Origin of the sequence: Agromyces sp. NPDC057865 (assembly GCF_042796995.1) — a bacterium.
Taxonomy (GTDB): domain Bacteria; phylum Actinomycetota; class Actinomycetes; order Actinomycetales; family Microbacteriaceae; genus Agromyces.
This window is the reverse complement of sequence record NZ_JBHVMJ010000002.1, coordinates 618402-674382: the sequence shown is the minus strand read 5'-3', so window position 1 is coordinate 674382 and position 55981 is coordinate 618402. Positions and strand designations below refer to the sequence as shown.

Sequence of the window (55981 nt, the reverse complement as noted above, 5' to 3'; positions counted from 1 at the left end):
CGCGCGTCGGGTCGGCGTCGTCGAGGGCGACGAGGTTCGCGAGCTTCATCCGCATACCGAGGCGGTGGCCCCGGTGCGGGGCGAGCACGATCGTGTCCCACTGCTCGACCGCCGCGGAGTCGGGCAGGAGCGACAGCTCGGTGAAGCCGGCGACCTCGCCGTCGGGGGCGACCGCGACGACGTTGAGGTGCGTTCGTCCCACGTCGCGCGCACGGCGCTCGCCGTCGCGGATGCGCGCGGCGTCCCACTGCTCGAGCCCCCATTCGATGGCGCCCGCCGGCGGGTCGGTCGACATGCGCTCGTGAGCGGCCGCGAGCGAGTCGAGGAGCTCCTCCGGGGCCTCGTCCTGCCAGGCCACGAGGCGGTAGCCGTCGGCTGCCTGCTCGAGCGATGCGCCGAGCAGCCGTCGGAACTCGTCGCCCCGCCCTGCGACGTCCATGGCGCTCACCCGGTACAGCTGGCCGAGCGCATAGCCGCGTGCGAGCGCGAATCGGACCGCCGGCGCATCGGCCGCGATGTCGGCGTCGCCCTGCGGCGCGTGGAGGCGGGAGCCGGCCGCGTCGGCCGCGTCGATCAGGTGGTCGGCCGAGAGCACGGTGGTGGGGCGCCCCGCCGTGCGCGACGCCTCCTCGGCGGCGGCGAGCAACGCCGAGCCGATGCCCGCGCGTCGCCGGTCGGGCTCGACGCCCAGGACCTCGATGTACGCCGTCGCGGCGTCGTCATCGAGTTCCCACTGCACCTCGACGAGGCCGACCAGCCGATCGGCGTCGAACGCGCCGATCGCGGTGTAGCGCGTGAAGTCGGCCCGGCGCAGGTCCTGCAGCACCTCCCTGGGCCGGCGGGACAGGTCGGAGGTGCCCAGTGCCTCGATGTCGAGGCGCCGCAGAAGCGCGGCGTAGGCGCCCAGCTCGGCGTCATCGGCCGCGCCGGCGTGGTGGGGGAGTCGGATCGGACGGATCTCGACGCTCATGATCGCTCCTCACCTGGGCGCAGGCAGCCGCCCAGACTAGCGCGGGCGCAGCGTCGGCGGCAAGGGTCGATCGGGCGGTGACGGCGCGCGCGGCGGGGCGTGGGGGCCCGTCTCGGGTACGCTGCTGCGAGGCATCCGCACCATCGAGCCGAACCCGGGGGAGCATGTACCTCAAGAGCCTGACGCTGAAGGGCTTCAAGTCCTTCGCTCAGCCGACGACGTTCGCGTTCGAACCGGGCGTCACCTGCATCGTCGGCCCCAACGGCTCGGGCAAGTCCAACGTCGTCGACGCGCTCGCGTGGGTGATGGGCGAGCAGGGCGCGAAGACCCTCCGCGGCGGCAAGATGGAGGACGTCATCTTCGCCGGCACCGCGACGCGCGGGCCGCTCGGACGCGCCGAGGTCAGCCTCACGATCGACAACGCCGACGGCGCGCTGCCCATCGAGTACACCGAGGTCACGATCTCGCGCACGCTGTTCCGCAACGGCCAGAGCGAGTACGCGATCAACGGCGAGACGTGCCGCCTCCTCGACGTGCAGGAGCTGCTCAGCGACTCCGGCCTCGGCCGCGAGATGCACGTCATCGTCGGGCAGGGACAGCTCGACGCGGTGCTGCACGCGAGCGCCGAGGACCGGCGCGGCTTCATCGAGGAGGCCGCCGGCATCCTGAAGCACCGGCGGCGCAAGGAGAAGACCCTCCGCAAGCTCGACGCGATGCAGGCGAACCTCACGCGCCTGAGCGACCTCGCCGGCGAGATCCGCCGCCAGCTGAAGCCGCTCGGACGGCAGGCCGAGGTCGCCCGCGAGGCGGCCACCATCGCCGCCGTCGTGCGGGACGCGCGCGCCCGCCTGCTCGCCGACGAGGTGGTCGGCCTCCGCCGCGCGCTCGAGGAGCACGGCCGGAGCGAGCACGAGCGCCACAGCGAGCGACTCGTGCTGCAGGAGGAGCTCGAGCAGCACCAGGCGAAGGTCGAGCGGCTCGAGGCGACCTACCTCGGCGACGACGTCGACGCGGCCCGCTCGACCACGCACGCGCTGGAGTCGGCGCAGGAGCGCCTGCGTGCGCTCGACGCGCTCGCCAGGCAGCGCATCGCCCTGCTCGGCGCGCAGGTCGAGCCGGCGGATGCCGCGCCGAGCGTCACCCGCGCCATGATCGACGAGGCGTCCGACGGCCTCGACGGCTTCACCGCCGCCGTGGGCGACGCGGCCTCCGCTCTCGAGTCCGCGGTGGTCGCGACCCGGACCGCGCGCAACGAGCTCGACGTCGTCGACCAGGGCATCGCCCGCCAGAGCGCGCAGGTGACGGCCTACGACCTCGAGCTCTCGGGCCTCGCCGGGCAGGCCGACACGGCCGCATCCAAGCTCGCCGCGGTGCGCGGCGAGGTGCTCCGGCACGCCAACGCACTCGAGGCGGCCGCCGCGCGCCGGGAGACCGCGGGCGTCGCGCTCGCGCGCGTCGAGGCGGAGGCCGCGGCGGGCGGCGACGCCGAGACCGACCTCGACGAGGCCTACGAGCTCGCGCAGGCCGGCGTGTTCGAGGCCGAGGCCGAGATCGAGCGCATCCGCGAGGAGCTGCACGCCCGCGAACGGGAGCAGGGAGCGCTCGCCGCACGCACGGCCGCGCTCTCGCTCGCGCTCGACCAGAAGGACGGCTCGGCGGCGCTCGTCGCCGCGAACGTGGACGGCGTCCGTGGGCTCCTCGCGGAATCGCTGCACGTCGAGCCCGGGTTCGAGGCCGCGATCGCCGCCGCGCTCGGCTCGCTCACCGACGCCGTGCTCGTCGACGACCGCGACGCCGCCTGGCGCGCGCTCGAGCACGCCGAGCGCGGCGAGCTCGGCCGTGTCGCGCTCGCACTCGCCCACCCGGGCATCGAGCCACGCACGGCCACCGCGGTCGACGGGCTCACCGCGGCATCCGACGTCGTCACCGCCCCCTCGGGCGTGACGGCGCTGCTCGCCGAGGTGCTCATCGCCGACGACCTCGCCGCCGCCCGCGCCGCGGAGCCCGCGCTCGCGCGACTCGAGGGGCCGGCCACCGTCATCACCAGGGACGGCACCGTCGTCGGCCGCTACGTCGTGCGCGGCGGCACCGGCCGTGAGCAGAGCCGCATCGAGCTCATCGCCGAACGCGATCGCGCGGGCGCCCGCCTCGAGGAGGTGCGCTCGGAGCTCGAGCGCAGCCGGTTCGAGCTCGCCGAGCAGCGCGAGCTCGTCGAGCGCTCGAAGGAGCAGGCGAAGGCCGCGCTCGCCGCGCTGCGCGAGTACGACGCGCAGCTCGCCCAGCGCACCGAGCTGCTGAACCGCGCTCGCGTGCAGGTCGAGGCCGCCGACGCCGAGGCCGCGCGCCTCGAGCAGGCGGCCGCGAACGCGCAGGAGCGCGTCGCCGAGGCCGAGCGCGCCGCGGAGGCTGCGAAGGCGGCGCTCGAGGCGGCCCGCGCGGTGCCGCGTCCGGTGCTCGACGCGACCGCCCGCGACGGCGCAGTGTCGGCGCTCGACCGTGCGCGCGAGCTCGAGGTCGAGGCGCGTCTCCGGGTCGAGACCGCCAAGGAGCGCGTGCGCGCCGAGGAGGCCCGGGTGCGGGCCATGGAGCGCCAGTTCGAGTCCGAGCAGCAGGCCGCAGCGGATGCCGCGCGGCGGGCGGTGCTCCGCCGTGCGCAGCTCGCGGCGGCGTCGCGGGTCGCCGAGTCCCTTCCCGCGGTGCTCGCGTCGGTCGACGCCTCGGTCGCCGAGGCGCGCGTGGCGCTCGGACGGGCGGAAGCGCAGCGCTCGAGCCGCAACGAGGAGCTGCAGCGCGTGCGACGGCAGGAGGCCGCCGTGCGCGCGCGGCTGCACGCCGTGACCGAGGACGTCCACGGCCTGGAGCTGCGCATCTACGAGAAGAAGCTGCACGCCGCCGGGCTCGTCGAACGCGCCGAGTCGGAGCTCGGGCTGACCGAGGACGTGCTCGTGGCCGAGTACGGCCCCGATGCCGAGGTGCCGGCCGAGTCCGAGGACGCCGAGCCTCGCCCGTTCGTGCGCGAGGAGCAGCAGCGCCGCCTCGCCGCCGCCGAGCGCAAGCTCGCGCAGCTCGGGCGCGTGAACCCGCTCGCGCTCGAGGAGTTCGCGGCGCTCGAGCAGCGGCACCAGTTCCTCACCGAGCAGCTCACCGACCTCGCGAACACCCGCAAGGACCTCCTCACGATCATCGAGGAGATCGACGGCAAGATGGAGTCGATCTTCCGGGGAGCGTTCGAGGACACGCGCGCGGCGTTCGCGGAGGTGTTCCCGGTGCTGTTCCCCGGCGGCGAGGGCCGGATCGCGCTGACCGACCCCGACGACATGCTGACGACCGGCATCGAGGTGTCGGTGAAGCCCGCCGGCAAGAAGATCGAGCGCCTCTCCCTGCTCTCGGGCGGCGAGCGCTCGCTCGCCGCGGTCGCGCTGCTCATCGCGATCTTCAAGGCCCGCCCGAGCCCGTTCTACATCATGGACGAGGTCGAGGCCGCGCTCGACGACGCGAACCTCGGGCGCCTGCTCACGACCCTGGAAGACCTGCGCGAGTCGAGCCAGCTCATCGTGATCACGCACCAGAAGCGCACGATGGAGATCGCCGACGCCCTCTACGGGGTCTCGATGCGCCAGGACGGCGTCTCGGCCGTCGTGGGCCAGCGCGTGCGCGAGGAGCGCGAGGCGAAGGCGAGCTGACGCCGTCGCGCGGCATCCGCTCGCCGCGGCTCAGGTGAGCCGTCGGTCGCGCGAGTCGACCGTGCGGAACCACCGGTACCCGTAGGCGCCCACCTCCACCTCGGCCCGCCCGCGATCGTCGATCGGCACGACCGTGTCGGACAGCAGGTCGGAGAGCCGCGCCTCCTCCGGCACCTCCCCGAGCGGGAGGCGCACGGTCACCGGCGTCGACGCGAAGTTGTGCACCGCGATGAAGCTGCCGACGTCGGCCGAGAGGCGGTGCGCGAGCACGGCGGGCTCGCCGGCGTCGAGCAGCTCGAGCCGTCCCCACCCGATTTCGGGCGAGCTGCGGAACCGGTGCGCGAAGTGGCGGATCTTCGCGAGCAGCGACTCGGAGTCGTGCATCTGCGACTCCACGTTCACGTGCTCGGGCGCGTAGCCGTCGGTCGGGGGCTTCGCCACGAGCTTGCGCGCCGGCGCGCGCGAGAACCCGCCGTTCGCCTCGGTCGACCACTGCATGGGCGACCGCACGGTCAGGCGCCCGCCGAGGTCGGGGTTCTCGCCCATGCCGATCTCCTCGCCGTAGAAGAGCACCGGGGTGCCCGGCAGCGAGAAGAGGAGGCTGTAGGCCAGTTCGATCCGCCGCGGATCACCGCCGACCATCGGGGGGAGCCGTCGGGTGATGCCGCGCCCGTAGATGCGCTGGGACTCCTCGGGCGCGAAGGCGTCGAAGACCTCCTCGCGCTCCTCGTCGCTCAGCTTGTCGAGCGTCAGCTCGTCGTGGTTCCGCACGAAGTTCGCCCACTGGGCCTCGATGCGCAGCTCGGGACGCTCGGCGAGCATCTCCGCGAGCGGCGTCGCGTCCTCGCGGACGAACGACAGGTACATGCGCTGCATGACGGGGAAGTCGAACTGCATCGTGAGCTCGGCCGGTGCGTCGACGTGGCCGAAGAAGTCGAGCTGCCCCGCGTAATCGAGGTTCACCTCGCCGAGCAGGATCGCGTCGCTCGAGCGGCGCTGCAGGAACCGGCGGATGTCGCGGAGGAAGTCGTGCGGATCGCCGACGTCGACGCCGGCCGGCGGCTCGATGAGGAACGGCACGGCGTCGACGCGGAACCCCGAGACGCCGAGCTCGAGCCAGAAGCCCATGGTCTTCGCGATCTCGTCGCGCACGGCTGGGTTCGCGATGTTCAGGTCGGGCTGGTGCCGGTAGAAGCTGTGCAGGTAGTACTGGTCGGTGCGCTCGTCGTACTCCCAGACGCTCGACTCCTCGCCCGGGAACACGACCTGCGGTTGCTGCTTCGGCGGCTCGTCGCGCCAGACGTAGAAGTCGCGGAACCGCGAGTCGCGACTGCGCCGCGCGTCCTGGAACCACGGATGTCGGTCGGACGTGTGGTTCATCACGAAGTCGATGATGACCCGCATGCCCCGGTCCTTCGCGGTGCGCATGAACTCGACGAAGTCGCCCAGGGAGCCGTAGCGCGGGTCGATGGCCTGGAAGTCGGTGATGTCGTAGCCGTCGTCGCGGCGCGGCGACGGCTGGAACGGCATGAGCCAGAGGCAGCTGACGCCGAGCTCCGCGAGGTGGTCGAGCCGGTGCGAGAGGCCCTCGAAGTCGCCGATGCCGTCGTCGTTCCAGTCCAGGTACTTCTCGACGTCGAGGCAGTACACCACGGCCGTCTTCCACCACAGGTCGCTGCGGTCGGTGATCTTCATCGTCCCGTCACCTTCAGTTCGGGCACGACGTGTTCGCCGAAGACGTCGATGAACTCGTCCTGCTCGGTGCCGACGTGGTGCAGGAACACGCGGTCGGCGCCGGCGTCGACGAGCTCGGCGAGCTTCGCCAGGTGGCGGGCGGGGTCGCTCGAGACCTGCACCGTGCGGGCGACGTCGTCGGGCGTGGCATCCGCCGTGGCCGCATCGAACGCCTCGGGGCGGTCGATCTCCCAGATCGTCGGGCCCGGGAGGACGCCCGTGCGCCACTGGTCGTGCGCGATCGCGAGCGCCTCCTCGTCGGTGCGCGCCCAGCTCAGGTGCACCTGCACGGCGACGGGGCCGTGCCCGCCGGCGTCGCGGTAGGCGCCGATGACCTCGCGGAGCGCGTCGCGGGGCTGGTCGACCGTGATGAGGCCGTCGGCCCACGCGGCCCCCGAACGCGCCGTCTCGGAGCTCACGGCCGCGACGTGCAGCGGCGGCGGCACCGGCGGCAGGCTCCAGACGCGGGCGCGGTCGAGGCGCACGTGGCCGTCGGCCGTCACCTCCTCGCCGCGGAGCAGCCGTCGGATCGCGTCGACCGACTCGCGGAGGCGCTCGTCGCGCTCGGCCTTCCGCGGGAACGGGTCGCCCGTGACGTGCTCGTTGAGCGCCTCGCCGCTGCCGAGCGCCGTCCAGAAACGGCCCGGGTACATCGACTCGAGCGTCGCGATCGCCTGCGCGGTGATCGCCGGGTGGTAGCGCTGGCCGGGAGCCGTGACGACGCCGAGGGGGATGAGCGTCGCCTGCAGTACCGAGCCGAGCCAGCTCCAGGCGTAGCCGGACTCGCCCTGCCGCACGCTCCATGGCTCGAGGTGGTCCGAGCACATCGCGGCGTCGAAGCCCGCCTCCTCGGCGCGCTGCACGGCGTGCAGGAGGCGCGCCGGGGCGATCTGCTCGTGCGAGGCGTGGAATCCCACGATCGTCATCCGGTCTCCTTCCGTCGCCCTCGACGCTTCCGTGCGCGTGCCGGGGCGGCAAGGCCTTGCAAATAGACTCGATCGCATGGCAGAACGCGCATCGTGGTCGCTCGGGGCGGCTCTCCGGGGGGTCTTCGGGGCGAAGACCATCGACGAGGACACATGGGACGACCTCGAGTCGGCGCTGATCCGCGCGGACTTCGGGCCGGCCGTGACCGAGGAGATCGTCGACGCGATCAAGGCGCAGGTCGAGCGGTACCGCACGACCGATCCGCGCGACGTGCAGCGGATGCTGCGGGAGCTCATCGAGGAGCGGCTCTCGAAGTACGACCCCACGCTGAAGCTCACCGAGCGCCCGGCCGTGGTGCTCGTCGTCGGCGTGAACGGCGTCGGCAAGACCACCACGATCGGCAAATTCGCCCGGTTCCTGCGCAGCTACGACCGCAGCGTCGTCGTCGGCGCGGCGGACACGTTCCGTGCGGCCGCGGTGGACCAGCTCGCGACGTGGGCGTCCCGCGCCGGGGTCGACGTCGTGCGTCCAGAGCGCGAGGGCCAGGACCCGGCATCCGTCGCCTTCCAGACCGTCGAGAAGGCGAAGCAGGAGGGCATCGAGATCGTCATCATCGACACGGCCGGCCGTCTGCACACCAAGGGCGGGCTCATGGACGAACTGTCGAAGATCCGGCGCGTCGTCGAGAAGCAGGCGCCGATCAGCGAGGTGCTGCTCGTGCTCGACGCGACGACCGGACAGAACGGCCTCGCGCAGGCCGAGGCGTTCATCGAGCACGGCGGCGTGACGGGCCTCGTGCTCACGAAGCTCGACGGCAGCGCGAAGGGCGGATTCGTGCTGGCCGTGCAGGAGAAGACGGGCCTGCCGATCAAGCTCATCGGCCAGGGCGAGGGCATCGGCGACCTGACGGGCTTCACGCCGCACGTGTTCGCCCAGAAGCTCGTCGGCTAGGGCAGCGGAGGACATCATGGCGACCGAGCACGACTACTTCGGGATCGTCGGCGACTACTGGTCGGAGATGATCGAGTACGCCGACCAGCGGGTCGAGGTGGTGCTCGAGGCCGAGGACGAGATGGTGGCGAGCGCAGCGCTGGATGCCGCGGCGGTGCTCGTCGGCGAGCTGGAGCTCGTCGACGATGAGCTGCGGTCGGCGTTCGTCAGCCAGCTCGACTCCGGGAGCACGCCCGTGATGCGGTTCCTCGACGTGCTGCTGGACCCCGAGCTCGAGCAGGCCGAGGAGATCGATGCGGCGATCGGCCGCGATTCGGGCGACCGGCAGGTGGATGCGCTGCGATCGCTGTCCCTGCTGCGCGTCGACCTGCGGCCCGAGGCCGACGGCCCGGGTGAGCCGTTCGCCGAGTTCGAGTACGCGCTCGCCCCCGACGACAGCGACGAGCGGCTCATCGCCGCGATCGACATCGGTCGCGAGGTCGTCGACGTGCGCTTCGAGGGCTGATCGCCGGCCCGTGCAGCTGAGAGGCATCCGCTCTCGCCTACAATCGAAGGCACCATGGCTACCTTCGGAAACCTGTCTGACCGCCTCGCCGAGACCTTCAAGAACCTCCGCACCAAGGGCAAGCTGTCGGCGGCGGACGTCGACGGCACCGTGCGCGAGATCCGTCGCGCCCTGCTCGACGCCGACGTCTCGCTCGACGTGGTCAAGCAGTTCACCGCGCACGTGCGCGAGCGCGCGCTCGGCGACGAGGTCAACAAGGCGCTGAACCCCGCGCAGCAGGTCGTGCAGATCGTCAACGACGAGCTCATCGCGATCCTCGGCGGCCAGCAGCGCCGGCTGCAGTTCGCGAAGAACCCGCCGACGGTCATCATGCTCGCGGGCCTCCAGGGCGCCGGCAAGACCACGCTCGCGGGCAAGCTCGCGAAGTGGCTCGTGAAGGACGGCCACACCCCGTTGCTCGTCGCGGCCGACCTCCAGCGTCCGAACGCCGTGAATCAGCTCCAGGTCGTGGGCGGGCAGGCCGGCGTGCCGGTCTTCGCGCCCGAGCCCGGCAACGGCGTCGGCGACCCGGTCAAGGTCGCGAAGGACGCTGTGGCGCAGGCCGTGCGCTCGCAGCACGACGTGGTCGTCATCGACACCGCCGGCCGCCTCGGCGTCGACGCCGAGATGATGAAGCAGGCCGCGAACATCCGCAAGGCGACGAACCCCGACGAGGTGCTGTTCGTCATCGACGCGATGATCGGCCAGGACGCCGTCACGACGGCGAAGGCCTTCCAGGAGGGCGTGGACTTCACGGGCGTCGTGCTCTCGAAGCTCGACGGCGATGCGCGCGGCGGCGCCGCGCTCAGCGTGGCGTCCGTCACCGGTCGCCCGATCATCTTCGCGTCCACCGGTGAGGGCCTCGACGACTTCGAGCCGTTCCACCCCGACCGCATGGCGAGCCGCATCCTCGACCTCGGCGACATCCTCACGCTCATCGAGCAGGCCCAGCAGGCCTTCGACGAGGAGGAGGCCATCAAGGTCGCCGAGAAGCTCGCGACCGAGCAGTTCACGCTCGAGGACTTCCTCAAGCAGATGCAGCAGCTCCGCGGCGCCGGCTCGATCAAGAAGATGCTCGGCATGCTGCCGGGCGCGGGCGGCATGAAGCAGCAGCTCGAGAACTTCGACGAGCGCGAGATCGTGCGCACCGAGGCGATCATCCAGTCGATGACCGTCGCCGAGCGACGCAACCCCAAGCTCCTCAACGGCTCCCGTCGCCTGCGCATCGCGAGGGGCTCGGGCATGACCGTCACCGACGTGAACCAGCTCGTGCAGCGCTTCGAGCAGGCCGCGAAGATGATGAAGACCGTCGCGCGCGGCGGCGTGCCGCAGGTCCCCGGCATGGGCCCGATCCCGGGCGTCGGCACCTACGGCGGCGGCAAGCGGCAGGCCGCCAAGGGCAAGAAGAAGTCGTCGGGCTCGCGGTCGGGCAACCCCGCGAAGCGCGCCGCCGAGAACGCCGCGATCGCGTCGGGCGTCGCGCCGGCCGGCCCGCCGTCGGCTCCCACGGGGTCGGGCTTCGGACTGGGCACGGGCGGTGCAGCGCCGAAGGGTGCTCCGAGCGAGGACGAGCTCGCCGCCCTGCAGAAGTTCCTCGGCCGCTGACGGCCCACGGCCGGTCGCGGCTCGGCTGACCGTCGCCGGTCGGCCGAGCGGATGCCGCGCGGCCGACGTCAGCCGGCCGGGAGCCGTGCCTCGATCTCGAGGAGCCGGTCGACCTCGAGCGCCTGCGCGGTCGCGATCGCGCGCGCCCACCGGGTGACGGACGAGTCGCCGCGCTCGGCGAGCCGCGCCTCCGCCATCTCGACCGCGCCGCGGTGGTGCGGCACCATCGCCTCGATGAACAGTCGGTCGAAGGCCGTGCCGCGCAGCTCAGCGGCCCGGTCGAGGGTCGAGCGGCTGATCGCACCCGCCATGTCGTCCGCGTGATCGTGCTCCTCGGCCGCGACGTCGCGCGTGCTGCGACGTTCGAGCCAGGTGCGCATCTGCTCGGCCTCGTCGGCCTGCACGAGGGCGATCCGCTCGGCCAGGTCGGCGAGCTCCGCGTCGGCCACCCGTCCGGGCGCGAGCTCGGCGAGCTCGACGGCCTGCTCGTGGTGCACGATCATCGCGGCGACGAAGGCGACGTCCGCCGCTGTCGCGTCCTGGTCGACGGTCGCACCCGTGGCCGCGCCGTCCGACTCGGCGCCCGCCGGTGGCGCCGGCGTGACGAAGCCCGGCGTCGTCGAGGCGGTCCCCGGGTCGGCCGTGCACCCGGCGACGCACCCGACGCCCCCGACGAGGACGACGGCCGCCAGGGCGACGGCGGGGGCCGCGAGCGAGCGGGTGCCTCGTGCGGTCATCGGAGCGTCCGACGGCGACGCCGCACGGCGAGCGCCGCGTGGTACGCCAGCGCGATGGCGAACGGGATGAGCACGAGCAGCCACCAGGCCCCGCCGTCGGGCGTCTCCGGCGCGGCATCCGCCGCCGGTGCGGCCGTGTGCTCGGCCACGACGACGCTCGCGAGGGCGAGCTTCGGCGCCGAGGCGTCGCCCCGCACCACGAGGTCGTACGAGCCGGGGACGAGGGGGCCGGGGAGGTTCACCTCGGTCGGTGCGAGCGCGCCGTCGGCGGAGGCGGTGACCGTCGCGAGCACGGCCTGCGTCGGCATCCACCACACGTCGGCCGTCTCGCCGGCGGTGAGCGATGCCGCCGGCAGCGACACCGTGACGGTCGCCGTCTCCGCGGGCTCGAGCTCGGCCGGCTCCACCGCGAGCGTCTCGAGGGGCGCCCGCTCCTCGGCGGCGGTCGGCACCACGGGCGCCTCGCGCCAGACCCACGAGAACGCGGGCTGCGTCTGCGGGTTCAGGCTCGTGTCGTCGTAGCGCGCGGCGTCGGCGAAGAGCGGATCCGTGAGGCGCAGCACGTCGAGGCCCTCGTACATGTCGCTCGCGTAGAGGTAGCCCCGATAGGGGTAGACCGCCCAGATCCCGGCCGTGTAGTCCATCGAGTACCCGTAGGAGGGCCGGTCGAACCAGGCGAGCTCGACGGGCGCCGCGGGGTCGGTGAGGTCGACGACCGAGACGCCGCCCTCGAGCCACGCCTGCGCGACGATGAACCGCCCGGGCACCGGCACCAGGCCCCCCGAGTGGGCGACGCACTTCTCGAGGTCGGACTGCTCGCGCGGCAGCTTGTACGTGCCCGCCTTGACGAGACCCTCGGGCTGGATGGCCCACACCGCGTCGGCGCCGCGGTCCGTGCCGTAGGCCGGGGAGCACGTGTTGATGAAGCCGTCGCCGAGCTCGTCCTGGAACACGATGCGCGTCGCGTCGTTGTCGAAGATGCCCGAGTGCCAGAACGTGACCGCCGGATCGCGGACGCGCTGGAGGACCACCGGGTTCAGCGGGTCCGCGATCGAGAGGAGCAGCCCGTCGCCGCGGCACGCCGCCACCGCGAGCGCCTTCGCCGGGTACGCCGTGATGTCGTGGCATCCGGTGGTCGACCGGGTCTCGGCGCCGCCCGCCACCCGGTCCTCGGGGCCGAACGCCGTCTCGTCGTCGAAGAGGTCGAGCTCGCTCACGATCGCGGCGTTCTCGGGAGCCGCGAGCGGCACCTCGATGATCTGCAGGGGGTTGCGTCCGGTGCAGTGCAGCGAGGCGCCCCGGCTGTAGGCGTTCATGTAGACGAACACGCGGTCGGTGCTCGCCGGATCGGGCACGACCGTGTGCGTGTGGCCGCCGCAGCGGGTGCGCACGGCGGCGGCGTACCGGGGCGCCGCGGGGTCGCTGATGTCGAAGACGCGCAGCCCCTCCCAGTTCTCCTCGGTCTCGGGCACCCGGCCGGCCGCGCAGGAGTCGTCGGACATGGTCTCGTCGATCGCGATGAGGACCAGGTTGCCGACCGTGCTGATGTCGCCCTGCCCGCCCGGGCACGACACGGCGCTCACGAGCGCGGGCGCGGCCGGATCCGCGATGTCCCAGATCGAGAAGCCGGCGTAGTTGCCCTGCACGAGGTAGTCGCCCGAGAAGGCGAGGTCGGAGTTGATGAAGTCGGCGTCGTCGCCCTGCCGGAACGGGTTGTCGCGGTGGGCGACCCACTCGATCCCGCCGCCCATCGACGGCTCGCGGCCCGGCGGCGCGACCGGGGGTTCGGACTGCGCCGTGGCCGGCCCGCCCACGGCGGACGCGGCGAGCACGATCGCGACGAGGCCGGTCACGGCGCCGCGCGCCAGCGACCACGCGCGACCGGCGGCCATGTCAGTCCACGGGGTCGTCGTCGCGACGCACCGGCGCGTCGCCCACGAACGCGGTGAGCGCCGCGTCGCGGAGGAGCTCGATGGGTCGCGGACCGGTGTCGGCGTGGCGCAGCATCTCCTCGCCGGCGAGGGGCTCCGACGACGCCGCGATCACCACGTTGCCGAGGCTCATGCCCTCCACGACCGCCGGCGAGGCGAGCGCGAGCACGTCCTCGTACCGCGCCGCGAGCGTCGCGATCACCTCCCGGCTCATGCCGAGTCCCGCGGTCGCGAGGGTGTTCACCACGACGAGCCCGTCGGGGGCGAGGAGCTGGTCGAGCTGGTCGAAGAACTCCGCGGTCGACATGTGCCGGGGCGACACCGCGCCCGAGAACACGTCGACGACCGCGACGTCCCAGCCGCCGCCCGTGCGCGCGGCCCGCTCCACGGCGACGCGGCCGTCGTCGAACTCGACCGTGAGCTCCACGTCGTCGTCGAGCGGCAGCACGTCGAGCACGAACTCGAACAGCTCGCGATGCAGCTCGACCACGTGCTGCACCGATCCCGGTCGCGTCGCCGCGACGTAGCGCGGGATCGTGAGGGCGCCCGCCCCGAGGTGCAGGACGCGCAGGGGGACGCCGGGCTCGCGGCATCCGTCGATGACCGACGCGACGAGCCGGGTGTACTCGAGCTGGAGGTCGAGCGGGTCGTCGGGGTTCACGTGCGATTGGGTCGTGCCCTCGATGACGAGCGAGTAGCCGCCGTGCGTGCCGCGCTCGGGCAGGAGCCTCGCGCTGACGTGCTCGCCGTCGAGTTCGAGTCGGGGATCGCCCATGCTGACCACACTAGGTCGGGGCCGGACGGCAGGCCAGACGCCGTGACGACATCGGAACCTTCGGGGTCGAGTTCGACGTTCGGACCTGTGACCCGCCTATGATGTGCGCCAGAGGCCGTGGTATCCGAAGGCGGGCCCTAACGCCCCCGGACCACGTCGGATGGGGGCATGGTGCAGGCGGCAGTGTCACAGTCCCAGCAGGTTGCCGCGGCATGGGACGAACGGGTGCTCGGGACCCACTCGACCCCGCACTTCATGCAGTCGAGCACGTGGGAGGCCGTGCGCTCGCGCGGCCCGTGGCACGTGCACCGGCGCGGCCTCGGCACCCAGCGGGACTACCCGGTGCTCGTGTTCGAGCGCCTCGTCCCGGGGTACGGCCTCTTCCAGCACCTGCCCCGCGTGAGCGGCCTGGAGCCCGCCGACGTCGGCCCGCTCACCCAGCGGGTCCGCGACGAGCGCGGCACGGCCTTCGCGACGAAGATCGAGGTGCACCAGCCGCGCGACGAGGCCCTCGTCGAGGCGTTCCTCGCACACGGGTGGCTGCCGGCCAAGGCGTCCCAGTACCGGCACACCGTCGTCGTCGACACCTCGGCGAGCGAGGAGGAGATCCTCGCGAACATGAAGAAGCGCGCCCGCGCCGAGATCCGGGTCGCCGAGCGGCACGGGGTCGAGGTGCGCCGGGCCGAGCTCGACGCGGCGAACCGCACCCGCATGATCGACCTCGTGCGCGAGACCGAGGAGCGCTCGGGCGCGTACTTCCGGGGCGACGATTACCTCGAGGCGGTGTGGGAGACGTTCGCGGCCGACGATCGCGGGCGGCTCTACTTCGCCCGGTACGCCGACCAGGTCGTCGCGGGTGCGTTCATCGCCCGGTACGGGCCGAACGCCTGGTACAAGGACGGCGGTTCGACCCGCGACCACCCGCACCTCATGGCGTCGCGACTGCTGCAGTGGCGCATCATCCGCGACCTCGCCTCCGACGGCGTCGAGCGGTACGACCTCGGGCACGTCCCGCCGCCGGGGGAGCCCGATGCCCCCGGACACGGCATCCTCGTCTTCAAGAGCGCCTTCACGCGCGAGGTGCTCGAGTACATGCCCGCGTTCCAGCTCTCGCACGAGGAGCGGGGCGAGGCGTGGCGGCAGGGCGAGGGCGAGTTCATCGCCGCCTACCGCGAGCGCACCGGCGACTACTGGTACTGAGCCGCGAGATCCTGAGCCGCGCGCGGTCCCGCATCGCGTTGCGAATGCTTACAGAGCGGTAAGTCGCCGTTCCGGGCGACGCGATACAGTGAACGCGGCGGCCGGCCCGATGCCGCGAACACCGGCGGATGCCGCGACACGACGACTGGAGCACCACGATGACCACCGGTTCGGCCGACTACCGCGACGCGGGTCTCGCCTTCCCCGACGACTTCCTCTTCGGATCGGCCACGGCGTCGTACCAGATCGAGGGCGCGGCCGACGAGGACGGCCGGGGGCCGTCGATCTGGGACACGTTCAGCCACACGCCCGGCAAGGTCTGGAACGGCGACACGGGCGACGTGGCCGACGACCACTACCACCGCCTGGAGGAGGACCTCGACCTCATGGCGGAGCTCGGGCTCGAGGCGTACCGCTTCTCGATCGCGTGGCCGCGGATCCAGCCGACCGGCCGCGGGCCGGCGAACGAGGCCGGACTGGCGTTCTACGAGCGACTCGTCGACGGGCTCATCGCCCGCGGCATCCGCCCGATCGCAACGCTCTACCACTGGGACCTGCCGCAGGCCCTCGAGGACGAGGGCGGCTGGGCGAACCGCGCGACGGCCGAGGCCTTCGCGGACTACGCGCGGATCGTGGGGGAGCGCCTCGGCGACCGGATCGCCGTGTGGACCACCCTCAACGAGCCGTGGTGCAGCGCCTACCTCGGCTACGGCTCGGGCGCCCACGCACCCGGCCTCATGGACGGCGCCAAGGCGCTCGCCGCGGTGCACCACCTGAACCTCGCGCACGGCCTCGCGATCTCGGCGCTGCGCGAGGTCGTGACCAACGACCCCGGCTACTCGATCACGCTCAACCTGCACGTGATCCGCCCGCACGGGCCGACCGGCGCCGAGGCCGCGCGCCGCATCGACGGGCTCGCGAACCGGGTGTTCCTCGGACCGCTCCTCGACGGGGAGTACCCCGCCGACGTCATCGCCGACACTGCCGAGGTCACCGACTGGTCGTTCGTGAAGCCGGGCGACCTCGAGCTCATCCGGCAGCCGATCTCGCTGCTCGGCGTGAACTACTACTCGACGGTCACCGTCGAGATGTGGGACGGCGTCTCGCCGCGGATCAAGGCCGACGGCCACAAGGACATGGGCGGGACGCCCTGGCCGGGCTCCGAGCACGTCGAGTTCCTCGTGCAGCCGGGCCCGTACACCGCGATGGGCTGGAACATCGACCCGTCCGGACTCGAGGACCTGCTCGTCGCGCTGCACGAGGCGTACCCGTCGCTGCCGCTCATGGTCACCGAGAACGGCGCCGCGTTCGACGACGTCGTGACCGACGAGGCCGACGGCCCGGCCGTGCACGACGTCGAGCGCGTCGACTACCTGCGCCGGCACTTCACCGCGGCGCACCGCGCCATGGGGCGCGGGGTCGACCTGCGCGGCTACCAGGTGTGGTCGCTCATGGACAACTTCGAGTGGGGCTACGGCTACTCCAAGCGCTTCGGCATCGTGCGCGTCGACTACGACACGCTCGAGCGACTGCCGAAGGACAGCGCGAAATGGTACGCCGAGCTCATCCGCACGCGGGCGATCCCGGCCTAGCCGACGGATGCCGCGGCGCGGCGCCCCGGCCGGGTCACGCCGGCCGGCTCACGCCTGGGGGTTCACGCCGGCGCGCAGCTCGCGCGCCAGGTGCGCGACGACGGCCGTGAGGTCGCCGCCCGCCGCCTCGGCGACGCGCAGCTGCCGCTGGTAGCTCGCGCCGCCGTCGAGCATCGCGTGCACCTGCTGCAGCTCGACCTCGCAGCCGAGGTGCTCGGCGACGGGGACGAGCGTCGTGAGGAGCTCGCGGAGGTCGTCGCCGACGAGCCGCTCGCTGCCCGCGACATCCGTGATGATCTCGGCGTCCATGCCGTAGCGGGCGGCGCGCCACTTGTTCTCGCGCACGTACCAAGGCTGCAGCACGGTCAGCGTCTCGCCGTCGTCGAGGCGCCGGCTCATCCACTCGACGAGGCACTGCACGAGCGCGCCGATGGCGGCGATCTCGGCCGCCGACGAGACGCCGTCGCAGACGCGCACCTCCACGGTGCCCCAGCGCGGCGACGGGCGGATGTCCCAGCGCACCTCGGTGTGGTCCTCGATGACGCCCGTGCGCACGAGGTCGTCGACGTAGCGCTCGTAGGCGGCCCAGTCGGCGAGCGGATAGGGGAGTCCGGCCGTGGGCAGCTGCTGGAACATGAGCGCCCGGTTCGACGCGTAGCCCGTCTCCACGCCCGCCCAGAACGGGCTCGACGCGCTCAGCGCCTGCAGGTGCGGCATGTACGCGAGCAGCCCGTCGAGGATGGGGAGCGCCTTGTCGCGCTCCTCGATGCCGACGTGCACGTGGATGCCCCAGATCATCATGTTGCGCCCCCACCAGCGGGTGCGCTCGATGAGCTTGTGGTACCGCGGCTTGTCGGTGAGGCGCTGGTCGTACCACTGGCTGTAGGGATGCGAGCCGCTGCAGATGAGCTCGTACTCGCCGAGCTCGTCGATCACCGCGCGCACCTCCGCGAGCTGCCCCTCGAGGTCCGCGACGGCGCCCGCGACCCGCTCGTGCACGCCGCTCACCAGCTCCACCGTGTTCGTCAGCAGCTCCGAGGTGATCGACGGATGCGTCCCGCCCTCACTGCGCTCGTCGAGGAGCTCGAGCACGCGATCGGCGATGGACGCGAGCTCGCCCGTGGCGCGGTCGACGATCGCGACCTCCCACTCGAGGCCGACCGTGGAGCGCGGGGAACGTGCGAACTCGATCGGCATGCGCGGCCTCCCTCGGAGCGGGCGGGAATCGTGCCGCAATCATCGCATGTGACCACGTTTTGGGGGCCACCCCTTGCGTGGAACGGTCGCGTAGGATGTGCCGCATGATGCAGCGAGACGGCGAGGCCCGATGAGCGGCCAGCCCATGCGTGTGCTCGAGGTCCTGAGCCTGCGCGAACAGGTCGAGCGCACGCTCTCCTCGCGCATCGTCGCGGGCGAGTTCGCCCCGGGCACGGTGCTGACGGTGCCGACCCTGGCCGGCGAGTTCGGCGTGAGCGCCACGCCCGTTCGCGAGGCGATGCTCAACCTGGCTCGTCGCGGCTTCCTGAGTCCGCTGCGCAATCGCGGATTCGAGGTGACCGAGGTGTCGCCAGACGAGCTGCGCGAGCTCGGCGAGGTCCGGCTGATGCTCGAGGGCCCGCCGATGCGCGAGCTCGCGGGCACGCTGTCCGACGACGTCGTCGAGCGGCTCCTCGGCCTGGCCGAGGAGATCGTCCGAGCCGGTCGCGAGGGGCGCTTCGAGGACTACCTCGAGGCCGACACGACGTTCCACCTGACCCTGCTCGAGCTCACGGGGAACCGTCACCTCGTGCGCCTGGTCCGCGAGCTCCGGCAGCAGACGCGGCTGGTCGGCCTCGTGAACCTCGCAGACTCCGACGAGCTCGAGGGCTCGTCGCTCGAGCACGCCGAGCTCGTCCGCCTCCTCGTGGCGAGCGACGGGGCCGCTGCCGAAGCGCTCATGCGCCGGCACATCGGCCATGTCGCGGGCCTCTGGAGCGGGCGCGACGAGGAGTAGCGCAGCGGCGATCGCGCGCACGTCGCCGAGGTGGACGCGGCGGGGGTTCCGCGTCCGCGCGTCGCGTGCGCGTCATCCGATCGCTGGTGGTAATATGTCACGCACCACAAGGAGGAGCACAACATGCGGGTCGTCGTGATCGGGGCCGGCGCCATCGGCGCGTCGTGCGCCCTCGCGTTGGCCGAGGCCGGCGCCGAGGTCGTCGTCGTCGACCGCTCGGGCGTCGCCGCCGAGACCTCGAGCCGCTGCGAGGGCAATATCCTCGTCTCCGACAAGGCGCCCGGGGCCGAGGCCGAGCTCGCCATCGTCGCCCGACGCGCCTGGCGCGACCTCGCCGCCGTGCTCGACGACGACCGTGCGCCCGGCCAGCCCGCGACCGAGTTCGAGGAGAAGGGCGGCGTTGTCGTCGCGTTCCCCGCCGGCGCCGATGCGCTCGAGGGGTTCGCCGGGTCGCAGCGCGCGATCGGCATCCGGGCCGATGCGGTGTCGGCGGAGGAGCTCCGGCGCCTCGAACCCCACCTCAGCCGAGACGTCGCGTGCGGCATCCACTACCCCGAGGACGCGCAGGTGCAGCCCAGCCTCGTGACGCAGGCGATGCTCGCCAGGGCGCGGCGCCTCGGCGCCGAGCTGCGGATCACGGAGGTCACCGCGCCCTTGCGTGCGGGCGACCGGATCGCCGGCGTGGTCACGCCCCACGGGCCGATCGCGGCGGACGCGGTCGTGAACTGCGCGGGCCCGTGGGCGGGCGAGGTTGCGACGCTGCTCGGCGCGCGACTCGACATCCGGCCCCGGCGCGGCGCGATCCTGGTCACCACGCCGATGCCGCAGCGCGTGTTCCACAAGGTCTACGACGCCGACTACGTCGGCGCGGTCGGCTCGAGCGACGCGGCCCTGCAGACTTCGACCGTCGTCGAGTCGACGCCGGCGGGCACCGTGCTCATCGGCTCGAGCCGCGAACGTGTGGGGTTCTCCACGGCCGGCACCCTCGAGCCCATCGCCGAGATCGCGGCGAAGGCGACGCGGCTCTTCCCGTTCCTCGCCGACACCATGCTGCTGCGCAGCTACGTCGGCTTCCGCCCGTACACGCCCGACCACCTGCCCGCGATCGGCGCCGACGGCTGGGTCGCCGGGCTGTTCCACGCCGCGGGGCACGAGGGTGCCGGCATCGGCCTCGCGCCGACGACGGGGCACCTCATCGCGCACGCCGTGCTCGGTACGCCGGCACCACTCGACCCTGCGCCGTTCCTGCCCACCCGCGCGAGCCTCGAGGAGGCCGCGTGAGCATCCGGATCGCCGTCGACGGCGCCGAGGTCGAGGGCCGCGAAGGCCAGACCATCGCCGGCGTGCTCATCGGCGCGGGGCGGCGCACCTGGCGCACGGCCGACGGCGCCGAGCGCGGCGTGTTCTGCGGCATCGGCGTCTGCCAGGACTGCATCCTGACCGTCAACGGCGTCGAGGGCGTGCGGGCCTGCCAGCGCACGGCGCGCGACGGCGACGTCGTCGAACGGGAGTCCCGATGAGCCGCCGCGTCGTGATCCTTGGCGCCGGACCCGCAGGCCTCGCCGCGGCGCAGGCCGCGCTCGCCCGTGGTGCGGAGGTCACCGTGCTCGACGAGGGCGAGCGCGCGGGCGGCCAGTTCTGGCGACACCATGACGGGCTCACCGATCCGCGCATGCAGCACCAGTGGTCGCGCTTCGAACGCCTGCGCGGCGCCCTCCAACGCGCCCGCGTGCACGAGCAGGCGAGCGTCTGGCACGTGGAGGCCGACGGCGGTCTCCGCGTGCACGCGCACATCGGCCCCGCCGACTCCACCGACCGCGCGGCCCTCACCGTCGACGCCGACGCCCTCGTCATCGCGACGGGCGCGCACGATCGCGCCCTTCCCGTGCCCGGCTGGACACTGCCGGGCGTCGTGACCGCCGGCGCCGCGCAGGCGCTCGCGAAGCGCGACGGCGTCACCCCCGGGCGGCGCACCGTGGTCGCCGGCGCCGGGCCCTTCCTGCTGCCGGTCGCCGCGAGCATCGGCCTCGCCGGCGGCACGGTCGCCGAGGTCGTCGAGGCCGTCGGGCGCGCCGCCATCATGCGCGGCTGGGGCCGGGCGCCGTGGCAGCTCGCCGGCTCGGCCGGCAAGGCCGGCGAGCTCGCGGAGTACGTCGGCGACCTGCTCCGCCATCGGACCCCCTACCGATTCGGCAGCGCCGTCACGCGCATCCACGGCGACCGTGCCGTCGAGGCCGTGACGGTGCAGCGCATCGACGCCGACTGGCGCCCGATCCCCGGGACCGAGCGCACGATCGAGTGCGACTCGGTCGCCCTCGGCCACGGCTTCACCCCGCGTCTCGAGGCCGCGATCCAGGCCGGATGCGCGATCTCGCCCGAGCGGTTCGTCGCGGTCGACGACCGCCAGGCCACGAACGTCCCCGGCGTCTTCGCGGCGGGGGAGGTCACGGGCATCGCCGGCGCCGACGCAGCGCTCGCCGAGGGCGCTGTGGCCGGCTTCGTCGCCGCTGGCGGCGCGCTCGGCGACCCCCGCCTGCGCCGCATCCTCGACGCCCGGCGGCGCATGCACGCCTTCGCCGAGCGCCTCGCCACGCACGCCATCCGGCCCGGCTGGACGGCCTGGCTCGACGACGACACGATCGTCTGCCGCTGCGAGTCCGTCACGCGCGCCCGCATCGCCGAGTACGCGGACGCATCGAGCCGCGGCATGCGCCTCGCCACCCGCGCCGGCCTCGGCGCGTGCCAGGGGCGGACGTGCGGACGCAGCGTCGAAGCGCTCGTCGCGGCATCCGTCGACTACGACCACCGGCCGGTGCTCTCCTCGATCCGCATCGGGGAGCTCGCCGGCCTCCACGACCACCGAACACCGCACCAGGAGCAGGAATGACCGAGCAGACCATGGACCTCGGCGGCGTCGTCGTCGCCACGACCCTCGCCTTCAAGGAGGACGCATCGGCCCCCGCGGGCCTCGCCGTCGACTACGACCGGTTCGGCGAGCACGTCGACTTCCTCATGTCGAACGGATGCCGCGGCGTCGGCCCGAACGGTTCGCTCGGCGAGTACTCGTCGCTCACCGACGATGAGCGCCGCAGGGTCATCCAGGTCGCGGTCGAGGCCGTCGACGGGCGCGGCATCGTCGTTGCGGGCGTGCACGGCGTCGGCAGCCACCAGGCCCGCACGTGGGCGGAGGCCGCACAGGAGGACGGCGCCGACGGCGTGCTGCTCCTGCCGCCGACGCTGTACCGTGCCAACGAGGGCGAGGTCATCGCGCACTTCGAGGAGGTCGCCAAGGTGGGGCTGCCGATCATGGCGTACAACAACCCGTTCGACACGAAGGTCGACCTCGTGCCGTCGCTCGTCGCGAAGCTCGCCAAGATCCCCGAGGTCGTGGCGATCAAGGAGTTCTCGGGCGACGTGCGCCGCGTGTACGAGATCAAGGAGCTCTGCGACATCGACATCATCGCCGGTGCCGACGACGTGCTCTTCGAGCTCATGGTGAACGGCGCCGTCGGCTGGTTCGCCGGCTACCCGAACGCCTTCCCGAAGGAGGCCGTGGAGCTCTACGACCTGTGCGCCGCGGGCAAGTGGCACGAGGCGAAGGCGCTCTACGAGCAGCTCGTCGCCGTGTTCCGCTGGGACTCGCGCACCGAGTTCGTGCAGGCCATCAAGCTGTCGATGGACATTTGCGGCAACTCGTACGGCGGCCCGACCCGCCCGCCGCGCGGCCCGCTCTCGCCGGAGCAGCACGCCCAGGTCACGGCCGACACCGAGCGCGCGCTCGCGGCGCTCGCGGCGCGGTCGGCGGCGGTCGCCTGATGCGTGCGCGGCGGGTGATCTCCGCGGTCGACTCGCACACCGAGGGGATGCCCACCCGCGTCGTCACGGGCGGCGTCGGCCGGATCCCTGGCGCGACGATGAACGAACGACGGCTCTGGGCGATCGAGCACCTCGACGGGCTGCGCGGCCTGCTCATGAACGAACCCCGCGGCCACGCCGCGATGTCGGGTGCGCTGCTGCAGCCGCCGGTGCGCGACGACGCCGACTGGGGCGTCGTGTTCGTCGAGGCGAGCGGGTTCCTGCCGATGTGCGGCCACGGCACGATCGGCGTGGCCACGGTGCTCGTCGAGACCGGCATGGTCGAGGTGACCGAGCCGGTCACCGAGATCCGACTCGACGTGCCCGCCGGCCTCGTCGTCGCGCGCGTCGAGGTCGAGGACGGCCGGGCGAAGCGGGTCACGATCGAGAACGTGCCGAGCTTCGTCGAGCGGCTCGACGAGACGATCGAGGTGCCGGGGTACGGCGAGGTGCCGTACTCGGTCGCGTTCGGCGGCAACTTCTACGCGCTCGTCGACCTCGACGACGTCGGCCTGCCGTTCGATCGCGCGCGCCAGGACGACATCCTGCGCGCCGGGCTCGCCATCATGGACGCGATCAACGAGCAGAAGCCGCCGCGGCATCCCGAGCTCTCCGGCGCCGACCACGTGCACCACGTCGAGTTCATCGCGCCCGGCTCCGATGCCGTGCGATCGCGCCACGCGATGGCGATCCATCCCGGATGGTTCGACCGCTCGCCGTGCGGCACCGGCACGAGCGCCCGCATGGCCGAACTCCACGCACGCGGCGAGCTCGCGCTCGAGACCGACTTCGTCAACGAGTCGTTCATCGGCAGCGAGTTCACCGGCCGCCTGCTGCGCGAGACCGAGGTCGGCGGCGTCCCCGCAGTCGTGCCGACCATCTCCGGCCGGGCCTGGGTCACCGGCATCGGCCAGTACTTCCTCGACGAGGACGACCCGTTCCCCGAGGGCTTCGTCTTCTGACCTCGGCCCCGACCCGACGACCAGGAGCATCCATGGACACCGACCGGATCGCGGCAGCCGCCGCGCGCGCCGCACGACCCTTCGCGGAGACCGAACCCCGCGCGCGGGCGGCGGCGCTCGTCGCCGTCGCCGACGCGCTCGACGCGGCCGCCGGCGAGCTCATCGCCATCGCGATGCGCGAGACCGGGCTCGCCGAGGCCCGACTGACGGGCGAGGTGCGACGCACCAGCAACCAGCTCCGCCTCTTCGCCGAGGTCATCGTCGACGGCGCGTACCTCGATGCCCGCATCGACGACGCCGACCCCGGCTACGTCATCGGACCGCGGCCCGACGTGCGCCGCGTGCTCGAGCCGGTCGGACCCGTGCTGAACTTCGCGGCGTCGAACTTCCCGTTCGCGTTCTCCGTTGCGGGCGGCGACTCCGCGGCCGCGCTCGCCGCGGGCTGCCCGCTCGTCGTGAAGGCGCACTCGGGTCACCCCGAGCTCTCACGCCGGACGGCCGAGGTCGTCGCGTCGGCGCTTGCCGCGGCGGGGATGCCCGAGGGCGTCTTCCAGCTCGTCGAGGGCCAGGACAACGGCGTCGCGCTCCTGCGCGACGACCGCATCCGGGCGGGCGCCTTCACCGGCTCCACGCACGTGGGCCGGCTGCTCGCCGACATCGCGGCGTCGCGCCCGCGCCCCATCCCGTTCTACGGCGAGCTCGGCAGCGTGAACCCGGTCTACGCGACCGCGGGTGCGGTGGCGACCGAGCCCGAGCTGCTGCAGGGCTTCCTCGGCTCGGTGGCGGGCTCCGCGGGGCAGCTGTGCACGAAGCCGGGCTTCCTCTTCGTCCCGGCGGATGCCGAGCTCGAGCCGGTCGCGGATGCCGCGTCGGGCGTGCCCGAGCATCGCCTGCTCAACCCCGGCATCGGCCGCGCCTTCGAGGACCGCCGGGCTGCCGTCCTCGGCGCTCCGGGCGTGACGGTCCTGGCTGCGGGCGCCGTCCGGGTCGACGACGCGGAGCAGCGCTTCGCGACGCCGACCGTCGTCGAGGTCGACGTGGACACGCTGCGCGAGCACCGCGACGAGCTGCTCGAGGAGTCGTTCGGGCCCCTGTCGATCCTCGTGCGCTACCGCGACGCCGACGCGCTGCCCGCCCTGCACCGGGAGCTGTTCCCGGGCAACCTCACCTCGACCGTCCATGCGACCGACGACGAGCTGTCCGACGGGCGGCTCGTCGACCTCGTCGACGCCCTGGCCGAGACGAGCGGGCGCGTGCTGTTCGGCGGCTGGCCGACCGGCGTCTCGGTCACGGGCGCCATGCAGCACGGCGGCCCGTTCCCGGCGACCACGACGGATGCCACGAGCGTCGGCACCGCCGCGATCACCCGGTTCCTGCGGGGCGTCGCCTACCAGGGCGCGCCGCAGGCCCTCCTCCCGCCGCCCCTGCGCGACGACAACCCGTGGGGCGTACCGCAGCGTCGGAGCGCCGCAGGCCGGTCGGCCGGGTGGGGGAGCCTCGGCGGCGAGTACTGACGTGCGGGGTGCCGCTCGCCCGGCTCAGCGGAGGCTGAAGCCGTCGGCGAGCGGATCGCCCTCGTCGAGCTCGAACTCGCTGCAGCCGACGCGGTACGCCTGGCCCGTCACCTCGGGGATCACGCCGTCGGCGGTGCGTTCGGCGATCCGTGCGAGGAAGCGGGTCCCGATGATCGAGTCGTGCGTGAGCACCTCGCCGTCACGCAGCGCGCCGGTGTGCGCGAGCAGCGCGACGCGCGCCGCGGTGCCCGATCCGCACGGGCTGCGGTCGACCTCGCCGTCGGCGAAGACGGTCACGTTGCGCTGCCACGGGCCGCGCTCGGTGCGGCCGAGTTCGTCGACCCAGATCGTGCCGTAGACGCCCGACAGGCGCGCATCGTCGAGCTGTGCCGCCGGATGGTCGTTCAGCGCCCACTTGATCTCGCGACCCATCCGGATGAGCTCGCTCGTGTGCTCGGGGGCCACCGTCAGGCCGGCCGCCGCGGCGGGCAGGGTCGCGTACACGGCGCCGCCGAAGACGAGGTCGACCTCGACCCCGCCGGCGGTCGTCGCCAGTCGGATGCCGCGCTCGAGCACCCGGGACTCGACGTTGCGGAACACGACCCCGGTGGTCCGCCCGCCCTCGCGCTGCACGCGCGCCTGCACCCGACCGCTCGGGACGTCGATCGTGACGACGGCCTCGCCGTCGTCGGGGGCCGCGACGCGGCCGGTGCGCACCGCCCACGCGCCGAGCGCGATGGTGCCGTGCCCGCAGGCGGTCGAGAAGCCGTCCTTGTGCCAGAACAGGACGCCGAAGTCGGCGCCGTCGTCGTCGGGCGGGGTCAGGAACCCGCCGTACATGTCGTCGTGGCCACGTGGCTCGAGGCAGAGGAACCGTCGAACCGCGTCCGGATCGCCCGTCATCGCGCGGACGCGGCGCTCGGCGACGGTCGTGCCATCCGTTGCGACGCCGTCGACGATGCGGAACGGCTCGCCCGCCGTGTGCCAGTCCTCTGTCGTCCAGCGCATCAGTCGGCCTCCGTTCCGTGGTCGAGCACCGCCGTCGCGACAGCGAGATCCTCCCAGCCCATGCCGCTGGTCTTGAGGACGCGCGGACGGCCGACGTCGACCGGCACGCGTCGGGTGACGACCTCGGCGAGGGACACGAGGCGTCCGGGGTCGAACGCACCCTCCTCGATCGCGAGCACGACGTCGCCGGCCTCGCGGAGCGCGACCTCCGGGGTCTCGACGACCACCTGGCTGCGGGCGATGAGGGCCGCGTCGAGCTCACGGGCATCGGGCTCGTGCGATCCCACGGCGACGACGACCGCGTGGTCGGCGACGAGGTCCGCCTCGAAGAGGGGCGTCCGCGCCGTGGTCGCGCACACGACGAGGTCGGCATCGCGCACGTCGTCGACCGATCCGACCGCGGCATCCAGCCCGGGCGCCTCGATCGCACGGACGGCCTCGTCGGCACGGGCCCGATCGCGGCCGATGAACCGCACGCGCTCGATCGGGCGGATCGCCCGCATCGCCTCGACGTGGCGGATGCCCTGGGGCCCGGTGCCGAAGACGACGAGCGAGCGAGCGTCGGCCGGCGCGAGGAGGTCGACGCCGGCGGCCGAGACGGCCGGCGTGCGGATGCTCGTGAGCTCGGTGCCGTCGAGGATCGCCACCGGCGTGAGCGTCTCGCCGTCGAGCAGGAGGTAGACGCCCTGGATGCGCTCGAGGCCGCGGGCGGGATTGCCGGGCGCGACCGTCGCGAGCTTCTGGCCGACGTACCGGCCGAGGTCCGAGGGCATCAGCAGGAGCTGGCCGTGCTCGACGTCGACGATGGTGCGGATGGGGTCGCGTGCGGGGTCGAACCCCGACTCGAGCACCGCCTGCACGGCTCGGACGGCCACGCGCATCGGCACACGGCGGCGGAGCTCCGTCGCGTCGATCACGACGAGTCGATCGAGGAGGCCGGTCATGGCAACAGGTATACACCAGTCGGACTAGGTGCTGCGTAACATGGCACCTGTTACGGTCGGACGGTGAGCAACGGCTACCTGATCGGTCGCGACATCCTCGCACGCGACCTGTGGACCACGGTCCCGCTCGACTGGGACGACCCCGACGGCGAGACGATCCGCGTCTTCCATCGCGAGCTCGTCGACGCCCGACGTGCGGGCGAGGACCTGCCCCTGCTGGTGTACCTGCAGGGCGGGCCCGGTGGGAAGTCGCCGCGGCCGCTCGGCCGCGAGGGGTTCCTCGAGGCGGCGCTCAAGCGCTTCCGCGTCGTGCTGCCCGACCAGCGCGGCACCGGACGGTCGACCCCCCTCGACGGCGATGACGTCGCGGAGCTGCCGGCCGTCGAGTCGGCCCGGCGGCTCGCGCTCCACCGCGCCGACGCGATCATCCGCGACCTCGAGGCGGTCCGCCACCGCCACTACGACGGCACGCGGTGGTGGACGCTCGGCCAGAGCTACGGCGGCTTCCTCACCCTGCACTACCTGTCGGTCGCACCCGAGGCGGTCGTCGCCTCGGCGGTGACCGGCGGCCTGCCTGGGATCGAGCCGTCGGCCGATGCGGTGTACGCGCGCACCTTCCCGCGCGTGCGCGCGAAGAACGCCGAATTCCGGGCGCGGTTCCCGCACCTCGCCGACCGTGTCGCGCGCATCGCCGACGTGCTCGACGCGACCGACGTCCGCCTGCCCGACGGCGACCGGCTGACGGTGCGCCGCTTCCAGGCGCTGGGCTTCGACTTCGGCATGTCGGTCGGCTACGACCGCGTGCACTGGGTCCTCGACGAGGCCTTCGCGGATGCCGCGGAGGAGCGTTTGACCCAGACGTTCCTCGCCGACCTCCAGGAGCAGACCGGCTTCCGGCCCAATCCGCTGTTCATCGCGCTGCAGGAGGCGATCTACGGGCCGGGTCCGACCGCCTGGGCCGCCGAGCGCGCACGGGCGGCGCATCCCGACTTCGCGCCCGAGGCGCGACCGCTGCAGTTCACGGGCGAGATGGTGTTCCCATGGATGTTCGAGGAGATCCGGGCGCTGCGCGGCTTCCGCGCGGGCGTCGAGCTGCTCGCGGCGTCGCACACGCCCATCGACCTGTACGACCTGCCGCGGCTCGCCGCGAACGAGGTCCCGATCGAGGCGGCGGTCTACTTCGACGACATGTACGTCGACGCGGGGCTCTCGCTCGAGACGGCCGGGCGCGTCGGAGCACTGCACGCCTGGGTCACCAACGAGCACGAGCACGACGGCCTGCATCGGGGCGCCGTCGGCGAACGGCTGTTCGACGCGCTCGAGGTCCGCCTCGGCGTGCGCACCACCACGACGGGCTCGCCACGAGCGAGCCGGGAGGAGACCGCATGACCACCGACTGCGCCGTCGTCGACACCGAGGCCCGCTCCATGCCCCGGCCGGCCGAGCCCGACCCGCGGATGCCGCGCCTCGCGGACGCGCCGGGGTTCAGCGCCTGGATGCTCGACGGATGGGGCGAGGCCGACCGCACGCCCGTCGTGCCGAGCGGGTCGCCCGCGGCCACCGCAGCACACCGGGATCGCCTCTCGGCGGCTCTGCCGGGCCGGACGCTCGCGATCGCGGCCGGCCGTGCGCCCATGCGTGCGAACGACACCGCCTTCGAGTTCCGCGCCGACAGCGACTTCCTCTGGCTCGTGGGCGTCGGCATCGAGGACGCGATCGTGGTGCTGGAGCCCGTGGCCGGCGGGCACGACGCCGTCCTCTACCTCCCGGCGCCCTTCCGACCGGGTGACGCCTCGTTCTTCGGGGACCCGCTGCGCGGCGAGCTCTGGGTGGGGCCGATGCCCGGTCTCGGCGAGTACGCCGACGCGCTGGGCGTCCGCACCCGCCGCATCGAGGAGCTCGTCCTGCCGGGCGACGCGCTGCTCGCCGGCGCCGTGCCCGCGAACGGCCCGCTGTCGGTGCTCGGCGGCCACCCCCGCTCCGGCGAGCTCGCGCAGGTGCTCGGCGAGCTCCGCATGGTCAAGGACGACTGGGAGATCGCCGAGCTGCGCGCCGCCGTCGACGCGACGGTCGACGGCTTCGCGGCGACCGCGCTCGAGATCCCGCGCGCGGTCGCCCGCGGCGGCGAGCGCTGGCTGCAGGGCACGTTCGACCGGCACGCCCGCACGTTCGGCGCCGGTCCCGGCTACGCCACCATCGTCGGCTCGGGTGCGCACGCGCCGATCCTGCACTGGGTGCGCGCCGAGGGCGCGGTCGACCCCGAGGCGCTGCTGCTCCTCGACATGGGCGTCGAGCGACGCTCGGCGTACACCGCCGACGTCACGCGTACGGTGCCCGCCTCGGGCACGTTCAGCCCGGTGCAGCGCCAGGTGCACGACCTCGTCGAGGCCTCCCACCGCGCCGGCCTCGCCGCCGTCGGTCCGGGTCGCGACTGGGTCGACTTCCACACCGCGTCGATGGAGGTGATCGCGCAGGGGCTCTCGGACTGGGGCATCCTGCCGGTCTCGGTCGACGAGGCCCTCTCGCCCGAGGGGCAGCAGCACCGCCGCTTCATCGTCTGCGGCGTCGGGCATCACCTCGGGATCGACGTGCACGACTGCGCCTCGTCGAGCCACGCGGCGTACCAGGGTGCGAGGATGCGGGCGGGCATGGTCCTGACGGTCGAGCCCGGCCTGTACTTCCATGCGTTCGACGAGACCCTGCCGCCCGAGCTGCGCGGGATCGGCGCGCGCATCGAGGACGACGTCCTCGTCACCGACCGGGGCTCCGAGGTGCTGTCGTCAGGCCTCCCGATCGACGCCGCCGGCATCGAGGCGTGGATGGCCGCCCTCCACTGACGCGCGGGTTCGCGGCATCCGTCGCGATCTGGCAGAATGGTTGGTTGGACCGCCGCCCGACCCTCTATCCGGCCGTGGTCCGACCATTTTCGAGCTTCCGCCGGGTGTGCACCCCACGCTCCAGGCGATCGGTTCAACCTCTTTCGACATTTTCAGGAGAATTGTGGCTGTCAAGATCCGCCTCAAGCGCCTCGGCAAGATCCGGGCGCCGTACTACCGCATCGTCGTCGCCGACTCGCGCACCAAGCGCGATGGTCGTGTGATCGAGGAGATCGGCAAGTACCACCCCACCCAGAACCCCTCGTTCATCGAGGTCGACTCGGACCGCGCGCAGTACTGGCTCTCCGTCGGCGCCCAGCCGACCGAGCAGGTCGCCGCCATCCTCAAGCTCACGGGCGACTGGGGCAAGTTCAAGGGCGACAAGGACGCGAAGTCCACCGTCCAGGTCGCCGAGGCCAAGACCGCGTTCGTCGCCGACGAGTCGAAGAAGCCGGTCCTCAAGCCCAAGGCCGAGAAGCCCGCGAAGGCCGAGGAGGCCCCCGCCGAGGCCGCCGACGCCGACGAGACCACGACGGACGAGGCGTAGGCCTTGCTCCAGTCCGCGCTCGAACACCTCGTCAAGGGGATCGTCGATCACCCTGACGACGTGAAGGTCGTCACCGCGTCGAGCGCACGCGGCGAGGTCCTCGAGGTTCACGTGAACCCCGAGGACCTCGGTCGCGTGATCGGCCGTGCCGGCCGCACCGCGAAGGCGCTCCGCACCCTCGTGACCGCGCTCGCCGACGGTCGTCGCGTGCGGGTCGACGTCGTCGACACCGACGACTGACGTGGCGCGCGCACCCCGGACGCAGCTCAGGGTCGGCCGCCTGACCAAGGCGCACGGCCTCAAGGGCGCCATCAAGCTCGAGCTCTACACCGACGACCCCGAGCGCCGCTTCGTGCCGGGCGCCGAGTTCTCGCTGCAGGTGCCCGAGTCCTCGCCGTGGCACGGCAAGCACCTCACGCTCCGCGAGCTCCGCTGGTACAACGGCCACCCGGTCGGGTTCTTCGAGGGCGTCGACGACCGCACTGCGGCCGAGGGCCTCGTGAAGGCCATCCTCTGGGTCGAGCACGTCGACGACGAGACGCCCGAGGACGACGCCTGGTACGACCACCAGCTCGTGGGCCTCGCCGTCATGCGCGACGGCGTGAAGGTCGGCGAGGTCGTCCACGTCGACCACCTCCCCGCACAGGACCTGCTCATCGTGAAGGCCCAGGGCCGCGAGGTCATGGTGCCGTTCGTGTCGGCCATCGTGCCCGAGGTCGACATCGCCGCCGGCACGCTCACCGTGACGCCGCCCGCCGGGCTGTTCGAGGAGCTCCCCGAGGAGCCCGAGGCGCCCGCCGCCGAGGCCGGCAGCACCGAGGTGGACGCCGAAGCCCCCGCCGACGGCGACGCCGCGGCATCCGACCGCACCGACGACCCCGCCGAGTAGGGTCGGCCCCATGCGGATCGACATCGTCACGATCTTCCCGTCGTTCTTCGACGTGCTCGACCTGTCGCTGCTCGGCAAGGCGCGGCAGTCGGGGCTGATCGACGTCCGCACGCACGACCTCCGCGAGCACACGCACGACCGGCACCGCACCGTCGACGACACGCCCTACGGCGGCGGCGCGGGCATGGTCATGAAGCCCGAGCCCTGGGGCGAGGCGCTCGACGCGATCGTGGGCGACGGGGCATCCGACGCCCTGCTCGTCGTGCCGTCGCCCGCCGGCGAGCGGTTCACGCAGGCGCTCGCCCGCGAGCTCGCGACCGAGGAGCACCTGGTGTTCGCCTGCGGACGATACGAGGGCATCGACCAGCGCGTCGTCGACCACTACGCCGGGCGGATGCGCGTGCGCCTCATCAGCCTCGGCGACTACGTGCTGAACGGCGGCGAGGTCGCCGTCATGGCCATGATCGAGGCCGCCGGACGGCTCGTGCCCGGCGTCGTCGGCAACCCCGAGAGCCTCGTCGAGGAGTCGCACGAGGACGGCCTGCTCGAGTACCCGAGCTACACCAAGCCGGCCTCGTGGCGGGGACTCGACGTGCCGCCCGTCCTGCTCTCGGGCAACCACGGCGCGATCGCCGCGTGGCGGCACGAGCAGCAGGTCGAGCGCACCCGCCGTGTGCGGCCCGAGCTGCTCGACGACTGACGCTCTGCAGGCGCAACCGGATGCCGCGTCCCGCATCCCTGCGCGGCTGTGCGGCAGCGCGCACCCCCGCCACGCACCCGTCCGCCGCAGGCGTGAGGCAGTCTTCACGTCCCGGAAACACATGGGCCCCGTCTGCGAAACACGCCGTGCATAGCGTCGAAACCGGCGGCGAGACCGGATTCCGCCGGGAAGCGCGGGGCGGAACATGGTCGGGACGAGCGGTGCGGTCGTGCCGGCGGACATACCCGGCATCCACCCCCTCCGGCTCGTCGCGGTCACGCACGGCGCCCCCTCCGCGGAGAACCGCGAGGCCGTGATCCGGCTGGTCGACGCGGTCGCCTCCGAGCGGCCCGAGCTCGACGTCTCGATCAGCTTCGTGGATGCCGCGAACCGCGACGTCGCGGCATCCCTCGCCGCAGCGGCCGAACCCGACGCGGTCATCGTGCCGCTCGTGCTCTCGGCGGGCTTCCACGTGCGCACCGGACTCTCGCTCGGACTCGACCGCCTCGGCGGCGGCGCCCAGCTCGCCGACGAGCTCGGACCCGACGACCGCATCGTCGCCGTGCTCGCGCGGCGCCTCCGGGACCTGGGCCTCGACGAGGAGGACACCGTCGTGCTCGCCGCCGCCGGATCGAACGACCCCCGTGCGGTGCGCGAGTGCTTCGAGACCGCGCGACGGCTCGGCCAGCGCCTCGGACGGCCCGTGACCGTCGGGTTCATCGCGGCGGCGATCCCTCGACTCCCCGACGCGATCGAGATGATCCGCGAGGTGCACCCGGGCACGCGCGTCGTCATCGGCGCGTACCTGCTCGCACCTGGCACCTTCTACGACGCGGCCGCGGGCGCCGGGGGAGACCTCATCGCCGAGCCGCTGCTGCTGCCCGACCACCCGGCTCCGCACGAGCTCGTCGAGCTCGTGCTCGAGCGCTACGCGGCGGTCGACGCGAACGACTGGGAGCCCGCCTGACGCACTGCGCGTGAGCGCGCGGTCCGCATGGCTTGCGACCGCTCGAGGCCGGCGAGCGCCGGTCGACGGCGGCCGTCATGCCCCGGGCGGGTGGGCACGGGCACGCCTCACGCCGTGAGGCTCGGCGACCCGTCCGCCTCGGCCACGCGTGCGAGCACCTCCGCGATGCGGCCCTTGCAGCCGCCGCAGCCCGTGCCGGCGCGGGTGTCGCGGCCGACGCACTCCACGGTCGTGCTGCCGCACGCGGCAGACTCCTCGATGCGGCCCACGGTCACGCCGTTGCACCAGCACACGGTCGTGGTGGGCGCGAACGCGTCGGCGTCCTCGCTCGGGTCGTAGTCGGGACCGTCGAAGCGCAGGAGCAGCGAGCGGTCGGCCGGGAGCTCGCCGCGGCGCTCGAACAGCAGCGTGAGCTCGGCGGCCGTCCGCGGCATCCCGACGCTCACGAAGCCCGTCAGGGCGCCCTCTTCGGTGACCATCTTCACGTAGCGCAGGTGCTCGGGGTCGGCCCACTGCGAGACGCGCCGGCGCGGGTGGAGCGCGTCGTCGTCCCAAGGGTCGGCCGAGATGTCGCCGACGGCGACGACGTCGATGTGCTCGGCCTTGAGCATGACGATCGGGTCGCGCTCGGCGGGCACTGCGTCGCCGCCCGCGCCGCGCGCGCCGCCCGCGTCGTCGCCGCCCGCGCCGTCGCCGGCGCGCTGCCCCGCTTCGGTCGCGAACGCCTCGGCGAGCCACGCCGCCTGGCGCCATCCGGGGCCGATGAGCCCCGACGGCGCTCCAGGGAGCACGCGCTGCCCGGCGAGCTCGTCGGTGCGCTCGACGACCTGGGCGCAGTCGCCGATCGCGTAGACGTCGGGATCGCTCCATGACTGCAACTGCGGGTTCACGACGATGCCGACGGCCGTGCGCAGGCCCGCGAGCGTGGCGAGCTCGTTGCGGGGGCTGACGCCGCACGAGAGCACGAGCAGGTCGCCGCGCAACTGCTTGCCGTCGGCGGTCACGAGCATGTCGAACCGGCGACGGCCGTCGTCGTCGGTGCGGAACGCGACCGCCTCGGCGCGGCTGTGCGCAATCACGGTGATGCCGGTGCGTCGGAGGGCCGCCCGCAGCACCTGGCCGCCGCCCCGGTCGAGGTTGCGCGGCATGGGGTGCGGGCCGTGGTGCACGACGCACACCTGCGCGCCGGCGTGGGCGGCAGCGAGGGCGAGCTCGAGTCCGAGCACACCGGCGCCGAGCACGATGATGCGGCGACGCTCGCGCACGGCGTCGAGGACGCGCTCGGCGTCGGCGAGGTCGCGCAGCGCCGTGATGCCCGCGGGCAGGTCGTCGTCGCGGGCCACGAGCTGCCGCGCGTACTTCTCGAGCGAGGCGAGGTCTCGGCGGTCGCGTTCGACGCCGTCGAGCGTCGGCACGTTCGCCCGGGATCCGGTGGCGAGCACGAGGCGGTCGTACGCGAGGTCCTCGCCCGTGCTCAGGCGCACGGTGTGCGCGACCCGGTCGATCGAGGTCGCAGCGACGCCGAGCAGCACGCGCGCTCCGGCCTCCTCCGCGGCCTCCCGATCGCCGACGAGCATCGCGTCGAGGTCGGTGTTGCCCACGGCGAGCTCGGCGACGAGCACGCGGTTGTACGCCTCGACGTCCTCCCCGGCGACGACCGTGAGCTCGACCGCGCCGGCGCGCACCGAGGGCAGCAGCTCCTCCACGAACCGGGCGCCGACCGGCCCGTATCCGACGAGGACGATCCGGAGAGCGCTCATGCGGGGACCCCGGCTTCCGTGAGGCGTGCGTCGCCGACATCTCCCGCGAGGCGGATGACGCGCACGACGTTGGTCTTGAACTCGGGCATCGACGAGATGGGGTCGACCGCGTCCGACGTGAGCAGGTTCGCGGCCTGCTCGTCGCCGTAGTGGAACGGCAGGAACACCGCGTCGGGCCGGATGTCGGTCGTGAGCCGCGCCCGGACGCGCACGGCGCCGCGGTGGTTCACCACCTCGAGGTCGTCGCCGTCGGCGATGCCGAGCCGGTCGGCGGTGGCCGGATGCAGCGAGGCGAGCGCCTCGGGCTGGGCGTCGAGCAGCTCGGGCACCCGCCGGGTCTGCGCGCCGCTCTGGTAGTGCTCGAGCAGCCGCCCGGTGACGAGCGTCAGCTCGCCGTCGCCCGGCCGCCGGCGCGCCGACTCGCGCACCGCGACGGCCACCAGGCGGGCGAGCCCGTCGGGGTGCGCGAACCGGTCGGCGAAGAGGCGCGGCGTCCCGACGCTGCCGCGCGGGTACGGCCAGTAGGCCGCCTCGCCCCGGTCGAGCATCGCGTAGTCGATGCCGGAGTAGTCGGCGATGCCGCCCTCCGAGGCGAGCCGCAGCTCCTCGAAGGCCCACTCGGGGTCGGTGTCGAAGGCGGCGGTGCACTCGAGGCGCCGCGCGAGCTCCGCGAGGATCCACAGCTCGTCGCGCACGCCGGCCGGGGGCGTGATCGCACGCCGGCGACGGATGACGCGTCCCTCGAGGTTCGTCATCGTGCCCTCCTCCTCCGCCCACTGCGTGATCGGCAGCACGACGTCGGCCACCGCCGCCGTCTCGGAGAGGAAGAAGTCGCACACGACGAGCAGGTCGAGGCGCTCGAGGCCCGCGCGCACGGCCTCGACGTTCGGTGACGAGACCACGAGGTTGGAGCCGTGCACCATGAGCGCGCGCACTCCGCCCGGCCGACCGAACGACTGCAGCAGCTCGACGGCCGGCACGCCCGGTCCGGGGATCACGTCGGGATCGACGCCCCACACACGCGCGACGTGCGCGCGAGCGTCGGGGTCGACGATCTTGCGGTACCCGGGGAGCTGGTCGCACTTCTGCCCGTGCTCGCGGCCGCCCTGGCCGTTGCCCTGGCCCGTCAGCGTGCCGTACCCGCTGCCGGCGCGGCCCGGCAGCCCGAGCAGGAGCGCGAGGTTGATCGCGGCGGTCGCGGTGTCGGTGCCGTCGACGTGCTGCTCGACGCCGCGGCCCGTGAGGATGAAGGCACCCTCGCCCGAGGCCAGCCGTCGCGCGAGTCGCCGCAGGGTGAGCGCGGCCACGCCCGTGACCGACTGGACGCGCTCGGGCCACCACGACGCGACGCTGCGGCGCAGCCGGTCGAACCCGACCGTGCGCGTGGCGACGTACGCCTCGTCGACGAGGCGCTCGGCGATCACGACGTGGATGAGGCCGAGCAGCAGCGCCAGGTCGGTGCCGGGCGCGGGCTGCACGTGGAGGCCCTTCCCGTCGTCCGTGAGCCGCGCGGTCGCGGTGCGGCGCGGGTCCACGACGACGAGGCCGCCCGCCGCCTGCGCGCCCGAGAGGTGCCCGATGAAGGGCGGCATCGTCTCGGCGACGTTCGTGCCGAGGAGGAGGATCGTGGACGCGCCGTCGAGGTCCTCGAGCGGGAACGGCAGCCCGCGGTCGATGCCGAATGCGCGATTGCCGGCCGCCGCGGCCGACGACATGCAGAATCGGCCGTTGTAGTCGATGCGGCTCGTGCCGAGCGCGAGGCGGGCGAACTTGCCGAGCAGGTACGCCTTCTCGTTCGTGAGCCCGCCGCCGCCGAACACGCCCACCGCGTCCGCCCCGTGCGCCGAGCGGATGCCGCGGAGACGCGTCGCGACGAGGTCGAGTGCCTCGTCCCAGCTCGCCTCGTGCAACGCGCCGTCGGCGCCCCGCAGGAGCGGGGCGCCGAGGCGCGAGGGTGCGCGGAGCAGTTCGGCCGAGGTCCAGCCCTTCTTGCACAGCCCGCCGCGGTTCGTCGGGAAGTCGCGGCCGGCGATCGTCACCGGCGCGGTGGCCGGCGGCGTGGCCGCTGCGGTCCCTTCGACGGGCTCAGGGACCGCCGGGACGGGCGTGAGGGTCATCGCGCACTGCAGGGCGCAGTACGGGCAGTGCGAGTCGGCGGGACGGGTCACGCGGCCTCGATTCAGATCTTGTGCGCGCCCATGCGGCCCGACCGCACGTAGACGACGTAGGTGAGCACGAGGAGCACGGCGTAGCCGACCACGAACCCGAGGAAGGCGCCGGCGTAACCGCCCGTCGCCTGGAACGACAGGTTGAGCGCCTGCGGGATGAGGAAGCCGCCGTACGCGCCGATCGCGGAGATGAGCCCGAGGGCGGCGGCGGCCTTGCGCTGGGTGGACACGTCGCCCGTGCCGCCGCCGCGGACGGCGAAGACCACGGGCACCATGCGGTACGTCGAGCCGTTGCCGATGCCCGCTGCGGCGAACAGCAGCAGGAAGCATCCGAGGAACAGCCAGAAGTTGCCGAGCGGCAGCGTGAGCAGCACGCCGACGGTGACGGTGCCCATCGCCGCGAAGGCGAGCATCGTGATGCGGGCACCGCCGAAGCGGTCGGAGAGCCGGCCGCCGTAGGGGCGGGCGAGCGAGCCCACGAGCGCACCGAGGAACGCGAGCGAGACCGACGCGCCGCCGACGGCGATCGTCGAGAAGTCGGGGAACTGGTCGGCGATGAGCTTCGGGAAGACGCTCGCGAAGCCGATGAACGACCCGAACGTGCCGATGTACAGCAGCGAGAGCAGCCAGAGGTGCGGCTCCTTGAGCGCCGCGGCGGAGCCCGCGAGGTCGGCCTTCGCGTTCGACAGGTTGTCCATGAAGCGGAAGGCGCCGAACATCGCGACGAGGATGAACGGGATCCAGATCCAGCCGGCGACCGGCAGGTTGAGCGTGGCGCCCGCGCCGATCGTGATCACGATGGGCACGACGAACTGCGCGACGGATGCCCCGAGGTTCCCGCCTGCGGCGTTGAGGCCGAGCGCCCAGCCCTTCTCCTTCTGCGGGTAGAAGTAGGTGATGTTCGACATCGAGCTGGCGAAGTTGCCGCCGCCGAAGCCGGCGAGGGCCGCCGCCGCGAGGAGCACGCCGAACGGGGTCTCCGGGTTCGACACGCAGACGGCCAGCGCGACGGTCGGCAGCAGCAGGAGCCCCGCCGAGATGATCGTCCAGTTGCGGCCGCCGAACTTCGGGACCAGGAACGAGTAGGGGATGCGGAGCGTGGCGCCCACGAGGCTCGGGATCGAGATGAGCCAGAAGACCTCGCCGGTGCCGAGGTCGAAGCCGGCCGCGGGGAGCGTCACCGCGACGATGCTCCAGAGCTGCCAGACGACGAAGCCGAGGAACTCGGCGAAGATCGACCAGTTGAGGTTGCGGCGCGCGATCGCGCGGCCCTGGGACGGCCACTGGGCGGTGTCCTCGGGGTTCCAGTTGTCGATCCAGCGGCCCGGCCGGGTGGCGAGGGCGGGCGCGGTGGACTCGGGGGCCTGCGGCGGTGCGCCGTGCGGGGGAGCGGCGCTCAGGGTCTCGGTCATCGGTGCCTCCGGGGGGTGTCGGTCACGTGGTGGAGCTCGTGCAGCCGACGCTATGGGCGGCGTGTTTCCTCGGATCGGTCCGGTGGTAAACCCTGCGTCTCCACCTGCTCACCCTCGGCGGGCGTCCGTGTGAGGTCGTGGTCAGACATCGATCCGGTACCCGCGCTTGACGACGGTGGCGATGAGTCCCGGGACGCCGAGCGTCTGGCGCAGGCGGCTCAGGGCCACCTCCAGGGCGTGCTCGTCGCTCGTGCCCGGCAGGCCCGAGGCGAGCCGTTCGCGGCCCACGACGGAGCCGCGCGCCTGCACGAGCGTGCGGAGGATCATGAGCGCGACGGGGGCGAGCGGGACCCGCCGTTCGTCGACGTCGACGACCGAGCCGCGCAGGGCGAGCGGGCCGTGCCGGGTGTCGAGGCGGATGACCCGCGAGGACTCCAGGTGCTCGCAGACGAGCCGGATCAGCGCCCCCATGCGGAACCGCTCGGGCTGGATCGGCACGATCCCGGCCGCGACGAGCGGCTGCGCGGTGACGGGTCCGACGGCCGCGGCCACGACGGGGCCGCACATCGCGTCGACGAGGTCGTCGTAGCGCCCGCGCGCCTCCGCGGCGCCGAACAGCGCGTGCACGGCCGGCGCGCTCGTGAAGGTGATGCAGTCCAGGCCACCCGTGCAGGCGGCCTCGATGAGCCGGTCGACGCGGTCGTCGCCGTCGTCGGGCTGCACCCACCGGTACGGCTCGACGGTGAGCACGCGGTCGTGCGCGTCGCGCAGCCGGTCGAGCTGCGACGGGTTGAGGAACCCGTGCAGCTGCACCGCGACCGTGAGCCCGGCCGGATGGTTCGCGAGCACCTCGTCGATGAGGGACTCCGTGGTCTCCTCCGCGCTCATGCCCACGTCGTTGAGGCCGGCGGCGCGCACGCCGCCCCGGGCCTTCGGCCCGCGCACGAGGATGGCCGTGTCGGCGAGCGCGTCGACGAGGTCTTCGCCGAGGCCCGCGGCATCCGCGACCTCGAACCAGCGACGCACGCCGTAGGCGGTCGTCGCGAGCAGCACGTCGGGCCGCGCGGCGATGATCGCGCGCGTGTCGGCGATGACGGGGTCGTCGGAGACCGCGTTCGTCATGCGGAGCGTCGGCGCGTGCACGACCTGGGCGCCGCGCCGGGCGAGCGCGTCGATGAGGTCGGCCGAGCGCCGGTCGCTCGTGACCCCGATGCGGAACCCCGCGAGCTGGTCGGGCCGGAAGCCAGGCGGGCACTCGATGACGTCGGTCACGTGGCCACCGCCGCGTAGCCCGCTGCGCGCTCCATGAGCTCGGATGCCGCGGCGTCGCCGTCGTGGGCCAGCCGCACGACCTCGCCGACCACGACGACCGCGGGCGACGAGACGCGTGCGCACCCGGCGGCCCAGACGATGTCGGACAGGTCGCCGACCGTCGTGCGCTGGTCGGCGGAGAAGCCGCGCTCGATGATCGCGACGGGCATTCCGGCGGACATGCCGGCGCGCGCGAGGCCCGCGGTGAGCGACGGCAGCGAGTTGACGCCCATGAGCACGACGATCGTGCCGCCGAGGCCCGCGAGGTGCTCGAGCTCCGCCTCGGTGAGCGGGGCGTGGCCCGACACGACCGTGAAGAGGTGGCTCACGCCGCGATGCGTCAGCGGGATGCCGGCGGCGCCCGGCACGGCGACCGCGCTGGTCACGCCGGGGATCACCTCGACCGGCACTCCGGCGCGGTGGCACGCGAGCACCTCCTCGCCGCCGCGGCCGAGCACGTACGGGTCGCCGCCCTTGAGTCGCACGGCGTGCCGCCCCGCGAGGGCGTGCGCGACGAGGAGCGCCTCGATCTCGTGCTGGGGGATGGCGTGATGTCCGGGTCGCTTGCCGACGTCGACGAGCTCGGCGTTCGGTGCCAGCTCGGGCAGGCCCTCGTGCGGCGCGAGCCGGTCGTAGAGGACGACATCGGCGGCCGCCAGCGCGCGCACCGCGGCGAGCGTGAGGAGGTCCTCGCGGCCGGGACCGCCGCCGACGAGGGTCACCCGGCCGGTCATGCGTCGGCTCCCCGTACGGGGATCGTGGTGCCGGCGACGAGCACGGCCTCACCGCGCTCCCGCTCCTCGGCGGTCGCCGGGCGGAACTGCCCGCGCTCGGGGACCCGGGCGACCGACGGATCGGGCGTGCCCGGCGCGTTCACGAACGAGCGGAACCGCCGGAGTCGCTCCGGATCCGCGAGGGTCGCCGCCCACTCGTCCTCGTAGGTGTCGACGTGCTTGGCCATCGCCACCTCGAGCTCGTCGGCCAGGCCGAGCGAGTCGTCGACGACGACCTCGCGCACGTGGTCGACGCCGCCCTCGAGGTCCTCCATCCAGCGCGCGGTGCGCTGCAGCCGGTCGGCGGTGCGGATGTAGTACATCATGTAGCGATCGATGTAGCGGATGAGCGTCTCGTCGTCGAGGTCGCTCGCGAGCAGCTGCGCGTGCGCCGGCTGGAAGCCGCCGTTGCCGCCGACGTAGAGGTTCCAGCCCTGGTCGGTGGCGATGACGCCGACGTCCTTGCCTCGGGCCTCCGCGCACTCTCGCGCACAGCCCGAGACGCCGAACTTCAGCTTGTGCGGCGAGCGGAGCCCGCGGTACCGGAGCTCGAGCCGGATCGCCATGGCGACCGAGTCCTGTACGCCGTAGCGGCACCACGTCGAGCCGACGCAGCTCTTCACGTTGCGCAGCGACTTGCCGTACGCCTGGCCCGACTCGAAGCCCGCGTCGACGAGGATCCTCCAGATGTCGGGCAGCTGGTCGAGCCGGGCGCCGAACAGGTCGATGCGCTGGCCGCCCGTGATCTTCGTGTAGAGCCCGAACTCCATCGCGACCTGCGCGATGACCGCGAGCTTCTCGGGCGTGACCTCGCCGGCAGGGATCCGGGGGACGACCGAGTACGTGCCGTCCTTCTGCATGTTCGCCATCGCGCGGTCGTTGGTGTCCTGCAGGCCGCCGCGTCCGCCGTCGAGGATGTACGAGCCGTGCTGCGACGCGAGGATCGAGCCGACGACCGGCTTGCAGACGTCGCAGCCGCGTCCGGTGCCGAGCCGCCCGATGATCTCGTCGAACGAGGTGAGCTCCAGCACGCGCACGCTCTCGAAGAGCTCCTGCCGCGACAGTTCGAAGTGCTCGCAGAGCGCGCGCGAGATGGCCTGGCCCGACTTCGTCAGCTCGGACTCGAGCAGCTTCTTCACGAGCGGCACGCACGAGCCGCACTGGGTGCCCGCCCGAGTGCACGTCTTCAGCGCGCCGAGCTCGGTACAGCCCTCCTCGTGGCCGACGCCGTTCACCGCGTCGCGGATCGTGCCGGCGCTGACGTTGTTGCACGCGCAGACGAGTGCGGACGCCGGCAGCTCGTCGCCCGCGGGCGCCTCCATGCCCGAGGCGGACAGGTAGGCGGCGGGTTCCGCCGACAGCTCCGTGCCGAGCAGGGGGCGCAGCGAGGCGTACGGCGACGCGTCGCCCACGAAGATGCCGCCGAGGAGCGTCTTCGCGTCGTCGGTCATGACGAGCTTCTGGTAGAGCCCGCGTGCCGGGTCGGCGTAGACGATCTCGAGCGCCTGCTCGGTGCGGGCGAGCGCGTCGCCGAAGCTCGCGACGTCGACGCCCGAGAGCTTGAGCTTCGTGGCGTCGTCGACGCTCGTGAACTCCGCGGCGCCGCCGAGCAGGCGGTCGGCCACGACCTCGGCCATCGCGTTCGCGGGGGCGACGAGGCCGGTGCAGCGGCCCTCGAAGCTCGCGACCTCGCCGATGGCCCAGATGCCGGCGGCGGATGCCGCGCAGGAGGTGTCGATGGCGACGCCGCCGCGCGGTCCGAGCTCGAGGCCGAGGTCGCGGGCGAGCTCGTCGCGGGGGCTGATCCCGATCGCGAAGACGATGAGGTCGCACGCGACGGTGCGTCCGGTCGTGAGCTCGACGCCCACGACCGCGTCGTCCTCGACGAGGACCGCGGAGGGACGCGCGCCGAGGTGGAGGCCGATGCCCTGGCCGGCGATGATGCGCCCGAGCGCGCGACCGGCGCCCTCGTCGAGCTGCGCCGACATGAGCCAGCCCCCCGAGTGCACCACGGCGGCGTGCGCGCCGAGCTTCGCGAGCCCGCCCGCCGCCTCGAGGCCGAGGAGTCCGCCGCCGGCGACGACGACCTGCGCGGGGCGCCCGTGGCGCTCGGCGAGCTCGCGCGTCTCGGCGACCAGCGCGTCGACGTCGTCGATCGTGCGGTAGACACGCGCGTGGTCGCGCCCGGGGAGGTCGGGCACCGGCGCGCTCGAGCCCGTGGCGAGCACGAGCTCGTCCCACGGCAGCACCATTCCGCCCGAGGTGGTCGCGGTGCGCGCCGCCGCGTCGACGGCGACGACGCGCTCGCCGGTGACGAGCCGGGTGTGGCCCTCGTCCCACATCGCGGTGGGTTCGAGGGTGAGGTCGGTCGCGGCATCCGCCAGCCTGGTGCTCAGTGCCACCCGGTCGTAGGGGCGGTGCAGCTCCTCTCCGACGACGGTGACGCGCAGCGTGCGCTCCTCGTCGCGGGCGTGCAGGCTGTCGGCGAGCCGGTGGGCGGCGGGTCCGCCGCCGACGATCACGACGTCGCGGACCCCGGTGGGGGTGGGAGTGGTCTCGGTCATGGGGCCTCCATGGCTCGGAATGCAGGCGACGTTACGACCGGGCCGTTTCCGCCCTGTTACGGCGACGTAACCGCGCACGCACACGAACGCACGAGCGAGTGTCCGGTTTGTGAGGGGACTTTCACGTCGGGGAAACACGCGGATGCCGCGTGGGAAACACCTCGTACGTAGCGTCGGACGCACGACGAGGGGAGACCGCCATGGCGCCGACGATCGAGATGACGACCACCTGGGAGCGCACCTGCGAACTCGAGGACCTCGAGCCAGGCTGGGGCGAGGTCGCGCTGCTCGGCGCCCGCCAGGTCGCGCTCGTGCGCGTCGGCGGCGACGAGGTCTACGCCGTCGACCACCACGACCCGCACACGGGTGCGCCCGTGATGGCGCGCGGGATCGTGGGCTCGCGCGGCGACCGGCCGACGATCGCGTCGCCGCTGCACAAGCAGGTCTACGACCTCGGCACGGGCGCGTGCTTCACCGACGCGTCGCTGGCGCTCCGCACGTATCGCACGCGCGTGGTGGGCGGCATGATCGAGGTCGAGCTGGACGACTGACGCGGGCCGCGCCGCTCGGCTCAGCCGCGCTGCGTGAGCACGATCGGGTCGCCGTCGGTGACCGCGATCGTGTGCTCGGAGTGCGCGCCGCGCGAGCCGTCGGCACTGCGCAGGGTCCACCCGTCGGGGTCGGTGAAGATGCGGTCGGTGGTCTCGAGGAACCACGGCTCGATCGCCACGACGAGGCCCGGCTTCAGCGGCAGTCCGCGTCCGGGGCGGCCGTTGTTCGGCACGTGCGGGTCGCCGTGCATCGTGCGGCCGACGCCATGGCCGCCGAAGTCCGTGTTGATCGAGTAGCCCTGGGCCTTCGCGACGTCCGCGATCGCCCGGGAGATGTCCCCGATGCGGTTGCCCGGACGGGCGGCGGCGATGCCCGCGTCGAGCGCGCGACGCGTCGTGTCGATGAGGCGCAGGTCCTCGTCGCGGGGCGTGCCGACCACGATCGAGAGGGCCGAGTCGGCCACCCAGCCGTTCACCGAGGCCGCGAAGTCGAGGCTCAGCAGGTCGCCGTCTCGCAGCTTGTAGTCGTGGGGGAGTCCGTGCAGCACGGCGTCGTTGACCGACGTGCAGAGGACTTTTCCGAAGGGACTCGCGCCGAACGAGGGGTGGTAGTCGATGTAGCAGCTCTCGGCGCCTCCCGTGCGGATCATCTCGTGCGCGAGGGCGTCGAGCTCCAGCAGGTTCACGCCGACGGCGGCAGCCTGCGCCGTCGCCTCCAGCACGCTCGCCACGAAGCGGCCAGCCGGACGCATCTCCTCGATCTCGGCCGGGGTCCTCAGTTCGATCACGCTCATCCCTTTCCGCCCTCCATTCTGGTGGGTCCGCCCTGAGTGAACACCCGGTCGACGCGCAGGCAGCGGCGATACGCTGAGCGCATGCTCATCAGGCGGGCGTTCCTCAGGTGGCTGGTCGCAGCCGTCGTCGTGCTGCCGGTGTGGCTCGGCGTGGGCTGGTTGATCTACGGCGGCGGCGGCTGGGGCACCCTGGGCCTCATCATCACCGTGCCCGTCGCCTTCATCTCGCTGGGCATCATCGCGCTGATCGTGTGGGCGCGTCCGACCGTGCGCGCCGAGCGCGCAGTGTCGTGGACCGACGTCGGCGTCGTCGGCGCCTGGCACCTCTCCATCATCGGCGTGGCCTTCTACGGCGAGACGGCGACGATCTTCAGCGTGCTCGCGATCCTCCTGGCCATCGCCGCGTTCTGGAGCAGCATCTGGCAGCTCGTCTCCGACGGCGCTCGGCGCGTGCAGGCCAGCATGGCCGAGTTCGAGCGGCTCGCCGCGCAGCAGTCCGGTCCAAACGGTCCCGATGCCGCGGGCGGGACGTCGACGCGACGTCCGCCGCATGATGACGGCGACGACGTCATCATCATCCACGAGGCCCGCGACTGATCGCAGGCGGCCGGCAGCGGCATCCGTCGGCCCGCTTTGGCGTGCAGCGCTGCGACATGGCACAATAGAGGATTGTGCCGCCGCAGGACTCTGCCTCCGGGGAGCACGCACAGCGCGAGTGATCGCGCGGGCGGCACCAGACACTTCCAATCCATGATCCGCGTTCGACCGGTGGCGGGCGCAGAGAGCGAACCATCATGCACATCCTCGACCACGTCGACGCCGCGAGCCTGAGGTCGGACATCCCCGACTTCCGCCCCGGCGACACCGTCAAGGTGCACGTCAACATCATCGAAGGCACGCGCGCCCGTATCCAGGTCTTCCAGGGCGTCGTCATCGGCCGCCAGGGCGAGGGCGTGCGCGAGACCTTCACGGTCCGCAAGGTCAGCTTCCAGGTCGGCGTCGAGCGCAAGTTCCCGGTGCACTCGCCGATCATCGACCACATCGAGATCGTCACCCGCGGTGACGTCCGCCGCGCGAAGCTCTACTACCTGCGCAAGCTCCGCGGCAAGAAGGCCAAGATCAAGGAGAAGCGCGACAGCTGATCCGTCGCACCCGCCCGCGCGTCGCGGGCGACCGCGTCATTCCACCGAGCTCCCCACCCCTAGACTGGGTGGGGAGCTCGGGCGGTTAAATGACAGAAGAAATCAGCACCACGCGGACAGACCGCGCGGGCTCGGCATCGGCACGCAGGAAGAAGAGCACGCTGCTCTTCCTGCGAGACCTGCTCGTCATCTTCCTGGTGGCGGTGCTCGTCTCGTTCCTCATCAAGACGTTCCTCATCCGGTCGTTCTTCATCCCGTCGCAGTCGATGGAGCAGACGCTCGTCATGGACGACCGGATCATCGTGAACCAGCTCGTTCCCGAGGTCACGCCGATCGAGCACGGCGACGTGGTCGTGTTCAAGGATCCGGGTGGCTGGCTGCCGGCCCGCGTCGAGACCGAGCAGCCCCCGCTCATCGCCGCGGTCGACTGGTTCCTCGCGTTCGTGGGCCTGTCGGCGCCCGACTCGAACGACCACCTCGTGAAGCGGGTCATCGGCCTGCCAGGCGACCACGTGGCGTGCTGCAACGCGCTCGGGCAGATGAGCGTCAACGGCGTGCCCCTCGACGAGCCCTACGTGGCGCTGCCTCCGGGGGAGACGAAGGTCTCGCGCGACGACTTCGACGTCACGGTGCCCGACGACTCGCTGTGGGTCATGGGCGACAACCGCTACAACTCCAAGGACTCCCGCTACAACACCGAGACGCCGCTCAAGGGGTTCGTGCCGATCGACAACGTCGTCGGGCGCGCGTTCGTGGTGAGCTGGCCGATCGACCACTGGGCCTGGCTCGGCAACTACCCCGAGGTGTTCGCCGGCGTCGACGAGGGATCCGGCTGACATGAGCCCGTCGGCGATCCCGAACCTCAAGGTCGAGCGCGAGCTCTTCGACACGGGCGCCGGCCTGTTGCTCGCGTGCGACGAGGTCGGGCGCGGCGCGATCGCCGGACCGGTCACGGTCGGCCTCGTGCTCATCGATCCGACCGTGCGCCGCATGCCCGCGGGGCTCCGCGACTCGAAGCTGCTCGTCGAGCCGAAGCGCGAGGCGATGGCGCCGCGCGCGAAGGCGTGGGTGCGCGGCTGGGCCGTGGGCGAGGCATCCGCCGCCGAGATCGACGAGCTCGGCATCATGGCGTGCCTCGGGCTCGCCGGCGCCCGGGCGTTCGCGGCGCTCGCCGCGGCCGAGGAGATCGCGTTCGGCACCCCGCTGGTGCTCGATGGCAACTACGACTGGCTGAGCACGTCCGTCGAGCACCGCGTGCAGGTGTCGACCCGCATCAAGGCCGACCGCGACTGCGCGTCGGTGGCCGCGGCATCCGTCATCGCCAAGGTGCACCGCGACCGCGGCATGCGTCGAGCACACGACGACCTGCCGCTCTACGCCTGGAACGAGAACAAGGGGTACTCGAGCCGGGGCCACTTCGCAGCCCTCGAAGAGCACGGCCCGAGCGACCTGCACCGCCATACCTGGCTGCACGAGCGCCCCGCAGAGGCGGATCCGGCGCTGTTCGAGCTCGGCGTAGGATGATCCACGATGGATGAGGACGAGTTCGAAGACTACGACCGCGAGGTCGAGCTGGCCCTGTACCGGGAGTACCGCGACATCGTGTCGCAGTTCCAGTACGTGGTCGAGACGGAGCGGCGGTTCTACCTCGCGAACGAGGTCGAGCTCGTGCGCCGCGACACCGAGCACGACTTCTACTTCGAGCTCAACATGAAGGACGTCTGGGTCTGGGACGTGTACCGCGCCGACCGGTTCGTCAAGTCGGTGCGCGTGCTCACGTTCAAGGACGTGAACGTCGAGGAGCTCGCGACGCGCGAGTTCGAACTGCCCAAGGAGCTCGCGCTCGACGAGTGATCGTCGGGCGCTCCCGTGCCTCGTCGGGGTCGCCTGCCGCTGACCTCCCGTGTCTTTCCTCGTGTCCCCCGAAAGGTGGACTCGCGGCGGAAGATAACGAAACGGTAACATCACCGCATCGCGACGTTCCGGGTGGACCGGGGCACATGCTCTCACTGGGTGCGTCGCGGGTTCGAATCCCGCCGTCGCGTCTGAGTCCGCTCCTCGTCGTCCCCACGGTGCCTCGGGACCTTCGCCCCTACGGCGAGTCCCGGGAACGTGCACCGTGGTTGACATGAGCAACGCGGAGCGCACGGTCGTACGAGGGAGCCGGGTCGTCCGGACGCGTGCCGGCGACCTGCGCGGCAGCATCACCGAGACCGGGTACGCGTTCCGCGGCATCCCCTACGCAGCGCCACCCGTCGGCACGAACCGGCTGCGGCCGCCGCAGCCCGTCGTCGCATGGACCGGCGTCCGTGATGCGACCCGACTCGGACCCGAACCGCCGCAGGTGGCGCCGCCGGCGAGCGGCGGGCCCGAGTCCGGACCCGCCGAGGACTGGGACGAGGTCGGCGAGGCGTTCGCGAGGGTCGATCGGGCAGCGGGCACCGACGACTGCCTGAACCTCAATCTCTGGACTCCGGATCCCGGCGCAGCCGACCTTCCCGTGATGGTCTGGATCCAGGGCGGCATGTTCGAGCTCAGCTCGACGGCGGCCTACGACGGCAGCCGATTCGCCCGCGACGGGGTCGTGTGCGTGGTGATCAACTGGCGACCCGGCGCGGAGGGGTTCCTCTACCTCGACGACGGCATCGCCGACGTCGGCCTGCTGGACCAGGTCGCGGCGCTCGAGTGGGTGCGCGAGAACATCTCGGCGTTCGGCGGGGATCCCGGCAACGTGACGGTGTTCGGCGAGTCGGCCGGCGCCATGAGCATCGGGACGCTGCTCGCCATGCCCCGAGCCGAGGGACTGTTCCGTCGCGCGATCCTCCAGAGCGGCGCGGCCCACCACGTCATCACGGCCGACGACGCCCTGCGGATCGGACGCGACCTCGCCCGGCGCCTCGGCGTTCCGCCGACGCGTTCCGACATCGCGGCGGCCGGCGTCGACCGACTGCTCGCGGCGCAGGCCGCCCTGAAGGCGGACCTCCTCGCGCACCCCGACCCCGACCGGTGGGGGTCGGCCATCGTGGCCGGCTCGATGCCGTGGCAGCCGGTGGTCGATGGGGACGTCGTGCCCGCTGCGCCGATCGAACGGATCGCCGGCGGCTCGGCGACCGGGGTCGACGTCGTCGTCGGGACGAACACCGAGGACTGGCGCCTGTGGCTCGTGGTCAGCGGGATGCTGGCGCAGGTCAACGACGAGATGCTCACCGGCGAGGTCGCCCTCCACGGCCCCCGATCGATCGCCGCGTACGGACTCCCGGTCGACGCGGCACTCGCCGCCTACCGAGACCGGTACCCCGATGCCGCCCCGGGGGAGGTGCTCGCGGCAGTGCAGACCGACTGGTGGATGCGCATCCCCGCGCTGCGCCTGGCGGAGGCGCACGCAGCGGCCGGCGGGAGGACCTGGATGTACGAGTTCGCGTGGCCGGCGCCGGGGCTGGGCGCGGTGCACGCCATCGACATCCCGTTCGTGTTCGACACCCTGGCGCCCGACGCGCCACTGTTCGGACCGATGCTCGGTGCCGACCCGCCGCAGGTGCTCGCCGATGCGATGCATGCGGCATGGATCGCGTTCGCGGCGACGGGCGACCCGGGCTGGCCCGCCTACGACCTCGATCGACGGGCGACCATGCGATTCGATACGAGCAGCCGGGTCGTCGAGGACCCGAGGGCCTGGGAGCGGAGCCTCTGGGACGGCCGGCGCTGATCCCGACTCGATTCGCGCATCCGAGGAGGGATGGCACATGGTTCGAACGGAACCGGAGACGAGCCCCGATGCCCGTCACACCGGGGGACCACCCGGGTACGCCGTCCGGCGCATCCCGCCGGAGCGCCGGCCGGTGCTCGACCGCCTCGCGGGCGCGAGCCGCCGGTTCCAGGTGCACGCGCTGACCGAGTTCGACGTGACCGAGGCGCGAGCTCGACTCTTCGACTCCGAGCTGCGGGTGACGTGGACCGGGTTCGTGGTGGCGTCCCTGGCCCGTGCCGTCGCGATGCACCCCGAGGTCAATGCCCGCAAGGCGGGGAGTCGCATCCTCGCGTTCGACCGCGTCGACATCGGCGCCACGGTCGAACGGGAGCAGGCGGGTGCGGCGGTCCTCGACGTCGCCGTCGTCCGCGACGCCGACCGCCGGTCATGCGCCACGATCTCCGAGCTGCTGTCGACGGCCAAGCACGGGCCGGGCGAGCCGCCTCGGCAGCGAGGCCTCGCGCGCGGACTGGTTCGGCTTCCCGCACCGCTCCGCCGCACGGCGCTGCGGATGGCCGCCACCAGCCCGCGGGTCTCGGCGACGTTCGGACCGGCGGTCGGCGTCACCTCGCTCGGCATGCTCTCCGACGCGTGGGCGTGGGCCGTTCCGGTGGCGCCGCTCACGGTGATCGCCACGGTGGGTCGGGTGACGCAGCGACCGGAGGTCCGCGACGATCGCATCGTCGCGCGGTGGATGCTGCCGCTCACGTTGTCGTTCGACCACGCCGTGATCGACGGCGCCCCCGCCGCCCGCTTCACCGAGACGCTGCGGGTCCTGATCGAGTCGGGCGCCGCGCTTCGGGACGACGCCGCTCCGCAGGGAGACGTCGTGCTCCACGACGAGACCGCGGCCGGGCCCTGAACGGCGCACTTCGCCGATCGATGCCCGTCGACTCGTCCTCGACACCCACGCCACCGAGTCTCGTCGACCCCGATCCGCATCGCCGCGATGCGCGGGTCGCCGCGCGCCACGACGCTGGTCGCGGAGGTGGTGCGGATGGCCCACAACGCGGAACTCGGTCGGCGCGGCGAACAGCTCGCGGTCGACCACCTGCTCGGTCGCGGAATGACGGTGGTCGAGCGCAACTGGCGCTGCCGGCTCGGTGAGATCGACATCGTCGCCCGCGACGGCCGCGACACGGTGTTCGTCGAGGTGAAGACACGCACGACCCACGACTTCGGGCATCCGTTCGAGGCCATCACGCCGCTGAAGCTCGCGCGCCTGCGCCGTCTCGCAGTGGCCTGGTGCGAGGCGACGGATGCCCCGGTGGCCCGCATCCGCATCGACGCGGTCGCCGTGCTCGCGCCGACCGAGGCGCCCGCGATGATCGAGCACCTCGAGGGCATCGGCTGATGCCCGTCGCACGCACCCGCTCGGTCGCCCTCCTCGGCCTCGCGGGCTCCATCGTCGAGGTCGAGGCCGACCTCTCGTCGCAGCTGCCCGGCATCTCGATCATCGGCCTGCCCGACGCGGCCCTCGCCGAGGCGCGCGAGCGTGTCCGCTCCGCCGCGACGAACGCCGGCTGTCCGTTGCCGCAGCGCAAGCTCACCGTGAACCTCTCGCCGGCCGCGCTCCCGAAGCACGGTTCCGGCTTCGACCTGGCGATCGCCATCGCCTGCCTGGCGGCAGCAGGCGAGGTGTCGGTCGAGTCCGTCGACCGTGTCGTGCACCTCGGCGAGCTCGGCCTCGACGGGCGGCTGCGCCCGATCGACGGGATCCTGCCCGCCGTGCTCGCGGCCTCCCGCGCCGGCCACGACACCGTGATGGTGCCGAGCGCGAACGCCGCTGAGGCCGCGCTCGTGCCGGGGGTCGAGGTGATCGGCGTCGCGTCCCTGCTCGAGGCCGCCATCCGGCACGGCGGCGAGTACGAGGAGCGACCGGTCGAGCCGGTGCCCGCGTCGATGCGCGCCGACGACGGCGAGTATGCGCCCGGCGACCTCGCCGACGTCGCGGGCAACGACGATGCGGTCGACGCCCTGCTCACCGCGGCGGCCGGGGGTCACCACGTCTACTTCCTCGGTCCGCCCGGCGCCGGCAAGACCATGCTCGCCTCCCGGCTGCCAGGCATCCTGCCCGATCTCGCGCCCGACGCCGCGCTCGAGGTCTCCTCGATCCGCTCACTCGCGGGCCGCTCCGTCGGCGACGCGCTCTCGGTGCGGCCGCCGTTCGAGGCGCCGCACCACACCGCGACGGCTGCCGCGATCGTCGGCGGCGGCAGCCGCCTGATCCGTCCGGGCGCCGCGTCGCGCGCGTCGCACGGCGTGCTCTTCCTCGACGAGGCGCCCGAGTTCCCCTCGGCTGTGCTCGACGTGCTGCGCCAGCCCCTCGAGTCGGGCACGATCAGCATCCACCGGGCGAACTCGGTAGCGTCGTTCCCCGCGCGGTTCCAGCTCGTGGTGGCCGCGAACCCGTGTCCGTGCGGCAACCACGGCCTGACGAGCCTCGACTGCACGTGCACGCCCATCATGCGGCGTCGCTACCTCGGTCGCATATCCGGACCGCTGCTCGATCGCATCGACCTGCAGATCTGGGTGCCCCGCATCACCGCGGCCGGACTGCGTCTCGCCGCCGAGCGACCCGGCCTGTCGAGCGCCGAGGCGCGTGCCCGGGTCGTCGCGGCGCGCGACATCGCGCGCGACCGGCTCACGGGCACCCCGTGGCGCACCAACGCCGAGATGCCGGGACCCTGGATGCGCGGTCCTGGGCGGCTCCATCCCGGCGGTCGCGCGAGCGCCGCGGCCGACCGGGCGCTCGAGCTCGGCGGCATCACGATGCGCGGCTACGACCGCGTGCTGAAGACGGCGTGGACACTCGCCGATCTGGAAGGCGCGACCGTGCCGACCCGGGAGCACGTCGGGCACGCCCTGTTCATGAGGAAGGGATTCGACCTGTGAAGCTGTTGACTAAGGCCGCGGGGGAGTCCGCGGCCGACTTCGCGACCGTGCGCCGCGGCGCCGAGCTGTCGCTCGACGCGTTCGCACGCGCGGTGCTCGGTCTCGTCGCCGAACCGGGCGACGGCGTGCTCGGACGGTCGATCGTCGCCGTCGGCGCGCCGGCGATGGCCGAGCACCTGCTCGCCCGTGCGCCGGCCGACGCACTGGTCGACGCGGTGGTCGAGGCCGGCGGCGACCTCGACGAGCGCGAAGCGAACTCTGCACGTGACCGCTGGCTTCCACGGCTCGACCATCGGGGGTTCGTCACGTCGCTGGCGCAGGCCGCTCGGGTGGGCGCGCGCCTCGTGGTCCCGGGCGACGCCGGCTGGCCGACCGGCGTCGACGAGCTCGGTGCGCACGCGCCGCTCGCCCTGTGGGTCCGAGGTCGGGTCGAGGCGCTCGGCGGCGGGCAGCCGACGATCGCGCTCGTCGGTGCGCGTGCGGCCACCGGGTACGGCGAGCACGTCACGATGGAGGCCTCCGCGGGGCTCGTCGACCGGGGCTTCGCGATCGTCTCCGGCGGCGCCTACGGCATCGACGGAATGGCGCACCGCTCAGCGCTCGCGAGCGACGGCACGACCGTGGCGTTCCTCGCCGGCGGAGTCGACCGCTACTACCCGCTCGGACACGAGTCGCTCCTCGCGCGCATCGCCGAGACCGGCGCGGTCGTCGCCGAGCTGCCGTGCGGCGCGGCGCCCACCAAGTGGCGGTTCCTCCAGCGGAACCGCTTGATCGCGGCCGCCAGCGAGGCGACCGTGGTGCTCGAGGCCGGCATCCGCTCGGGCTCGCTCAACACCGCGGGACACGCTGCGGCGCTCGGGCGGCCCATCGGCGCCGTTCCCGGTCCGGTCACGAGTCCCGCGTCGGCCGGATGCCACCGCCTGCTTCGCGAGTTCGATGCGGTGTGCGTCGTCGACGCCGACCAGATGGCGGAGCTCGTCCCCGGCGGGGGTCGACGGTCTTGGCGCGGGCACGCCGGCGCTTCGGTCGTCGACGGGGAGGCTGGAGGCGAAGGCGAAGGCCCCGAGTCGTCCTCGCCAGACGAACGCGCCGATCCGAGACTGGTGCGCGTGCTCGACGCGCTGAGCACCCGGTCGCCGCGTCCCCTCGACGACGTGGCGCGTCGCGCCGGACTCACGGTGACCGAGGTCATGTCGGTGCTCGGCGGACTCGAGGCTGAGGGCATCGCCATGCGGGACGCCCGCGGCTGGCGTCGGCGGCGTGCCGGGTGATCGCCGGGCCGGCGTGAGAGGCACGCCATAGGCTGACCGCGAGGAGGTCGGCATGGCGGAGCAGCTCGGCAGGTATCCGGCGGCGAAACGGGTCATCGCCCATGTGAGCGACACCCACCTGCTCGATGGCGGTGCGCCGCTCGGCGGCCGCGCCGACACGGTCGGCGCCCTGCGACAGGTCGTCGCGCAGCTCGAACGGCTGGGCGACCGCCTCGACGCGATCGTGGTCACGGGCGACGTCACCGACCTCGGGGAGCCCGACGCGTACCGGCGCGTGCGCGAGCTCGTCGATCCGCTCGCCGCCTCGTCGGGCGCCCGCGTCGTGTGGGTCATGGGCAACCACGACGTGCGCGGCCCGTTCCGCGAGGGCCTGCTCGACGAGCCGGCCTCCGACGAGCCCGTGAACCAGGTCGTCGACCTCGACGGCCTCCGCGTGATCGCCCTCGACACGAGCGTGCCCGGCTGGCATCACGGCCGGCTCGACGACGCCTCGCTCGAGTGGCTCGACCGCGTCCTCGCCGAACCCGCTCCCGAGGGCACCTTCCTCGCGATGCACCACGCCCCGCTGGCCACGCCGCTCGCCCTCATGGACGTGCTCGAGCTGCAGGGGCAGGACGCGCTCGCGGAGGTGATCCGCGGTCGCGACATCCGGCTCATCCTCGGCGGGCACCTGCACTATCCGACGAACGGCGAGTTCGCCGGCATCCCCGTCTCCGTCGCGGGCGCCACGGCGTACACCATGGACCTCTCCGCGCCGCCCCGCGAGCTCGTCGGCGTCGACGGCGGTCGGTCGTTCGATCTCGTGCACGTCTACGACGCCACGCACGTGTCCATCGTGGTGCCGCTCGGCCCGTTCCCGGTCGTGACGAGCTTCGGCGAGGAGTTCCTCGCGGAGGTCGAGGGCCTCCCGCCCGAGGGTCGGCTCGATCGCTTCTCGCGCAAGCCCGAGGGGTCATGACCCTCGACGCCGCGCTCGACGACTACCTCGCGCACGTCCGCACCGAGCGCGGCTACTCGGAGCACACCGTCGCGGCGTATCGCGCCGACCTCGGCGACCTCATGGGGTTCGCCGAGCAGCGCGGCCTCGACGACCCCGGCGGGATCGACCTCGGGCTGCTCCGCGACTGGCTGTGGGCGGCCACCGAGCGCGGCCTCGCACGTGCGACCATCGCGCGGCGCGCGGCATCCGCTCGGGGCTTCACCGCCTGGCTGCACCGGCGCGGCCTGATCGCGACCGATCCCGGCGCGCGGCTCAAGGCCCCCCGCGCGCAGCGCACGCTGCCGCGCGTGGTCACCGAGCACGCGCTCGCCGACGCGCTCGCGGCACTCGGCGACCGGGCGGCCGACGGCGATCCGGTCGCGGTGCGCGACGCCGCGATCGCGGAACTGCTGTACGCCTCCGCATTGCGCGTGTCGGAGCTCGTGGGACTCGACCTCATCGATGTCGACCGACGTCGACGTACGGTCCGCGTCACGGGCAAGGGCGCGAAGGAGCGCGTCGTCCCGTACGGCGCACCCGCGGCGCGGGCGCTCGATCGCTACCTCGAGGCCGCCCGTCCGGCCCTGGTCGTCGGCGCCGAGAGAGCGCCGACGACGTCGGCCGTGTTCCTCGGCGTGCGCGGCGGCCGCCTCGGCGTGCGCAGCGTCCATCGGCAGATCGCGACGCTGCTCGAGGCGATCCCGGGCTCCGGCCCGGGCGGTCCGCATGCGCTCCGGCACAGCGCCGCGACGCACCTGCTCGACGGCGGCGCCGACCTCCGTGCGGTGCAGGAGTTCCTCGGCCACGCCAGCCTCGGCACGACGCAGATCTACACGCACGTCTCCACGGAACGGCTCAAGCAGAGCTACCGGACGGCGCATCCGCGGGCCTGAGGCGCGGGCCTGCGGCCGGCGAACCTCCACCGTCAGAACGGCAGCAGCACCGCGCGCGGGATGCCGCCGAGGAAGAGGAACGGCGACACGTACTCGCCGTCGATGCGCACCCCGAAGTGCACGCAGCCGGAGCAGTGCCCGCCCGACGAGACGACGCCGATCGGGTCGCCGGCCGCGACCGCCTGTCCCTCGGCCACGAGCGCGTCGACGGGCTCGATCGCGCTCACGATGCCGCCGCCGTGGTCGATCGCGACGACGCCGCGCCCGGCCACCGCGCCGGCGAAGCTGACGGTGCCCGGCTCGGGCGCCACGATCGTCGCGCCGGGCACGACCGCGATGTCGATGCCGCGGTGTCCCGACGCGTACGGCGAGGCCGGCGCCCGGAACGGGGAGACCACGCGGATCGGCGGCGGCACGGGCCAGCGCCACTGCACCGGTGCCGCGACCGTCGGGGGAGTCGAGGCGACGGCCGGTGCGAGTCCGAGCGCACCAGCGGCGCCGGTGCTGATCGCCACGAGTGCGGCGCCGACGAGCAGGGTCAGCACGGCGGCGACGAGTGCGCCGATCCGTCGTCGACGACGGCCGGTCGACGCGGGCGCGGGAAGGGCGGAGGAGGGCTCGGTGACGGTCATGCACCGAGGCTGGCCGGGCCCGCGGCATCCGCGCGCACAGGCGGCGAGGACGGGAACGGCCGACACCCGCGCCGAGGCTGGGGAGGACGGGTGCCGTGGTAGAGTATCCGATACACCTCGGCCCGCCGGGGTGACTACGCGTGCCATTCGGCCACCGACTCCACTCAGTCCCGCGAAGCGCTGG

At 73.0% G+C, this 55981-nt stretch carries 50 protein-coding genes and 1 tRNA gene (1 of these 51 running past the window's edge); 34 read left to right on the top strand and 17 right to left on the bottom strand.

Annotated features, from left to right (window positions below):
• Positions 1-970, bottom strand: partial view of a GNAT family N-acetyltransferase gene (locus tag ACFVN5_RS10800; RefSeq protein WP_376955092.1) — the 5' portion only. The gene continues 161 nt to the left of window position 1, outside the view; the window shows 970 of its 1131 coding nt (coding positions 1-970); it begins with the start codon at positions 968-970; the stop codon falls past the left edge of the window.
• Positions 971-1134: 164 nt separating this feature from the next.
• Here ACFVN5_RS10800 and smc point away from each other — a divergent pair, with 164 nt between their 5' ends.
• A complete protein-coding gene (smc, locus tag ACFVN5_RS10795) occupies positions 1135-4653 on the top strand; it encodes a chromosome segregation protein SMC (RefSeq protein ID WP_376955091.1) in 3519 nt (1172 codons plus the stop codon).
• Between the two features lie 30 nt (positions 4654-4683).
• Here smc and ACFVN5_RS10790 read toward each other — a convergent pair whose 3' ends face one another.
• The gene (locus tag ACFVN5_RS10790; protein ID WP_376955089.1) at positions 4684-6348 is read right to left on the bottom strand and encodes an alpha-amylase family protein; all 1665 of its coding nucleotides are present in this window, start codon (positions 6346-6348) and stop codon (positions 4684-4686) included.
• Positions 6345-7313 carry a TIGR03885 family FMN-dependent LLM class oxidoreductase gene (locus ACFVN5_RS10785; protein WP_376955088.1) on the bottom strand — a complete coding sequence of 323 codons (969 nt, stop codon included), beginning with the start codon at positions 7311-7313 and terminating at the stop codon, positions 6345-6347. Before ACFVN5_RS10785 ends, ACFVN5_RS10790 begins: the two co-directional genes overlap by 4 nt.
• Before the next feature lie 76 nt (positions 7314-7389).
• Here ACFVN5_RS10785 and ftsY point away from each other — a divergent pair, with 76 nt between their 5' ends.
• The 3 genes from ftsY to ffh are packed head-to-tail and all read left to right on the top strand — an operon-like array spanning position 7390 to position 10414.
• A complete protein-coding gene (gene ftsY / locus ACFVN5_RS10780; protein WP_376955086.1) occupies positions 7390-8265 on the top strand; it encodes a signal recognition particle-docking protein FtsY in 876 nt (291 codons plus the stop codon).
• A gap of 16 nt (positions 8266-8281) precedes the next feature.
• Positions 8282-8770, top strand: coding sequence for a hypothetical protein (locus ACFVN5_RS10775; protein WP_376955084.1), 489 nt, complete (start codon positions 8282-8284; stop codon positions 8768-8770).
• Positions 8771-8824: 54 nt separating this feature from the next.
• Positions 8825-10414, top strand: coding sequence for a signal recognition particle protein (ffh, locus tag ACFVN5_RS10770; protein ID WP_376955082.1), 1590 nt, complete (start codon positions 8825-8827; stop codon positions 10412-10414).
• A gap of 68 nt (positions 10415-10482) precedes the next feature.
• Here the strand turns inward: ffh and ACFVN5_RS10765 are convergent, their stop codons facing one another.
• The 3 genes from ACFVN5_RS10765 to ACFVN5_RS10755 are packed head-to-tail and all read right to left on the bottom strand — an operon-like array spanning position 10483 to position 13857.
• Positions 10483-11151, bottom strand: a complete 669-nt coding sequence (locus ACFVN5_RS10765) for a DUF305 domain-containing protein (RefSeq protein WP_376955081.1) — start codon at positions 11149-11151, stop codon at positions 10483-10485.
• Positions 11148-13043 (bottom strand): LVIVD repeat-containing protein, encoded by a 1896-nt coding sequence (locus ACFVN5_RS10760; RefSeq protein ID WP_376955079.1) that lies wholly within the window; start codon positions 13041-13043, stop codon positions 11148-11150. Before ACFVN5_RS10760 ends, ACFVN5_RS10765 begins: the two co-directional genes overlap by 4 nt.
• Before the next feature lies 1 nt (position 13044).
• Positions 13045-13857: a spermidine synthase gene (locus ACFVN5_RS10755; RefSeq protein WP_376955078.1), complete on the bottom strand. Its 813-nt coding sequence runs from the start codon at positions 13855-13857 to the stop codon at positions 13045-13047.
• A 183-nt stretch (positions 13858-14040) separates the two neighbouring features.
• Between ACFVN5_RS10755 and ACFVN5_RS10750 the strand changes: the two genes are divergently transcribed.
• The gene (locus ACFVN5_RS10750) at positions 14041-15057 is read left to right on the top strand and encodes a lipid II:glycine glycyltransferase FemX (RefSeq protein ID WP_376955077.1); all 1017 of its coding nucleotides are present in this window, start codon (positions 14041-14043) and stop codon (positions 15055-15057) included.
• 158 nt (positions 15058-15215) lie between these two features.
• Positions 15216-16649, top strand: coding sequence for a GH1 family beta-glucosidase (locus ACFVN5_RS10745; protein WP_376955076.1), 1434 nt, complete (start codon positions 15216-15218; stop codon positions 16647-16649).
• Positions 16650-16697: 48 nt separating this feature from the next.
• Here the strand turns inward: ACFVN5_RS10745 and ACFVN5_RS10740 are convergent, their stop codons facing one another.
• Positions 16698-17846 carry a glutamate--cysteine ligase gene (locus tag ACFVN5_RS10740; protein WP_376955075.1) on the bottom strand — a complete coding sequence of 383 codons (1149 nt, stop codon included), beginning with the start codon at positions 17844-17846 and terminating at the stop codon, positions 16698-16700.
• A 130-nt stretch (positions 17847-17976) separates the two neighbouring features.
• On the opposite strand from ACFVN5_RS10740, the gene ACFVN5_RS10735 reads away from it, so the two are divergent.
• The 7 genes from ACFVN5_RS10735 to ACFVN5_RS10705 all read left to right on the top strand — a co-directional run bounded on the left by ACFVN5_RS10735 (position 17977) and on the right by ACFVN5_RS10705 (position 24973).
• Positions 17977-18642: a GntR family transcriptional regulator gene (locus ACFVN5_RS10735; protein ID WP_376955074.1), complete on the top strand. Its 666-nt coding sequence runs from the start codon at positions 17977-17979 to the stop codon at positions 18640-18642.
• Between the two features lie 123 nt (positions 18643-18765).
• Complete coding sequence (locus ACFVN5_RS10730; RefSeq protein ID WP_376955073.1) at positions 18766-19923, top strand: NAD(P)/FAD-dependent oxidoreductase; 1158 nt, start codon at positions 18766-18768, stop codon at positions 19921-19923.
• Complete coding sequence (locus tag ACFVN5_RS10725) at positions 19920-20162, top strand: (2Fe-2S)-binding protein (RefSeq protein WP_376955072.1); 243 nt, start codon at positions 19920-19922, stop codon at positions 20160-20162. The genes ACFVN5_RS10730 and ACFVN5_RS10725 overlap by 4 nt, the downstream gene beginning before the upstream one ends.
• Positions 20159-21529 (top strand): FAD-dependent oxidoreductase, encoded by a 1371-nt coding sequence (locus ACFVN5_RS10720; protein ID WP_376955071.1) that lies wholly within the window; start codon positions 20159-20161, stop codon positions 21527-21529. The genes ACFVN5_RS10725 and ACFVN5_RS10720 overlap by 4 nt, the downstream gene beginning before the upstream one ends.
• A complete protein-coding gene (locus tag ACFVN5_RS10715; protein ID WP_376955070.1) occupies positions 21526-22458 on the top strand; it encodes a dihydrodipicolinate synthase family protein in 933 nt (310 codons plus the stop codon). Before ACFVN5_RS10720 ends, ACFVN5_RS10715 begins: the two co-directional genes overlap by 4 nt.
• Positions 22458-23459: a proline racemase family protein gene (locus ACFVN5_RS10710; protein ID WP_376955069.1), complete on the top strand. Its 1002-nt coding sequence runs from the start codon at positions 22458-22460 to the stop codon at positions 23457-23459. Before ACFVN5_RS10715 ends, ACFVN5_RS10710 begins: the two co-directional genes overlap by 1 nt.
• A gap of 32 nt (positions 23460-23491) precedes the next feature.
• Complete coding sequence (locus ACFVN5_RS10705; RefSeq protein ID WP_376955068.1) at positions 23492-24973, top strand: aldehyde dehydrogenase (NADP(+)); 1482 nt, start codon at positions 23492-23494, stop codon at positions 24971-24973.
• A 24-nt stretch (positions 24974-24997) separates the two neighbouring features.
• On the opposite strand, the gene ACFVN5_RS10700 is transcribed toward ACFVN5_RS10705, so the two are convergent.
• The gene (locus ACFVN5_RS10700; protein WP_376955067.1) at positions 24998-25981 is read right to left on the bottom strand and encodes a proline racemase family protein; all 984 of its coding nucleotides are present in this window, start codon (positions 25979-25981) and stop codon (positions 24998-25000) included.
• Complete coding sequence (locus ACFVN5_RS10695; RefSeq protein ID WP_376955066.1) at positions 25981-26925, bottom strand: ornithine cyclodeaminase family protein; 945 nt, start codon at positions 26923-26925, stop codon at positions 25981-25983. The genes ACFVN5_RS10700 and ACFVN5_RS10695 overlap by 1 nt, the downstream gene beginning before the upstream one ends.
• A 63-nt stretch (positions 26926-26988) precedes the next feature.
• Here ACFVN5_RS10695 and ACFVN5_RS10690 point away from each other — a divergent pair, with 63 nt between their 5' ends.
• From ACFVN5_RS10690 to ACFVN5_RS10660, 7 genes are all read left to right on the top strand, one after another.
• On the top strand, positions 26989-28314 hold the full coding sequence (locus ACFVN5_RS10690; RefSeq protein ID WP_376955065.1) for an alpha/beta fold hydrolase: 1326 nt from the start codon (positions 26989-26991) through the stop codon (positions 28312-28314).
• Positions 28311-29762 carry an aminopeptidase P family protein gene (locus ACFVN5_RS10685; RefSeq protein WP_376955063.1) on the top strand — a complete coding sequence of 484 codons (1452 nt, stop codon included), beginning with the start codon at positions 28311-28313 and terminating at the stop codon, positions 29760-29762. The genes ACFVN5_RS10690 and ACFVN5_RS10685 overlap by 4 nt, the downstream gene beginning before the upstream one ends.
• A gap of 163 nt (positions 29763-29925) precedes the next feature.
• Positions 29926-30348, top strand: coding sequence for a 30S ribosomal protein S16 (gene rpsP, locus ACFVN5_RS10680; RefSeq protein WP_376955062.1), 423 nt, complete (start codon positions 29926-29928; stop codon positions 30346-30348).
• A gap of 3 nt (positions 30349-30351) precedes the next feature.
• On the top strand, positions 30352-30588 hold the full coding sequence (locus tag ACFVN5_RS10675) for an RNA-binding protein (RefSeq protein ID WP_148734738.1): 237 nt from the start codon (positions 30352-30354) through the stop codon (positions 30586-30588).
• A gap of 1 nt (position 30589) precedes the next feature.
• Positions 30590-31237, top strand: a complete 648-nt coding sequence (gene rimM / locus ACFVN5_RS10670; protein ID WP_376955061.1) for a ribosome maturation factor RimM — start codon at positions 30590-30592, stop codon at positions 31235-31237.
• Positions 31238-31247: 10 nt separating this feature from the next.
• Positions 31248-31937, top strand: coding sequence for a tRNA (guanosine(37)-N1)-methyltransferase TrmD (gene trmD, locus ACFVN5_RS10665; protein ID WP_376955060.1), 690 nt, complete (start codon positions 31248-31250; stop codon positions 31935-31937).
• A gap of 205 nt (positions 31938-32142) precedes the next feature.
• A complete protein-coding gene (locus ACFVN5_RS10660) occupies positions 32143-32904 on the top strand; it encodes a sirohydrochlorin chelatase (protein ID WP_376955059.1) in 762 nt (253 codons plus the stop codon).
• Positions 32905-33011: 107 nt separating this feature from the next.
• Here ACFVN5_RS10660 and ACFVN5_RS10655 read toward each other — a convergent pair whose 3' ends face one another.
• From ACFVN5_RS10655 to nirB, 6 genes are all read right to left on the bottom strand, one after another.
• Complete coding sequence (locus tag ACFVN5_RS10655; RefSeq protein ID WP_376955057.1) at positions 33012-34664, bottom strand: FAD-dependent oxidoreductase; 1653 nt, start codon at positions 34662-34664, stop codon at positions 33012-33014.
• Positions 34661-36832 (bottom strand): molybdopterin oxidoreductase family protein, encoded by a 2172-nt coding sequence (locus ACFVN5_RS10650; protein ID WP_376955056.1) that lies wholly within the window; start codon positions 36830-36832, stop codon positions 34661-34663. Before ACFVN5_RS10650 ends, ACFVN5_RS10655 begins: the two co-directional genes overlap by 4 nt.
• An 11-nt stretch (positions 36833-36843) precedes the next feature.
• Positions 36844-38244 carry an MFS transporter gene (locus ACFVN5_RS10645; protein WP_376955055.1) on the bottom strand — a complete coding sequence of 467 codons (1401 nt, stop codon included), beginning with the start codon at positions 38242-38244 and terminating at the stop codon, positions 36844-36846.
• Between the two features lie 141 nt (positions 38245-38385).
• A complete protein-coding gene (locus ACFVN5_RS10640; protein WP_376955054.1) occupies positions 38386-39516 on the bottom strand; it encodes a uroporphyrinogen-III synthase in 1131 nt (376 codons plus the stop codon).
• Positions 39513-40289 (bottom strand): uroporphyrinogen-III C-methyltransferase, encoded by a 777-nt coding sequence (gene cobA, locus ACFVN5_RS10635; RefSeq protein ID WP_376955053.1) that lies wholly within the window; start codon positions 40287-40289, stop codon positions 39513-39515. The genes ACFVN5_RS10640 and cobA overlap by 4 nt, the downstream gene beginning before the upstream one ends.
• Positions 40286-42892: a nitrite reductase large subunit NirB gene (gene nirB / locus ACFVN5_RS10630; protein ID WP_376955052.1), complete on the bottom strand. Its 2607-nt coding sequence runs from the start codon at positions 42890-42892 to the stop codon at positions 40286-40288. Before nirB ends, cobA begins: the two co-directional genes overlap by 4 nt.
• A 200-nt stretch (positions 42893-43092) precedes the next feature.
• Between nirB and nirD the strand changes: the two genes are divergently transcribed.
• Positions 43093-43443, top strand: a complete 351-nt coding sequence (nirD, locus tag ACFVN5_RS10625; protein ID WP_376955051.1) for a nitrite reductase small subunit NirD — start codon at positions 43093-43095, stop codon at positions 43441-43443.
• Between the two features lie 20 nt (positions 43444-43463).
• Here nirD and map read toward each other — a convergent pair whose 3' ends face one another.
• Positions 43464-44231, bottom strand: coding sequence for a type I methionyl aminopeptidase (gene map / locus ACFVN5_RS10620; RefSeq protein WP_376955050.1), 768 nt, complete (start codon positions 44229-44231; stop codon positions 43464-43466).
• 87 nt (positions 44232-44318) lie between these two features.
• On the opposite strand from map, the gene ACFVN5_RS10615 reads away from it, so the two are divergent.
• The 13 genes from ACFVN5_RS10615 to ACFVN5_RS10555 all read left to right on the top strand — a co-directional run bounded on the left by ACFVN5_RS10615 (position 44319) and on the right by ACFVN5_RS10555 (position 55165).
• On the top strand, positions 44319-44834 hold the full coding sequence (locus ACFVN5_RS10615; RefSeq protein WP_376955049.1) for a hypothetical protein: 516 nt from the start codon (positions 44319-44321) through the stop codon (positions 44832-44834).
• A 197-nt stretch (positions 44835-45031) separates the two neighbouring features.
• Positions 45032-45379, top strand: a complete 348-nt coding sequence (gene rplS / locus ACFVN5_RS10610; protein ID WP_376955048.1) for a 50S ribosomal protein L19 — start codon at positions 45032-45034, stop codon at positions 45377-45379.
• Positions 45380-45468: 89 nt separating this feature from the next.
• Positions 45469-46215 (top strand): signal peptidase I, encoded by a 747-nt coding sequence (gene lepB, locus ACFVN5_RS10605; protein ID WP_376955047.1) that lies wholly within the window; start codon positions 45469-45471, stop codon positions 46213-46215.
• Between the two features lies 1 nt (position 46216).
• A complete protein-coding gene (locus ACFVN5_RS10600; protein WP_376955046.1) occupies positions 46217-46903 on the top strand; it encodes a ribonuclease HII in 687 nt (228 codons plus the stop codon).
• 6 nt (positions 46904-46909) lie between these two features.
• Positions 46910-47233, top strand: coding sequence for a DUF2469 family protein (locus ACFVN5_RS10595; protein ID WP_130352672.1), 324 nt, complete (start codon positions 46910-46912; stop codon positions 47231-47233).
• A gap of 119 nt (positions 47234-47352) precedes the next feature.
• Positions 47353-47424: transfer RNA gene (locus ACFVN5_RS10590), tRNA-OTHER, on the top strand.
• A gap of 83 nt (positions 47425-47507) precedes the next feature.
• Positions 47508-49085 (top strand): carboxylesterase/lipase family protein, encoded by a 1578-nt coding sequence (locus tag ACFVN5_RS10585; protein ID WP_376955045.1) that lies wholly within the window; start codon positions 47508-47510, stop codon positions 49083-49085.
• A gap of 37 nt (positions 49086-49122) precedes the next feature.
• Positions 49123-49989, top strand: a complete 867-nt coding sequence (locus ACFVN5_RS10580) for a 2-oxo acid dehydrogenase subunit E2 (RefSeq protein WP_376955044.1) — start codon at positions 49123-49125, stop codon at positions 49987-49989.
• A gap of 135 nt (positions 49990-50124) precedes the next feature.
• Positions 50125-50481 (top strand): YraN family protein, encoded by a 357-nt coding sequence (locus ACFVN5_RS10575; RefSeq protein WP_148734753.1) that lies wholly within the window; start codon positions 50125-50127, stop codon positions 50479-50481.
• Positions 50481-52022, top strand: coding sequence for a YifB family Mg chelatase-like AAA ATPase (locus ACFVN5_RS10570; protein WP_376955043.1), 1542 nt, complete (start codon positions 50481-50483; stop codon positions 52020-52022). The genes ACFVN5_RS10575 and ACFVN5_RS10570 overlap by 1 nt, the downstream gene beginning before the upstream one ends.
• Positions 52019-53293, top strand: coding sequence for a DNA-processing protein DprA (dprA, locus tag ACFVN5_RS10565; RefSeq protein WP_376955042.1), 1275 nt, complete (start codon positions 52019-52021; stop codon positions 53291-53293). Before ACFVN5_RS10570 ends, dprA begins: the two co-directional genes overlap by 4 nt.
• A gap of 52 nt (positions 53294-53345) precedes the next feature.
• Positions 53346-54251, top strand: a complete 906-nt coding sequence (locus ACFVN5_RS10560; protein WP_376955040.1) for a phosphodiesterase — start codon at positions 53346-53348, stop codon at positions 54249-54251.
• Entirely contained in the window at positions 54248-55165 is a 918-nt protein-coding gene (locus ACFVN5_RS10555) for a tyrosine recombinase XerC (protein ID WP_376955039.1), read from the top strand. Before ACFVN5_RS10560 ends, ACFVN5_RS10555 begins: the two co-directional genes overlap by 4 nt.
• A gap of 32 nt (positions 55166-55197) precedes the next feature.
• Here the strand turns inward: ACFVN5_RS10555 and ACFVN5_RS10550 are convergent, their stop codons facing one another.
• Positions 55198-55797, bottom strand: a complete 600-nt coding sequence (locus ACFVN5_RS10550; RefSeq protein ID WP_376955038.1) for a M23 family metallopeptidase — start codon at positions 55795-55797, stop codon at positions 55198-55200.
• Positions 55798-55981 lie beyond the last annotated feature (184 nt).

Bases quoted from the DNA above. Each gene is read 5' to 3' on its own strand.
- smc (WP_376955091.1), top strand. From the start codon at position 1,135: ATGTACCTCAAGAGCCTGACGCTGAAGGGCTTCAAGTCCTTCGCTCAG.
- ACFVN5_RS10790 (WP_376955089.1), bottom strand. From the start codon at position 6,348: ATGAAGATCACCGACCGCAGCGACCTGTGGTGGAAGACGGCCGTGGTG.
- ACFVN5_RS10785 (WP_376955088.1), bottom strand. From the start codon at position 7,313: ATGACGATCGTGGGATTCCACGCCTCGCACGAGCAGATCGCCCCGGCG.
- ftsY (WP_376955086.1), top strand. From the start codon at position 7,390: ATGGCAGAACGCGCATCGTGGTCGCTCGGGGCGGCTCTCCGGGGGGTC.
- ACFVN5_RS10775 (WP_376955084.1), top strand. From the start codon at position 8,282: ATGGCGACCGAGCACGACTACTTCGGGATCGTCGGCGACTACTGGTCG.
- ffh (WP_376955082.1), top strand. From the start codon at position 8,825: ATGGCTACCTTCGGAAACCTGTCTGACCGCCTCGCCGAGACCTTCAAG.
- ACFVN5_RS10765 (WP_376955081.1), bottom strand. From the start codon at position 11,151: ATGACCGCACGAGGCACCCGCTCGCTCGCGGCCCCCGCCGTCGCCCTG.
- ACFVN5_RS10760 (WP_376955079.1), bottom strand. From the start codon at position 13,043: ATGGCCGCCGGTCGCGCGTGGTCGCTGGCGCGCGGCGCCGTGACCGGC.
- ACFVN5_RS10755 (WP_376955078.1), bottom strand. From the start codon at position 13,857: ATGGGCGATCCCCGACTCGAACTCGACGGCGAGCACGTCAGCGCGAGG.
- ACFVN5_RS10745 (WP_376955076.1), top strand. From the start codon at position 15,216: ATGACCACCGGTTCGGCCGACTACCGCGACGCGGGTCTCGCCTTCCCC.
- ACFVN5_RS10740 (WP_376955075.1), bottom strand. From the start codon at position 17,846: ATGCCGATCGAGTTCGCACGTTCCCCGCGCTCCACGGTCGGCCTCGAG.
- ACFVN5_RS10735 (WP_376955074.1), top strand. From the start codon at position 17,977: ATGAGCGGCCAGCCCATGCGTGTGCTCGAGGTCCTGAGCCTGCGCGAA.
- ACFVN5_RS10730 (WP_376955073.1), top strand. From the start codon at position 18,766: ATGCGGGTCGTCGTGATCGGGGCCGGCGCCATCGGCGCGTCGTGCGCC.
- ACFVN5_RS10720 (WP_376955071.1), top strand. From the start codon at position 20,159: ATGAGCCGCCGCGTCGTGATCCTTGGCGCCGGACCCGCAGGCCTCGCC.
- ACFVN5_RS10715 (WP_376955070.1), top strand. From the start codon at position 21,526: ATGACCGAGCAGACCATGGACCTCGGCGGCGTCGTCGTCGCCACGACC.
- ACFVN5_RS10710 (WP_376955069.1), top strand. From the start codon at position 22,458: ATGCGTGCGCGGCGGGTGATCTCCGCGGTCGACTCGCACACCGAGGGG.
- ACFVN5_RS10705 (WP_376955068.1), top strand. From the start codon at position 23,492: ATGGACACCGACCGGATCGCGGCAGCCGCCGCGCGCGCCGCACGACCC.
- ACFVN5_RS10700 (WP_376955067.1), bottom strand. From the start codon at position 25,981: ATGCGCTGGACGACAGAGGACTGGCACACGGCGGGCGAGCCGTTCCGC.
- ACFVN5_RS10695 (WP_376955066.1), bottom strand. From the start codon at position 26,925: ATGACCGGCCTCCTCGATCGACTCGTCGTGATCGACGCGACGGAGCTC.
- ACFVN5_RS10685 (WP_376955063.1), top strand. From the start codon at position 28,311: ATGACCACCGACTGCGCCGTCGTCGACACCGAGGCCCGCTCCATGCCC.
- trmD (WP_376955060.1), top strand. From the start codon at position 31,248: ATGCGGATCGACATCGTCACGATCTTCCCGTCGTTCTTCGACGTGCTC.
- ACFVN5_RS10660 (WP_376955059.1), top strand. From the start codon at position 32,143: ATGGTCGGGACGAGCGGTGCGGTCGTGCCGGCGGACATACCCGGCATC.
- ACFVN5_RS10655 (WP_376955057.1), bottom strand. From the start codon at position 34,664: ATGAGCGCTCTCCGGATCGTCCTCGTCGGATACGGGCCGGTCGGCGCC.
- ACFVN5_RS10645 (WP_376955055.1), bottom strand. From the start codon at position 38,244: ATGACCGAGACCCTGAGCGCCGCTCCCCCGCACGGCGCACCGCCGCAG.
- cobA (WP_376955053.1), bottom strand. From the start codon at position 40,289: ATGACCGGCCGGGTGACCCTCGTCGGCGGCGGTCCCGGCCGCGAGGAC.
- nirB (WP_376955052.1), bottom strand. From the start codon at position 42,892: ATGACCGAGACCACTCCCACCCCCACCGGGGTCCGCGACGTCGTGATC.
- nirD (WP_376955051.1), top strand. From the start codon at position 43,093: ATGGCGCCGACGATCGAGATGACGACCACCTGGGAGCGCACCTGCGAA.
- ACFVN5_RS10615 (WP_376955049.1), top strand. From the start codon at position 44,319: ATGCTCATCAGGCGGGCGTTCCTCAGGTGGCTGGTCGCAGCCGTCGTC.
- rplS (WP_376955048.1), top strand. From the start codon at position 45,032: ATGCACATCCTCGACCACGTCGACGCCGCGAGCCTGAGGTCGGACATC.
- lepB (WP_376955047.1), top strand. From the start codon at position 45,469: ATGACAGAAGAAATCAGCACCACGCGGACAGACCGCGCGGGCTCGGCA.
- ACFVN5_RS10600 (WP_376955046.1), top strand. From the start codon at position 46,217: ATGAGCCCGTCGGCGATCCCGAACCTCAAGGTCGAGCGCGAGCTCTTC.
- ACFVN5_RS10595 (WP_130352672.1), top strand. From the start codon at position 46,910: ATGGATGAGGACGAGTTCGAAGACTACGACCGCGAGGTCGAGCTGGCC.
- ACFVN5_RS10585 (WP_376955045.1), top strand. From the start codon at position 47,508: ATGAGCAACGCGGAGCGCACGGTCGTACGAGGGAGCCGGGTCGTCCGG.
- ACFVN5_RS10580 (WP_376955044.1), top strand. From the start codon at position 49,123: ATGGTTCGAACGGAACCGGAGACGAGCCCCGATGCCCGTCACACCGGG.
- ACFVN5_RS10575 (WP_148734753.1), top strand. From the start codon at position 50,125: ATGGCCCACAACGCGGAACTCGGTCGGCGCGGCGAACAGCTCGCGGTC.
- ACFVN5_RS10570 (WP_376955043.1), top strand. From the start codon at position 50,481: ATGCCCGTCGCACGCACCCGCTCGGTCGCCCTCCTCGGCCTCGCGGGC.
- ACFVN5_RS10560 (WP_376955040.1), top strand. From the start codon at position 53,346: ATGGCGGAGCAGCTCGGCAGGTATCCGGCGGCGAAACGGGTCATCGCC.
- ACFVN5_RS10555 (WP_376955039.1), top strand. From the start codon at position 54,248: ATGACCCTCGACGCCGCGCTCGACGACTACCTCGCGCACGTCCGCACC.
- ACFVN5_RS10550 (WP_376955038.1), bottom strand. From the start codon at position 55,797: ATGACCGTCACCGAGCCCTCCTCCGCCCTTCCCGCGCCCGCGTCGACC.